The organism is Amycolatopsis sp. NPDC049868, assembly GCF_044461365.1.
GTDB lineage: Bacteria > Actinomycetota > Actinomycetes > Mycobacteriales > Pseudonocardiaceae > Amycolatopsis.
The window spans coordinates 1-57,069 of the sequence record NZ_JBITKV010000025.1 but is presented as its reverse complement, the minus strand read 5'-3'; the positions used below and the strand labels follow the sequence as shown (position 1 = coordinate 57,069).

The window sequence follows — 57,069 nt, the reverse complement described above, 5'->3', positions numbered from 1 at the left end:
ACCCCCAGCCCCGGCTTGCCGGGCACCGCGACCGCACCGTCGACGAACTCCAGCGCACCCGGGGCGATGACGTCGGCCGTCTTCCACGGCCAGTGGGTGTCGCAGGCGTAGGTCAGGTGCGGCGTCGCCGCGGCCACGTGCACCATAGCGGCCAGACTGATCCCGAGATGACTGTTCGAATGCATGGAAAGGCCGACGTCGAAGCATTCCGCCGTGATGGAGAGGGCCTGGGTGTCCCGCAGGCCACCCCAGTAATGGTGGTCAGAAAGAATGACCCCGACCGCTCGCTGCCGGAACGCCGGCTCGATATCCGCGAAGCGCACCACGCACATGTTCGTGGCCAGCGGCATGTTCGCCTTCTCCGCGACCCGCGCCATACCCTCGATACCCGGTGTCGGGTCTTCGAGGTACTCCAGGACGCTGTCGAGTTCCTCGGCGACCCGGATCCCCGTCTCGACCGTCCACGCCGCGTTCGGGTCGATGCGGAGGGGGTGGTCCGGGAAGGCGTCAGCGAGTGCGCGGATCCCGTCCATCTCCTGGTCGGGGTCGAACGCACCGCCCTTCAGCTTGATGGAGCCGAAGCCGTACTCCTCCACCATGCGGCGTGCCTCGCCGACGAGCGCGTCCGGCGTGGTGACCTCGCCCCACGAGTCCTCCTCGGCACCGAGGTGGGCGCCGAATTTGTAGAACAGGTAAGCGGAGAAGTCGACGGCGTCGCGCGCCTTGCCGCCGAGCAGGTCCACGACCGGCCTGCCGAGGTAGTGGCCCTGCGCGTCGAGCGCGGCCACCTCGAACAGCGAGTACACGCTGGCCACGGTCTTGCTGACGGAGAAGCCACCGGTGAGCCCGTGCGCGTCGGCGAAGACGACTTCGCCCAGTGTGGTCGCGACCTTCCGGCGGAGGCCGGGCAGGTCGAACACGTCGTGTCCCTTGAGTTCCGGCAGCACCTTCCGGACCTGGTCGAGGAACGCGAGGTCACCGTAGGACTCGCCGAGGCCGACCACCCCGTCCTCGCAGATCAGCTGGACGACACCGCGCAGCGCGAACGGCTCGTGCACGCCCATCGCGTTGAGCAGCGGAGGGTCGGCGAACGCGACCGGGGTCAGGACGACGTCGAGAACCTTCATCTTCAGGCACCGGCCTCGACGGACTTGAGGACGGCGAACCCGTCGTCGATGATCTTCTCCAGGCGGGCGATCTGGTCCGCGGTGGGCTCGACCAACGGCGGCCGGACCGAGCCGACCTTGTCCCCGCGCAGGCGTGCCGCGGCTTTGACCAGCGACACGGCGAAGCCCGGTCCCTCGTCCCGCAAGGCGACCAGCGGAAGGTAGAACCCGGCGAGCAACGCCTCCATGACGGCGTCGTCGTTCTCCGCGAGCGCGCGGTGGAACCGGGCCGCGATCTCGGGGGCGAAGCAGTGCACGGCCGAGGAGTACCGCGCCACGCCGACCGCGGAGTAGGCGCGCGCGGAGACCTCCGCCGTCGGGAGACCGTTGAAGAACAGGAAATCCCGGGCCCGGTCGGTGCCGACGGAGCGGATCGTGGTGATGATCCGGCTCATGAGTTCGACGTCGCCGAAGCCGTCCTTGATCCCGGCCACCGACGGGATGTCGAGCAGTGTCACCGCCGAGTCCGGGGTGAACACGCCGGTGGAACGGTGATAGACGATCACCGGGATCGAGGAATCCCCGACGGCGTACCGGACGTGGTCGACCAGCCCGGACGGCGGGCCGGTGACCAGGTACGGCGGCAGGAGGAGGACGCCGTCCGCGCCGCCGGCCTCCGCCGCCGCGATCCCGGCACGGGCCGAGGCCGCACCGCCACCGGCGCCGATCCAGACGGGCACGCGCCCGGCCACGACCTCACGAGCCTTACGCAGGATCGCTGCGTGCTCGTCCGGGGACAGCGAGCTGAATTCGCCCGTACCGCAGGCGACGAACAGCGCACCGGCTCCGGCGGCCACGTGGCTCTCGACGGTTTCCGCGAACGCGTCGAGATTGAGTTCCAGCCCCTCGGTGAAGGGGGTCAAGGGGAACGCCAGTAGGCCGTCGAGTTCGATCTTGGGCTGTGCCATGGATTTCTCTTTCGTTCTTTGTGGATGGTCCCGGGTACGGGCCCGGTCAGGCGGGCACGGTGGTGCCGTCCTGCGACTTGCGAGGTACGACGTCGTCGTCGCGGTCGATCGTGTCGATGATCTCGTCGGTGGAGGCCTTGCGCTCGGGCATGAGGTAGCCGAGCCCGATGAACAACGCCAGCGAGACCAGGATCGGGGTGGACACGGTCACCGCGAGCGTGGCTTTGTAGCCGTAGTAAGCGATCGCGTAGGCGATGAGACCGCCCGCCCACGAGATCAGCGCCGCGCGGGAGCCGGAGCGGCGGAACGCCGGGAGCATGCCGAGCAGCAGCGGTACCGAGATCGGGCCCATCAGTGCCGCGACCCAGAGCACCACGATACCGAGCACACCGCCGAGTTTCTCGGCCTGCGTGGCCACCGCCATGGTGAGCACGACGAAGATCACCGTCGAGATCCGCGCGGCGAGCAGCCCCTGGGATTCGGTGAAGTTCCTGGCCTTCTTCCACAGCACCGGCATCATGTCGCGGGTGATGACCGCGGAGATCGCGTTGGCGTCGGAGGAGACCATCGCCATGGTGTGCGAGAAGATCCCGGCCAGCACCAGCCCGACCAGGCCCGGCGGCAGGAAGGTCGTGGTCATGATCGCGTAGGCGTTGTTGGGGTTCGAGATGTTCGGGATCAGCAGCGGGGCGGCGAACATCGGGAACATCATCACCAGCGGCCACACCAGGTACAGGATCGAGGAGAGCCGCGCGCCGCGACGGGCCTCGTAGGTGTTCGGCGCGGCCATGTAGCGCTGCGCCAGGTTCCACATCCCGCCGTTGTACTCCAGCGTCTTCACCAGCACGTAGACGAGCAACACGATGGTGGTGAACTTCGACGTGGTCGGGTTCAGGTGGGCGGGCGGGAGGTCGCCCCACACGGTCCACAGCCCGGAAACGCCGCCGAGCTTGTCCAGTACGACCCACAGCATCACGATCGCCGCGATGGCCTGGATGACGAACTGGCCGAAGTCGGTGAGCGCGTCGGCCCAGAGACCGCCGACGGTGCAGTAGATCAGCGTGATGGTGCCGGTGATGATGATGCCCCAGGTGTAGGGCACGCCCGCGAAGACGTTGAGGATCGTCGCGACCGCGAACCATTTGGCCGCGATGTCGAAGATCTTCAGGAGGCTGCCGCTCCAGGCCAGCGCCTGCTGGGTGGGCACGTTGAAGCGCTTCGCCAGGTACTCGAGCGGCGAGGCGACACCGAGCTTCGAACGCAGGCGGTTCCACCGTGAGGCGAACAGCCAGCTGCCGATGCCGACACCGATGCCGATGCTGGCCATGCCCCAGAAGTAGACGGTGATGCCGTCCGTGTACGCGACGCCCGCGTACGCGACGAAGAGCACGGCGCTGTAGCCGGACATGTGGTGGGAGATACCGGCCAACCACCACGGCATCTTGCCGCCGGCCGTGAAGAAGTCACTGACCGTGCTGACCCGGCTGTGCGACCACAGTCCGATCACCACCATCAGGACGAAATACGCGGACACCATGATCCAGTCCAGTAAATGCACCGCTGACTCCTTTCCGCGTTCACGAAGGCCCAGCCCGACCTGTTCACATCCATGAACGGAGTCTGTTATAGTGATTATGTTCATCCATAAGAACGCTGTTCGGGACGCTAATATGGCCGGGGTCACAAGTCAACGGCCGGATGGAGGAGCGCGGATGCCGCAGCAGGAAGCCGCCGTCACGGTGGCGAACGGCGCGCCTGAACCCGCCGGGGTGAAGTCGGCCAGGCGGGCGATCGACCTCATCGAGACCTTCGCCGCGAACGACGTCTGGCTTTCCCTGTCGGATCTGCACGCGAGGACCGGTTTCCCCAGGTCGAGCCTGCACGGACTGCTCCGCACCCTGCTCGAAGCCGGCTGGCTGGAAGTGGACACCAACACCGCCCGCTACCGACTCGGCGTCCGCGCGCTGATCTGCGGCACGGCGTACCTGGACCGCGACCCGGTCGTCCCGTACGCGACCGAAGCGCTGGAGCGGATCCGGGAGAAGACCGGCTACACGGCGCATTTCGCGCGCCGCGAGGGCACCGATGTCGTCTATCTGGAGACGCGCGAGTCCCGGCACTCGACGCACCTCGTGTCCCGGGTCGGCCGCACGCTGCCCACCCACGCGACCGCACTGGGGAAGGCACTGCTGGCCGAATTGACGCACGACGAGATCGACGGCCTCCTGACCGGAGAGCTGTCGGCGCTCACCCCGAACACCATCACCACGGCGGAAGCGCTGCACGCCGAATGCGCGAAGACCCGCGAACGCGGCTATGCGTCGGAAGTCGAGGAAGGCAGCCTCGGCGTCCGGTGCGTCGCGGCCGTGATCCCGTACCGCATCCCCGGCACCGACGCGATCAGTTGCTCCATGCCGGTCACCGAAGTCACCGACGCCGACGCCGAGCGCGTCGGCGAACTCCTCGCCGAAATCACCGCGGAACTCGGCCAGCAACTGCGCCGCGCCGGCATCCGCTGACCTGTTTCGCACTTTCCTTCACCGACAAGGGGAACCCATGGCAGACCAGCGCGTCCTGATCACCGGCTCGGCGGGCATCGTCGGCACCCTGATGCGGCCGCGGCTGCGCCGTTCCGGACGGGTGCTGCGCCTGCTCGACCTGGCCGCACAGCCCGAAGCCTCGGGCGGTGAGGACGTCGAGCTGATCACCGCTTCGGTGACCGACCCGGAGGCGATGGCGAAGGCCTGCGCCGGTGTCGACGCGGTGATCCACCTCGGCGGGCACAGCCGCGAAAGCTCGTGGGAAGCCACGCTCGACGTGAACGTCAACGGCACCCACACCGTCCTCGAAGCCGCGCGGGCCGCCGGGGTGCCGCGCGTGATCTTGGCTTCCAGCAACCATTCCGTCGGCTTCCGCCGCAACGACGAGGCGGGCCCGGACGGCCTCCCCGCCGACTCGACGCCCCGCCCCGACACCTACTACGGCGTCAGCAAGGCGGCCATCGAAGCGCTCGGCAGCCTGTACCACTCGCGGTTCGGCATGGACGTGATCGTCATCCGGATCGGCTCCTGCTTCGAAAGCCCGCTCGTCCTCGGCCCGCGCGGCCTGACGACATGGCTCTCCCCCGACGACGGCGCCCGCCTGTTCGAGGCCTGCCTGAGCTACCCCTCCCCCGGCTACCGGCTGATCTGGGGCGTCTCCGACAACACGCGCCGGATCTACTCGCTCGCCGAAGCCGAGGAACTGGGCTACAAATCGCTCGACAACGCGGAGACCTACGCCGACCAGCTCGCGGACAAGCCCGGCCCGACCGGGGTGGCGGCGGAGTACGTCGGCGGACCGTTCTGCACCGCGCCGCTGGGGGCGCACAACCCGCTCTAGAGGTCTTCCGGCGACGACATCGTGGTGACGCCGGGTGAGGGGTGTGTGGAAATAGGGACGTTGAGTGTCCCTATTTCCACACACCCCTCCGTCCACCTTCGGGATCGGTCCGCTTCGGCGGGACTGTGTGGATTTCGGGTCATCTGACGTCCCAAAATCCACACAGTGTCGGCCCGGCGAGCACCTCAGCCGGTCATACACCGGATCGCGCGCGGCCCTGGACACGACCGGCGACCGCCAGCACGAGCGGCGCCGCGAGCCAGCACAGATACGCCCAGGTGCCGGTGGTCAAAAACGAGACGGGCACGGACACCCCGAACACCGCGGCCAGGCACACACTGCGCACCAGGTTCTGCGTGAACACCCGCGGCGGCGCGTCCGTCCGGTAAAGGTGTTCGCGTCGGATCTCCCGGATGATCAGCGCGAACGACGCGGACGCCAGAACCTGCACGATCGCGTACAGGCTGAACCGGGGCGGGAAGGCGCCGTCCGCGGTGATCACCCGGGTCGCGAACGGCGTCAGGACCTGCATGAACAGCCAGGCCAAAGTGAGGCTGATCAGGCGGCTGCTCAGCGAGCGGACATATCCGAAGATCTCATGGTGGGCGCGCCAATGGGCGGCGATCACCACGAAGCTGACGCCGAAGGCCAGATACTCCTTACTGTGGTCCGCCACCGAATGCAGCATCGCGTCGGTGGTGTCGCCGGCGGGAACGGGGAGTTCCAGCGCCAGCAAGGTGAGCGCGATCGCGATCACCGCGTCGATGAACATGGTGAGCCGCTCGGGAGCGGGCCGAGTCGCCATGATGCGGAAATCTCCTCTGTGTCAGGCGACGATTGCCGGGCGGGGCGTCCGGGACCGCAGGGCCAGGATGATCATGACGGCGGGGATGACGAGGTCGTAGACGAGGACACCGCCGGTGTTGCCGGGACCGTGGACGCCGTTGGCGAACCATTGGTAGACGTGGCCCACCAAGGCTCCCCAGAGGAACATCCCGGCGCCGAGCCCGATGGTGACGCGTTCGCGTGCGGACGCCGAGGCGGCGCGGAATCCCATGACGGCCAGTCCGAGGTTGGCGAAGGCGATCTCGAACAGGAAGGGCGTGCGGTCGAAGCCGATGGCGGTGGCCATGACGTCCGGGAAGGCGAGGAACGCGACCGTCATCCACAGGCTGCCGAAACCCAAGGCGCCGATCGCCCACCAGCGCTGCCAGATCTCCAGCCGTTCCCGCGCCGACGGGGCGTGGCGGGCCCGCACGAACGCCCCGATGGCCGGCACCAGCATCCAGACCAGGGGGAAGGCGGATTGGGCGAGGTACGAGAAGTTGTCCATACCTCCAGTCTTACCTCGTTAATATTAACTAGTCAACAATGAGGTATAGTGACCCTCGTGGATGACGGACTCGCAGACCTGCTGCACCGCGTGGTCATGCTGCTGGGCGAGAACGCCCGGCGGCGCACCGAAGACACCGACGGCCTGACCTACAGCCAGATACGGCTTCTGGGCACGCTCGAGGAGATCGAGCCGGCGACGCAGCATCGGCTCGCGCAGGCACTTTCGGTATCCGACCCGGCGATCAGCCGGGCGCTACGACCGCTCGAAGCGGACGGCCTGGTGCGGATCACCGTCGACCCCGAACACGCGCGCCGCCGGCTGGTCCGCCTCACCGAAACCGGCCGGAAAGCCTTCCACGCCGCCGGAAAACCGCTCTACGACGAGTTCCGCGCCGGGCTCATCGCGGCAGGCTTCCCCTATGAGCGCTACCTCGAAGACACCCTTCGGCTGGCCGAGATCCTCTCGCCGGATCAGGGCGCGCAGCGCTGATCCGAAGCTCGCAGAGCCTGGGAAAGCCAGTGCGCCGCCGGAGCCAGGCTGTCCGGAGCCGCCCACCCGTTGATCACGGCGAGCAGCTCGAGATAGCGCTCTCGCCGGGAATCGTCGACGAGGTCCAGCCAGGCCAGAAGGTCGTCGGGCCGGTGTCGCGCGGTGAGCGCGGCGACGATCCGGGCGGCCTCCGGTGAGCTCGGGTGGATACCGGAGCCCAGGGCAGGGGCGACGGCGTCGCGGATATCCGCGATCGGGTGGTGGCGGCGCAGGTCGTTGTCCTGCCGCTCGGCGAGGCGTCGCATGAGGGCACGGAAGTCGGGATCCCGGGTCAGCTCCGCCAGTTCCACCCAGGCCTCGACCTGTTCGGCCGCGGGACTTTCGGGCAGTTCGGGCGTCATCGAGCGGGCGATCCCGGCGAATCCGGGATGCTCCAGGTCGCGGAAGGTGGCGTCGAGGAACTCGCCGATCAGGCGGCGGCGTTCATCCTCGGTCAGGTTGGCCAGCTCGTGCATGAGAGTGATCTCCTCTGGAGTGGATTCGCGCCTAGTCACCGCTTTCAGCACCGCATGACGGAGGCGCAGCACCTGGATCTGTGCTTCCAGCGCCCGCATATGCGCCGCGGCGACGTCGGGAAGGGCGGCTTCGTTTTCGACGACCTTCCGGATCGTGGCCAGGTCGAGTCCCAGCTCGCGCAAGGTGCGCACGAGCTCCAGGCGCGCGAGCGCGTCGACGTCATAGCGGCGATGCCCGGACGCGGTGCGGCCGGACGGGACCACGATGCCTCGGTCGGAGTAGAAGCGGATGGCCTTGACCGTCAGCCCGGTCCGCCGGGACAGCTCGCCGATCGAGTACCGGGGGTCGTCCATTCGCCTACCCTCGCACCTCCCCTCGGGGGAGATACAAGAGCGATCACGCCCGCGTCGCGGGTCCGGTCAGGCAGTGCTGCACGAGCGGGCCGAACGTGGCGACCAGCTCGTCGACGGACGAAGACGCGATCGGCTCGATACGCATGATGTACCGGGCGACCGCGAGCCCCAAGATCTGCACGTTGACCATGCCCGCCCGTAGCGCGGCGTCCGGCGTGTCGAGCAGCCCCGCGAGCCTGCCGGTGATCTCCCGGTCGATGAACTCGCGCAGCAGCGCTTCGGACCGCGGGTCGGTGGGAGCCGATCTCGTCAGCATCATCAGCGGCGTGCGATCGGACTTGTCGAGGTTCTCCACCAGTGTCCGGACGAGGCGCTCGCCGATCGTGTCGAGGCCGCCGTCGAAAAGGGCCTCGACGGCGGGCGGGACGTCGCCGGACATCTCGATCGCGGCGCTGAACAGGCCTTGTTTGGTGCCGAAGAAGTAGAAGACCATCGCCGGGTCGACCTCCGCGGCGGTGGCGATCATGCGCACGGTCGTGCTGCCGTAGCCGTGCTCGTGGAACAGCTCACGAGCGACCCGCAGGATCCGTTGCTTGCTCTCCGCGCCGGACCGCCAGCGCCCGGAACGGCGGTTGTTCTCGTGTTCTGTCATGACGGCCGAAGCCTAACACCGTTTTCTTCACCGCTCGGTGAAGTTTGCCGGTACCGTGTTCTTCATCAGGCGGTGAAGAATGAGGTGAGGCAATGAGGGTGATCGTGATCGGCGCCGGTCTCGGCGGGTTGACGCTCGCTCACGGGTTACGCCGGGCAGGGATCGACGTCGCGGTGTACGAGCGAGATGCCGCGTCAGGACGTCCACAGGGTGTGAGCCTGCACGTCGACGAGCGCGGCAGGTCGGCGCTGCGCGCGTGCCTGCCCCCGGCCCATGTCGCGATGGTCGAGGCCACCACGGGAGGACCGCGCGAGCAGACTTTGACACTGTCCGATTCGGACGGAGAGCTCGCGGTCACGGACGCTCGGCCGTCCGACGGCGTGGCGGGCCGGGCAAGACCCGGCAGGCAGGTCCACCGGCCATTGCTGAAAGCGGTCCTGCTGACCGACCTCGACGACGTGGTCAGGTTCGGGGCGGAGTTCACGCGGTTCGAGCAGCGCGCCGACGGCACGGTCCGGGCGTGGTTCGCCGACGGCCGCACGGACACCGCGGACATCCTGGTCGGCGCGGACGGAATCGGCTCGGCGGTCCGCCGCCGCTACTTGCCCGACGTACGGGTGGTGGACACGGGACGCCGGATGATCATGGGCGCGACTCCGCTGCGAGCCGCAGTCGGCACCGGGCTGCCCGGCCTGATCGGTCACAGCCCCGCGAGTGCCCACATACGCGGCACGACGATGGTGTTGGCCGTGCTGCGGTTCACCGAATCCCCCCTGACCGCGCGACGGCGGTGGCTGCCCGCCCTGCGTCGCACCGCGGCGGCCGAGGTCGAGGACTACGTGATGTGGGCCTTGCCCGTCACACGGGAGTCGCTCGGTGCGGCCACGCTGTCGCGCCGGGCACGGGAGCTGACCGCAGAGCTGCCTCCGGCCCTGCGGACGGTCGTCGGCGAAGCGTGGCCGGACATGACGGTCGAGCTGCGAACCGGATCGATCCCACCGCCGGAGCCCTGGCCGGTCCGTCCGGTGACGCTCCTCGGCGACGCCATCCACCTCGCCCCGGGATTCGGCGGCAACCTCGCGATGCAGGACGCGCGCCACCTCTGCGAGGCGCTGACCGAGGCGCACCGTGGACGGCTCGGCCTGCTTGAGGCGATCGGCGCTTACGAGGACACCATGCGCCGCAACGGTTTCACGAAGGCGGGCAGATGAGCATCGGCATGCTGACCCGGAAGTCGCTGTCGTTGTTCAGCGCGGTGGGCGGTTGGCGCACGGTCGCCGAAGGTGCCGCGTCACGGGTGCTGTTCCTCATCGCGTACCTGGTGTCCGGGCAGGTGCTGACGTCGGCGCTGATCACGGTCGGCGGCGTGGTCGTGCTGGCCGCCGTGCGGTTGTTCACCGACCGCAAGGTCTGGCAGCCCGCCATCGGGGTGATCGTGGTCGGCGTGTCGGCGATGCTGGCCGGGAGCACCGGGCAGGCGACCGACTTCTACCTCACCACCGTCTTCGTGCAGGCGGGTGCCGCCGCGCTGTTCCTGGTATCCATTCTGGTGCGATGGCCGGTGATCGGGCTCGTGCTGGGCACGCTCCGGGGTGATCGCCGCGCCTGGCGGCGTGATCGACGGCAACGGCGACGCTATTACTTGTGCACGGCGGTGTTCCTGACGAAGTTCGCGATCGCCACGGCGGCGCTGGTGCCGCTGTACCTGGCCGGGGCGGTGATCCCGCTGGGCATCGCCGCCACGCTGCTCGCCGGCGCGCCCGCGGCGGGCGGTTGCCTCTATCTGTGCTGGCGGATCCTGCGCGAAGACCCGCGGACCGCCTGATGAGACGGCGGTTCAGCCCACCGCGATCGACTGGAACCTCACCTCGATCCGCGGCGGCCCGGTCCCGTCTCCGGGCCCCTTCTCGTCGTCCACGCCACCGCGCGCGACCTTGTCCAGTGTCTGCAGGCCGGCGTCCGAGATGCTCCCGAACACCGTGTACTCCGGCGGCAGTGGCGCTTCACCGTAGACCATGAAGAACTGGCTGCCGCCCGAGTCCGGCGCTTGCTTCTTCGCCATGGCGAGAATCCCGCGGCCGTACTTGAGCCCGGAGAAGACCTCGTCCGGGATCGTGTAACCCGGTCCGCCCGTTCCGGTGCCCTCCGGGTCGCCGCACTGGAGCATCTGCAGCCCCGAGACACCGAGCCGGTGGCACGAAGTGCCGTCGTAGTACCCCTGCCGCGCCAGCGAAAGGAAACTCGCCACGGTGCACGGCGCGAGCCCACTGTCCAGCGTCAGCCCGACTTCGCCCGCCGTGGTCTTGAGCGTGACCGCCATCGTGCCGGAGGCCGACGTCGGGCCCGCCGCGGGGGGGGTTCGCCTTCTTCGGTACCGGACCGGAAGAATCCGCCGGGTAGGCGCAGTCCGTCGGATCCGCGAGCGGCGTCGTGCGTTTCGGCAGCTCGGTGCGGGCGGACGGGATGTTCACCGGGCTCTGCGTCGCCGTGTCCTGGGAGCTGGACGTCGGAGCCGACGAGGACGGCGGAGAGACAGCGGCAACCGCGCTGTCGCCCTTCGAGTCAGGCAGAAAGAACCCCGGCGCCACGAACCCGGTGATCGCCACGACGGCGACCACCACGACGAGCCCCAGCACCCCGAGCCCGACCCAGAGCGCCGTCTTGTTCGAAGACGGCGGCGGCTGTTGCGGCGCGCCGTACCAGCCCTGTTGCTGGTACGGCTGCGGCGGCTGGGACATCGGTGCTCCTGTCGTCCGGGGGAAGTACAGGAACACTCTTGCGTATCACCGTTCAGTAAGTCACGGCATCCCCCACGGCGTGCCGTCCCCGTTCGACGGGACGGGCCGGATTTCGAAGTCGGGCCGGTCGCCCGCACGGTGCACGACGGCCTCTTCCCCGCGCCTCAGGTCGATCCGGACGTCCCCGTTCGGCAGCCGCCGCCAGCGTTTCGGCCTCCCCCACCGGTCGCGGACGGTCAGCTCACCTTCGAGATCCGTCCGCAGCACACACGGCGCCCCCGCCTCGCTGGTGATCTTCACCCACCGTGTTCTCCCGCCCTGCCGGGAGGCGCTGAGCAGGAACGCGCCCTCCGTACGGAAGTCACGCAACGCGGCGTCCGCCCATTTCGCGGGTACGGCCGGGAAGAGCCGGATCACGCCGCCCCAGCTCTGCACGAGCATGTCGTGCAGCGACTGCGCGGCCGAGAGCGGTGTCTCGATCACCGGACCGGATTCCTTGTACATCGTGTTCGGCTGGATGTAGCGCCGCTGTAGCTCGCCGAGGTAGAACTCCGCCTTCTCGCCGCGCAGCATCTGCGCCGACATCGACGCGGCCCCGGTGAACGTGTAGCCCTGCAACGCCCCCTCGAAACCCACCCAGTGATCGAGCGAGGTCTCGATGATCCGCCGGTGTTCCGGCCGCTCCCAGGTGATCTCGTACAGCGGGTAGATCTGCAGCAGATGCGAGTAGTGCCGATGCGACTTCGCGAACGGCACACCCGCGCCGATCATGTAGCCGTTGGCATCGGCCGGATACGGGACGAGCGTGGCCAGGACCTCCCGCCACCGTCGCGCGAGCGGATCGTCGACGCGCAGTTCCGCCGCCGACTCCAGCAGGGTCTTGCAGCCCCATCGGATCAGCGCGAGGTCGTAGTTGCAGTCGGGCGCGTTGACGCCGTACTCCGGGGAGAACGTCGCCGGGAGGTGCAGTTTCCCGTCCGCCCCGGGCGCCAGGAAATGCAGGTAGTAGTTGATCGCCTTGCGCAGCAGGGGGAACAGGGTGTCCCGCAGGAGGCTCCGGTCCATCGTGTGCCGATAGGACAGCCAGACGTTGTGCAGCGCCCAGGTGAGGTTCCCGACCTCCGGCGTCGGCTTCTCCTTGCCCGGGATGCCGACCGGGAACCCGGCGTTCGTCCCGGCCGCGCCGTTGAGCAGGTTCATGTCCGTCGTACGCGGGATGCCCGCCGAATCGTGCTGGTACGGCTCGGCGACCTGGCTCGTCAGGTTCGCCCGGTACTTGCCGAGCGCGTGCCCGACGGCGTCCAGTTCGAGGTGGTTGGACCCGTGGATGAGCCAGTACTCGAGCTGGACGTTGAGGTTCCACCACGTCGCGGGCCACGGGGTCGGTTCCAGCCATGGTCCGCAGGTCGCCATCACCGGCGCTTCCCGGCGCGCGGCGGAGGCGATCTTGTACAGCTGGATCCAGTAGAAGCTCTGGAGCCGGGTGTCCGGAATGGACAGGAAGCCGTGCCGGTAGTAGTCGTGCCACCAGCGGCGATGGCCGGCCGTCAACGCCGGGAACGGCTCGGCCCGGCGGACCGTCTTCAACGCCTCCCGTACGGCGGTCTTCTTCGGATACGACCAGGCCACGGACGTGTACAGCGTCCGCTTCGAGCCCTGAGCGACCTCGCGCCACGCCGTGACGTGCTCGCCGCCCGCCAGCAGGCTCTGCACGGAAAGCCTGCTGTCACCGCTGCTTTCCAGGCTCGCGGGCGGGTTGGCGACATAACCGGCGGGCGGCGGCTTCCCGAATTTCGGATCCGTTCTCGGGCTCACCGCCTCGGCCGGATGGAAGACCCATTCGAAACCGCGCTCCCCCTCGGTCGGCTCGACCTCGACGGCCAGCAGCGACTGTCCGGTGTGGACGATCGCCCGCAGCGAGAGGCTGCCCGCCGTCGTGGTGATCGTGCCCCTGAGTTCGGCGTTCCAGAGGTCCATCCGCCAGTCGATCCCGGTGATGGCGCCGACCGGTTCGAGGGTGAAATGGCCGATCGGCAGCCGCGCGAGCCCGAACAGGGAGCCGAACTCCGGCCGGTGGTCCTGCACTTCGCTGTGCTGGACGTTGAACCGGACGGCGTTCCGGCCGGGCTCGGCGTAGATGCCCGAGCCGAGGAAACCGTTGCCCAGAAAGGGGCCTTCGTACCAGGTCTTCGGCATCCGGCGCCAGATCAGGTCGGCCGTGCCGAGGAAACCGGGCCAGTCGAGGCCGCCGAGCGCGAAGTCGTTCTCCACCGCCGACGCGGACGGCGCGAATCCGGCCGCGGCCACGCCGGCCAACGCCCCGCCGAGCACGGTCCTGCGAGTGATATCCATCGTCAGATCCCCCAAGCCGGAGTTCCATGGTCACCGGGCACGTCCCGCGGCCGCAGTTCCGGACGCGCGCCGCGCCGCGTGACGACGGCCGTCCCGCCGCGGCGGAGCGGGATCGAGATCGCGCCAGGACCCGCGTGACGCCAAGGAAGCCGCCGCCCGCGCGCGTCACGGACCTCGATTTCGCCCGGGATCCCGTGCCACAGGGTGAGTGGCTCCCCCGCCTCGCTGTGGACGCGGATCCATTCGGTCGTGCCGCTGCGCCGGGACGCGTCCACGAGGAAGGCGCCTTCCGCGCGCAGGCTTTCGAAGGACGCGTCCGGCCAGGCCGACGAGACCGACGGGAAGACCTTGAGGACACCGTGGTCACCTTGCAGGAGCATGTCCACAACGGACTGCGCGGCGGTGATGGGGCTCTCGATCGCGAAGTTCGCTCCCTCGCGGTACATCGTGTTCGGGGTCAGCTGGGTGTCGGCGACGACGGTTCCGTCGAGGAAGATCTTCAGATAGCGCAGGGCTTCCTCGGGCTCGTCCATCACGGAACTCATCGACGATGCCGCCGCGAAGCTGTAGCCGTGCCATTTCCCCTGGGATCCGGCCCAATGCGCGAACGTGCGGCGCATGATGTCCCGGTCGCCGGGACGATCCCAGAGTTTTTCGCGCAGCGGATAGAGCCAGAGCAGATGCGAGAAGTGCCGATGTGAGTCGGCCAGTGGGACGCCGTCGCCGATCAGGACGCCTTGGGCGGGATCCTGGTGATACGGCACCAGCTTCTCGCCGATCTCCCGCCACGCCGGCACCCGCGGATCGTCGATCCGCAGCTTGGCCGCCGATTCGACCAGGGTGCGCGCGGCCCAGCGGATCAACGACAGGTCGTAGGTGCAGTCGGCCGCGTCGGCGTACTCGGGCGACCTCGTCATCGGGAGATGCAAGGCGCCGTCCGAGCCCGTCGCGAGGAAGTGCCGGTAGTAGTTGAGCGCCTTGGCCAGTGTCGGATACAGGACGTCGCGCAGGACCTGGACGTCCATGCTGTGCCGGTACGCGAGCCAGACGTTGTGCAGGCCCCAGATCAGGTTTCCGGTCTGGTCGTTCTTGGTGGCGGGCCCGGGGATCCCGACCGCGCGAGTACCGCCGGGCCGCAGCCGCCAGTCGCCCGGATGCGAAAGCGCGTACGTGTCGCCGTCCCGGTACGCGGGAGGCACCGAGAGTTCGAGGTTGGCGTGGTCGCGGCGGAAGGTCGCGGTGACGGCGTCGAGTTCGGGATGGTTGCTGCTGTTGACGATCGGATACGTGACCTGGACGTTCAGGTTCCACCACACCGCCGTCCAGCTGTTGCCGATCTCCGGGAACCACGGCCCCCATTCGGCGACCACCGGGCCGTTCGCGCGGGTGGCGCAGGCGGTCTTGTACAGCTGGATCCAGTAGAACCGCTGGATCCGTTTGTCCGGAATGGACACGAAACTACGGCGATAGAAGGCGTTCCACCAGCGCCGGTGACCGGCGACGAGCAGGTCCGGGTTCACCGCCGACGCCCGATCGACCCTCGTGATCGCCTCCGCGGTGTGCGTCGGCTCAGGGAACCCGTACGCGACCGTCGCCGCCAGGAGCCGTCGCGTGCCGATGGTCCGCTCACGCCACGCCGTCGTGTACCCGCCGCCCGCGTGGAGCGGCTGCTCGCAGTACCGGACGGCGCCCGCACTGGCGAGCTTCGGATCGGGATTGGCCGTGTACTCGGGCGGTTTGCGGATCGTCCTGGTCGTCGCCGACTTGAGCGGCGTGAACCCCCAATCCGCCGCCGCCTCCCCGGTGAGCGAGACGAGGAGGAGGTCCTGGTCGTTGTGGACCAGCGCGGAGAAACGCACCGAGCCGCGGGTGGTGGTGATCGTGCCGCCGAGTTCGGCGTTGTACAGGTCCAGGTGCCACTCCACCGCCGTGATCGCCCCCTCGAAGGTGAGGGTGAGGTAGCCGATCGGGAGCCGCGAGTACCCGATGCCCGCTTCCCACTGCCCGCGCTGGTCCTGGACGCGGGAATGGCTGAGCATCACCTTGAGGACGTTCGGCTGCGCCCCCGCGTAGAACTGGACGCCGAGAAAGCCGTTGGCGAGGAACGGGCCCTCTTGCCAGCCTGTCGGCAGCCGCTTCCAGATCATGCGCGCGTCGTCGACGATCCGGCGATGGACGTCTTGTCCGGCGAGTGCCGGTGGCGCCCCTTGAGCCCAGAGTCCGCCGAGCGCCGCCGCCCCCGCCGCGGCCCTCAGCATCGATCGCCTGGACAGCTCGGCCATGAGCGCCTCCAGATTCATACTACGTTTAACGCAGATCAAGTCCTGGCGACCGGCATGTTTCCAGAAATAGTCGAGCTTTGGCCACCCCCTTCACTCGCGCAGCGGTACAGACATCCGATGTCTCGTCGGACAATCCATCAACCGTTGAGTAAATGCGCCCTCAGTGCCCGGGCCGTCGCGTCGGACACGCCATGCTGCCGCGCCCAGCCGGCGAAACCCCCGAAATCGTCCTCGACACTGTCCAGCACCGCGTTGATCGTGCTCTCGGTGCACCGGAACAGTTCCTCCGGCAACCGGAGCGAGCGGAAGCGCTCGATCACCCGGGGAAGGCTGTACGCGCTGCGCAGATAGTCCTGGACGATCAGCTCCCGCGGCGCCCCGGCGAGGCCGAGCGCGAGGGCCGTGACGATCCCGGTCCGGTCCTTGCCCGACGCGCAATGCACCACGACGGGCCGGGCCAGCAGGACCGCCAGGATCTCGATGGCGACCGGGAGGTTGTCGTCGTGCCGGAGATGGTCGGCGTAGATCTCCTCCAGCGTGCTCGACCGTCCGCTTTGGACGGTCCGCAGCGGCACGTTCGCGTAGCGGACCCCGGGCAGTTCCGCCCGGCCCTCGCCGACAGTCTCGGCACTGGAACGAAGGTCGAGGACGCCTTCGATGCGAAGCCTGCCGAGCAGGAGTTCTTTATCCGTCCCGGTCAAGGCCTGCAGGGTGTCACTTCGGAACAGCCGTCCCCGCTGGATCGGCCCGCCGCCCGTGTCACGGAAGTTGAACGCGCCGGTGAGCACGGAAGTCACCGGGACTCCTCGCCGAACGTGATCGTCCCCGCGGAGCCGTCGACGGTGATCACCCGGCCGGTGGTGATCAGCGCGGTCGCACCGGGGACGCCGACCACTGCCGGGATCCCGTGTTCCCTGGCCACGGTCGTGCCGTGGGAGATCATCCCGCCCGTTTCGGTCACCAGCGCGGCCGCGGTCAGGAACAGCGGCGTCCAGCCGGGGTCCGTCGTGGCGGCGACGAGGATCTCGCCCGGTTCGATCCGTGCCCCGTCGGGATCGTGGATCACCCTCGCCCGGCCGGTCGCCACCCCGGCCGCCGCGGCCAGCCCGGTCAGGTCACCTTCGCCCGTATCGGCCGCGAGGGCGGGCACGGTGCCGTCGGACAGCAGGACCGACGGCACCCGGGGCCTGCGCGCCTCCCGCTCCCGGATCTCTCGCCGTCGCGCCACGGTCGCCCGGAAGTCCCTGCCGTCCAAGGCTTCGCGGACCTCGGCCAGGTCGAGGAACATCACGTCGCCGGCCCGCTCCAGCCGCTCCGCCCGGACGATCTCCTCGCCGACGAGGAGCAACTGCTTCCGAAGCGCGGCGAAACCGCGCATGAGGCAGAACTTCGGGAACTCGCGCAGTCCGCGCAATCGCCTCGACCTGCGGAGCAGGAAGCGCGCCAAGATCGCCCGGTGCGGTTTGGTCGCTGGAAGCCGGCGAGTGAGTTCGACGATCCGCGCCTCGGCCTCCGCGGCCGCGTGTTCGAAGCGGCTTGCCGCGTTCTGCTCCGCACCTTCCGCGCGGAGCAGATTCACCAATATCGCGAAAACCGGCTCGGGATCGTCGGCCCAGCGGGGTACACCGAAGTCGATCTCCGAGGTGGCGCGGCAACCGTATTCCGCCAGGAAGGCCGCGACGCTGTGCTGGACGACGTCCGGCAGGGTGCCCGCGAGCTGTTTGGCGGCCAGCTCGTCGGACGCGGTGTCGAGCAGCAAACTCAAGGCCTCGTCGTCGCGCCGGATCGCCTCCCCCGTCCGCCACAACGCCAGATCCATCTCGGTGGTCGGATTGTGCGGGATGCCGCGGAAAACGGCGGCGATCTCCTCCTCGTCCACGTAGCCACGAAGCAGCCGCACGGCAAGCTGCCCGCCGGTCCCGCCAGCGGTATTGGCGTCACGAGGGAGATTCGCCTCGATCCGGCAGACGTCGCGCCGGACGGACTCCACAAAGGACAGTCGTTCCCCGGCCGTCGCCTCGGCGGGCCCCGCGAACGCGGTGATGCGCCGCTCGGCGTCGCGAACGACCCTGGCGCGGGCCTGATCCGGCCACAGCCAAGCGGGGATCATCCGTTCCCAGCGGCGGCGCCGTTTCTTCGGCGGGGTGTCCTCTTCGGAACCGGATGGCGAAGGAAACCGCTGGTCACGGCCGAGCTGCTCGACCAGCCGGCCCGACGGCGCCGCGAGACTGTCCATGAACGCGGCCATTTTCGGCCGCTTCGCCGGACTCCGCACGCCGTCGGTGATGTCCCAGAACAGCCATCCGTCCACGTCGATGATCTCGCCGGAGAAGCCGAGCGCGCTCATGTACGCCGCCATCCCGCGCTGCCGCTCCCGGATCATCGACGCGCCCATCGGCGTGAAGGGGCGGTTGATCCCCTGGTAGACGTTGACCGACCAGTACGCGCGCGGCTCCCCCTCGCTCTCCGGGACCGGGAAGAGGGTGGTGATGTGCCGCGACTGGGTCAACCACAGTTCACCGTCGCCGTCGAACGCCCACTCGACATCCTGCGGCGCGCCGAAGTGCTTCTCCAGGCTCCTGCCGACCGCCGCGAGTTCACCCAGCCGCGACGGCGTCAGGCAGCCCTCGCCCGGCCCCTCGACGGTTTCGCTTTCGACGCTCAGCCGGTAGTGGTCCGGCGTCACCGCACCGGAAACCACCGCTTCACCCAACCCGGGCGCGGCGTCGACGACGACTTCGGACCGTTTGCCCGAAACCGGATTCGCCGTGTACAGCACCCCGGCACACTCGGCGTCGACCAGGCGCTGCACGATCACCGCGATGGCCGGAGCGCGCTCGGTGTCGTGCGCCGCCCGGTACCTCATCGCCCGGTCGGACCACAGCGAAGCCCAGCACCGGCGCACCGCCGCGAGCACCTCGTCCGCGCCCTGGACGCCGAGGAAGGTGTCGTACTGCCCGGCGAAACTGGCGTCCGGCAGATCCTCGGCGGTCGACGACGACCGCACCGCGACCGGACCGCCCTGCGAAAGCCGTTCGTATGCCTCGACGATCCCGGTTTCGAGCCGGGCCGGGAGCGGCACGGTCAGCACGTGGGCCCGCAGCCGTCCCTCCTCGCCGTCCGCGATCACCTGCCGGTACGCGGCGGTCGTGATACAGAAGCCTTGCGGCACGGGGAACCCCGCCGAAATCATCTCCGCGAGATTCGCCGCCTTGCCGCCGACGAGGTCGCGCGGACTGCCGCCCGCTTCTGCGAGCTCGAGAATCACTTTCGTTACCTCCCAGGGTGTTCGCTCAGCCTGAGCTTGCCTCCTCAACCTGGGTTGAGTTCAACTCCGTTCATGGAATTCGCGGCGTGGTACGCGGCGACGAGCTCGGCGGCGACCTTGCCGGGCTCTGATCGCAACCGGCTGGGCAGGGTCTGCAGTACGAGGATCCCCTCAGCGGCGTACCTGCCGTTCCTTTCGAGCGTGCCGGCATACTGCTTCCGCTCGAAGTGGAAGTCGTACGAGTCGACCTCCCAAGCGAGCCGAACCTCCTTGAAGTAGCCATCGGCGGTGCCGATGTAGCGGCCGGAGGCGTCCCGTAATTCGTGGTTCCACAACGGCTCCGGCAGCCCGATCCGCCGCCAGACCGCCATCGCGTCGACCTCGGCCACCGACCGCGCTCCTCGCAGGACGTCGCGCAACACCTCGCGAGGCAACGCGCTGCCTCGGTCACTGCCCACTTCGAGTTCCCTGATGAGAACCTCGGGATTCAGCCTTCCTCGCTGAACGGCTTCGGTCAGCAATGCCCGGACCGGGTCACGCGCGCTGAAGCGGCGGCACTCGTCGAGAACCGCCCGGACGAGGGGCGCCATCGGCATCCCATCCACGACGACGGGACGGGGCATTCGCGTGGTCCGCTCCACGGTCACCGAACCCACGCTGCTGACCTTGCACGAGGCCGGTATCAGAAGCTGGATCCCGTTCGCCGCGATTCCCGATCCCCGCAAGCCCTGGCGGCGGCAAGCTTCGAGACCTGTGACGAGTGCCTGCGGCCCGCCGTAGAGCAAGGCCCCGTCGACCAACTGACGCCGGGTCGGTTTACCGGAACCGAGCAGGAGCACTCCTGGCAGCAAGAGCTGCCACGGCTGCCCAGGCCGGCAGCGCCGATAACACGTCTTCCTGGGAACACCGAACTCCACCAGTCGCGCGACAGTGATCACTCCGCCGCGACTGAGCTCCCACAGAGCCTCGCGATCGTCTCGCCATTCGCCGGTTCGCACCACATACGCGATCGTGGATCTACCGGTCCACTCCGCGCCAGCCCCGATCCGCTCCCCTGTGGACAACTCGCTCCACCGGCGCCCCCCTGTGGACAACTCGCCAGGTGTTCCCAATGTCGCATTTGAGACGCTGAGCGTCTCAAATGCGACATTGGGAACCTTCAGGCAAGCGGAAGCGGAGGCAGCGCCGGAGCCTCCAGCCAAGCATCGAAGAAAGCAGCAAGCGACCGACCGGCGAAGCGTTCGGCGAGCGTCACGAAACCCGCGGTGGTCACCAGACCGTGCCGGTTCTCCACCGCCCAAGCCTTCACCAGCGGGAAGAAGACCTCGTCGCCGACGGTACAACGCAAGGCGTGCAACAAAAGACCGCCGCGTTTGTACACCCGCTCGTCGAACATCCGTGACACCCCGGGGTCGGCGAGACGCAGGTCCGCGGGCTTCCCCTTCATCCGCGCGTGCCAGGTCTTCGCCCACACGTGCGCGCTCTGCCCGCCGGATTCCTCGGACCAGAGCCATTCCGCGTACGTCGCGAAGCCTTCGTTCAGCCAGATGTGCCGCCAGTCGGCGACGGTCAGGCTGTTGCCGAACCACTGATGCGCCAACTCGTGGACGACGAGCCGTTCGTGTGTGCGGCGTCCGTCGACGTGGTTGGCTCCGAAGATCGACATGCCCTGCGCTTCGATCGGGTCGTCGAGGTCGTCGTCGGCGACGACGATGACGTACTCGCCGAAGGGGTACGGCCCGAACAGCCGCTGCAGCGAGTCCATGATCTGGCCCTGCCGCCCGAAATCGCGCGAGAAGGCGCGGCGCAGCCGCGGCGGCACGGCGGCCCGCTGCGGAACACCGCCCGAGGCGAGCACGATGTCGTCGTACCGTCCGATTTGGACGCTCATCAGATACGTCGGTGTCGGCTCCGGCCGTTCGAAGACCCACTGAGTGGTGCTCGCGCGCGTGTACCGGGAGACGAGATTCCCGGTGACGGCCACGAGATACGGAGACGACGTCGTGAGCGCGACACGGTAGGTCGCCTTGTCCGCCGGATGGTCGTTGCACGGGAACCACGACGGCGCCCCGACCGGCTGGCTCGCGACGAGTGAGCCGTCGGTCAGTTCGTCCCAGCCGATGTCGCCCCACAGCCCCGGAAGCGGCCGCGGATTGCCGACGTAGTGGACCTCCACCAGGAACTCGCTGCCGAGCGCCAGCGACTTCGCCGGCTTCACCTGCAGTTTGTGCGCGCGGCGCGTGTACTTGGCCGGTTTCCCGTTGACCAGCACCCGGTTGATCCGGAACTCGCCGAAGTCCAGTGTGAACCGCGACAGCGCCTGCGTCGCCTCCGCGGTGATGGTCGCGGAGGCCGACAGCCGGTTGGGACCGATCTTGTAGTCCAGCTCCAGATCGTAGTGCCGGACCCGGTAACCGCCGTTACCGTGACGGGGCAGATAGGAGTCGCCGGAGGTTTCCGCGCCGGGCGAGGGCTGCGCGGAGTCCTTCGAAATCACCCGCGAAAGACCCCGCTTTCCATCGTTTCTGTCAGTGAACCCGCGGCCGCGATCGACGTCGGCAGGGCGCTGCTTGGCAGAAGACTGTCACGGTGTGCGGACACGGCGCCCTGCCACCGCGATAGCGGGGCCTTCGGCCGGGGCGGGTTCACCCCTGTGGTCACCATTCCGAACACACCTCAGCTCCGCCAACGGTTCCTACTTCGTCCAGGCCGAGATGGGATTACCCAGCCAGCGCGAGTCGGCGGGGACCGCGTCGCCCCGAGTCACCAAGGAGCCAGGGCCGACGGTCGTCCGCGCGCCGATGCTCGCGCCAGGCAGCACGATACCGTGCGGCCCGAGCGTCGCTCCCTCGTCCAGGGTCACCGGCGACATCGTCATGATCCGGTCGTGGAACAGATGCGTCTGCACGACACAGCCGCGGTTGATCGTCGCGCCGTCCCCAAGGGTCACCAGGTCGGACTCGGGCAGCCAATACGTCTCCAGCCACACACCGCGCCCGATCTTGACGCCCATCGTCCGCAGCCACGCCGGCAGCAGCGGCGTGCCGCCGAGCGAACCGATCAGCCACGGCACGGCGAGCGCCTCGACGAAGGTGTCGGCGAGTTCGTTGCGCCAGACGAAGGAGCTCCACAGTGGGTGGTCGACCGCGCGGAACCGGCCCACCAGCAGCCACTTCATCGCGGTGGCGGTCAGCGCGGCGACGGCACCGGCGGCGAGCAGCAGCGGTCCGCCGAGCAGGACCGCGACCAGGAAACCGAAGGACGACGCCAGCGCGAAGATCCCGGCGGCCACCAGCACGGTCAGCGCGACACCGCAGATCACCGGCACGATGCGGCAGAGTTCGACGAGCGCGCGGGCGGCCTTCAGCCGCAGCGGCGGCGTGAAGGTACGGCTCGTGTCGGCCTCGCCGACCGACCGGCGGACCGGCAGCGGCGGCATCCCGAGGTACGACGAGCCCTTCTTCGCCTTGAGCGGAGCCGAGGACAGCACGCCGACCAGACCGCGTTTCGGCACCGAACGTCCCGGCGCGGCCATCCCCGAGTTGCCGAGGAACGCCTGCTTGCCGATCCTCGCCGGGGCGACGTGCAGCCAGCCGTGGCCGAGTTCGTAGGTGGCGACCATGGTGTCGTCCGCGAGGAACGCGCCACTGTCCACCTGGGTCATCTTCGGCAGCGCGAGAACGGTGGACGCCTCGACGTTGCGGCCGACCTTGGCCCCGAGCATCCGGAGCCACACCGGGGTGAACAGGCTGGCGTACAAGGGGAACAGCCCTTCACGCGCCATGCCCATCAGCCGTTCGGTCGCCCAGACCTGCCACGCGACGCGGCCGTGCACCGGGTGGTAGCCCTCGACCATGCCGATGCTCAGCGAACGGACGCCGACGAGCACGAGCAAGGCGTACGTCAGGAAGTACGCGATCGTCGCGAGCGGGGTGAACAGCAGCGCCTGGCCGAGCGCGGCACCCAGGGACGGAGTACCGGCGATCGCGTAACCCAGCACGGCGACGGCGGGCAGAGCGGCAGCGGCGGGCAGCAGGCCCAGTGCGACCGAGGTCGCGCCGTAGACCGAGGCCCAGAACCGCGACCTCGGCGGGCGGCTCGACGGCCACTTCAGCGCGTCCTTGCTGGCACGCGCCGCGGGGGCACCGGCCCAGCGCTGCCCGGCGGGCACGTTGCCGCGGACGGTCGAGCCGGCCGCGATCTCCGCGCCCTTGCCGATCCGCGCGCCGGGGAACAGCGTGCTGCGCGCGCCGATCCGCGCGTCGGCGCCGATCCGGATCTTGCCGATGTGCACGAGGTCGCCGTCCACCCAGTGCCCGGACAGATCGACCTCGGGTTCGACGGCGGCACCGCGGCCGAGCTTCAGCATGCCGGTGACCGGCGGCGGGGAGTGCAGGTCGACGTCCTTGGCGATCCGCGCGCCCAGAGCCTTGGCGTACGTCGTCATCCACGAAGCGCCCGCGACACTGTCCGCGCCGCTGAACTCGGCGAGCTTCTCGGCTGCCCACAGTCGCAAGTGGACACTCCCGCCGCGCGGGTAGCTGCCGGGACGGACCCCGCGCAGCAGCAGACGGGAGCCGGTCGCCGAGATCGCGATCCGCCCGGCCGGGCTGAACAGCACGATCCACGCGACGGCGATCCACACCCAGTTCAGCGTCGGCGCCCAGGCGAAACCGGCCAACGACAGCACGTTCGACAGCGTCGCGGCGATGGTCGTCCAGCGCAGGCCGACCAGGCCCATCAGCGGGATCATCAGCAGCGACTGGATGATCCCGGCCTTGCGCGGGGTGGGCGCGATGTCACGGCGTTCGGTCTTCTCGCCGCTCAGCGCGTCCAGCATCGACGCGAGCGCGCCGAGCTTCGGGTTGGCGTAGATGTCGCTCACCGACACCTGCGGGTGCCGGGTGCGGATCCGCGCGATCAGCTGGGCGGCGGTCAGGCTGCCGCCGCCGTTGGTGAAGAAGTCGGCCTTCGGGCTGTCGACCGAGACGCCGAGGATCTCCGCCCAGCCTTCGGCGAGCCAGCTCTCCGTCGGCGACAGACCGGATTTCGCGGCGTCCACAGTGGACAGCGGCCAGGGCAGCGCGTTGCGGTCGACCTTGCCGGAGGTGCGCGTCGGCAGGTCGTCGATCAGGGCCAGCAGCGGCACGAGCGCGGCGGGCAGCTGCTCGCGCAGCCGGGTCGCGGCCTCGTCGTGGTCGAACTCGACCCCTTCGGCGGGCACGACGTACCCGACGAGCACCTGGTTGCCCGCCTTGGTGCGGCGGACCGCGGCGGCGGCGCCCTGCACGCCGGGCAGCGCCTGGAGCGCGGCGTCGACCTCGCCGAGTTCGATCCGGCGGCCGCCGAGTTTCACCTGCTCGTCGAGGCGCCCGAGGAACAGCAGGCCCTCGGCTTCGGCACGGACCATGTCACCGCTGCGGTACGCGCGGCGCCAGCCCAGTGAGGGCAGCGGCGCGAACTTCTCGGCGTCCTTCTCGGGATCCAGGTAACGGGCCAGGCCGACGCCGCCGATGACCAGCTCGCCGGTCTCCCCCATCGCGACCGGCTCGCCGGCCTCGTTGACGACGGCGAGCTGCCAGCCCACCAGCGGCAGGCCGATGCGAACCGGACCTTCACCGGTCATCTGCGCGGCGCAGGCCACGACGGTGGCCTCGGTGGGACCGTAGGTGTTCCAGACTTCGCGGCCTTCGACGGCGACGCGTTCGGCCAGCTCCGGCGGGCACGCTTCGCCGCCGAAGATCAGCAGGCGGACGTCTTCGAGCGCGTCGGCGGGCCACAGCGCGGCCAGCGTCGGCACGGTCGACACGACGGTGATGCCCTGCGCGACCAGCCACGGGCCGAGGTCGACACCGGTGCGCACGAGCGAACGCGGCGCGGGGACCAGGCAGGCGCCGTGGCGCCAGGCGAGCCACATCTCTTCACAGGACGCGTCGAACGCGACGGACAGCCCGGCGAGCACGCGGTCGCCGGGGCCGATCGGCTCCTCGGTGAGGAACAGCCGCGCTTCGGCGTCGACAAAGGCGGCGGCCGAGGCGTGCGAGACCGCGACGCCCTTCGGCTTCCCGGTCGAACCGGAGGTGAAGATGATCCAGGCGTCGTCGGCAGGCGCGGGCGAGCCCTCGATGCCGCTCGGCGAGCCGAGCACGGTGATCGCGCCGCCATCGGTGACGACGGCGGCGACGGCGGCCTCGCCGAAGACCAGCTCGGCGCGCTCTTCCGGGTCGTCCGCGTCGACCGGCACATAGGCGGCGCCGACGGACAGGATCCCGAGGATCGCGACATAGAGCTCGGCGGTGCCGGAGGAGATCCGGACGCCGACCCGGTCGCCGACGCCGACCCCGTTGGCGGTCAGCTTGCGGCCGTAAGCGTCGATCTCCTCGACGAGCTTGCGATAGGAAAGCGTGGTCTCGCCGTCGTCGATCGCGCCCGCGTTGGGGTGGCGGGCGGCGGTCTCGGCGAGGATGTCGATCAGGGTGCGCTCGCCCGCGCCGAGACCGGACCAGAACAGGGCCCGGTCGGCGACCGGAGCGGGCGACGGGGCGACGGTGACGTCCGCGACGCAGGCGATCGGCCGCGAGTCTGCGGTCAGAGTCATCGGGAAATCACCACGGGCACGGCAGAAGCCTGGGCGCGCAAGCCCATCACACACCTTTCGCGAAGTGCGTCATTCGGGCTCGCTCTCCGAATGAGGCGCCCGCTAGCAGACCAGCTACTTTACCGCAGGTGAACGACATATCTCGGGAGGGTCTCGGCAGAGTGTCGAAACTCACCGGCGGACACGCCGAAACCCGAGGTCATCAGCGTGTCCACCCAGTGAAATATTCACCTACATCGTGAGAAAATCAGCGGGTCTTCGGTTTCCCTGCCGCTTTACCACCGGCCTTGGGCTTTTGCTTCTTTTCCCGCACCCGGACATTCACCCGAACGGGGCTGCCTTCGAAACCGAAACGCTCACGGAACTTCCGTTCGATGAACCGCCGGTAGCCCGCTTCGAGGAAGCCGGTGGTGAACAGGACCAGCGTCGGCGGCCGGATGCCCGCCTGGGTCGCGAACAGCACCTTCGGCTGCTTGCCACCGCGCACCGGCGGCGGGGTCGCGGCGATGAGGTCGGCCAGCCAGCCGTTCAGCTGGCCGGTGGGGACCCGCTGGTCCCAGGACTTCAACGCGGTCCGCAGCGCGGGCGCGAGCTTGCGCACCGACCGGCCGGTGAGCGCGGAGATGTTGACCTTGTCCGCCCACGGCACCCGCACCAGGCCGCGGTCCAGCTCGCGGACCATGGCGTGACGGCGGTCCTCGTCGACGAGGTCCCACTTGTTGAAGGCGAGCACGCAGGCGCGGCCCGCTTCGACGACCATGGTCAGCACGCGCAGGTCCTGCTCCGACAGCGGCTCGGCCGCGTCCAGCAGCACGATCGCGACCTCGGCCGCGTCGATCGCGGTCTTGGTCCGCAGCGACGCGTAGTACTCCGCGCCGTTGGCGGAGTTGACCCGCTTGCGCAGACCGGCCGTGTCGACGAACCGCCAGGTCTCGCCGTCCAGCTCGACCAGCGAGTCGACCGGGTCGACGGTGGTGCCGGCGACCGAGTCCACGACGGACCGCTCCTCGCCGGAGAGCTTGTTCAGCAGGCTGGACTTGCCCACGTTCGGCTTGCCGACCAGCGCGACGCGGCGCGGGCCGGTGGTGGCGCGGTCGCCGTCACGCGGCATCGACGGCAGCGCCTTGACGATGGCGTCGAGCAGGTCGCCCGAGCTGCGCCCGTGCAGCGCGCTGACCGGGTACGGCTCGCCGAGGCCGAGCGACCACAGCGACGCGGTGTCGGCGAGCAGCCGGTCGTCGTCGACCTTGTTGGCGGCGAGCAGCACCGGCTTCTTCGAGCGGCGCAAGACCTTGGAGACGGCCTCGTCGGTGGCCGTCGCGCCGACACTGGCGTCGATGACCAGCAGCACCGCGTCGGCGGTGGCCATCGCCATCTCGGCCTGCGCGGCCACGGAGGCCTGCAGCCCGGTCGCGTCCGGCTCCCAGCCGCCCGTGTCCACCAGCGTGAACCGGCGGCCCGCCCAGAACGCGTCGTAGGCGACGCGGTCCCTGGTCACGCCGGGGACGTCCTGCACGACCGCCTCGCGGCGGCCGAGGATGCGGTTCACCAGGGTTGACTTGCCGACGTTCGGCCTGCCGACGACGGCGAGGACCGGCTGCGCGAGCTGCGCCTCCTCCTCGGCCTCGCCCGCGGCGATCTGCGCGTCGAGCGCGGTGAATTCGGATTCGTCGGACCAGGAGCCGTCGACCTCGCCGACTCCGTCAAGCTCTGTCATTTTCTCAATCCTGTCGCGTGTCTCGGAGCCCGTGCTCCAAGCGCCATTCGTCCAGTGCCTTCACGAGGTCCGCGAGCGCGATGCGAAGCCGCTCGGTTCCCTCCTCCAGCCCTGTCCTTCCCTTCCCGATCGCGGGAGTGAAAGGTTCGCCGACCATGATGTCGACGCGTGGCCGCCAACGCCGCTTGGCGCCGGCGGGTTTGTACGTCCCCCGAGTGGCGACCGGAACCACGGTCGCGTTCCCGGCGCGGACCAGGAAGGCCGCGCCGCGCTCGAAGTTTTCGGCGTCACCGAGGCCGCGGGTGCCTTCCGGGAAGATCCCGACCGCACCGCCGTCCTCGAGCACCTTGACCGCCGCCATCAGCGGCTTGCGGTCCACCGCCCCCCGTTTCACCGGGATCTGGCCCAGTTTCGGGAAGAACCAGCCGACGAACCCCCGGAAGAGTTCCTCCTTGACCAGGAACGCCGTGCGCCTCGGCAACATTCCGAAGAGCAGCTGCGGTTCCACCATCGAGCTGTGGTTGGCGATGAACACCACCGGCCCGGACGCCGGAACCCGCTCGGCACCGTGCACCCGCACCCGGAAGGCGGGCCGCACGATGAACTGCGCGATGCCGCGGCCGAACGTGTGGATCGGGCCGCTCGCACCCTCGGGAAGCCCCTGCGCGCTCACCTCGTCGCCTCGGCCGGGCAACCTTCGAGAAGGCCGCGGTGCAGCGCGAGTTCCGCCAGCGCCACGATCACCTGGTCGATATTGAGCGCCGAGGTGTCGACCTCGACGGCGTCCTCGGCCGCGCGCAAGGGCGAAGCCGCTCGTGTGGAGTCGAGGCGGTCACGCCGTTCCACCGCCGCCTTGGCGACGTCGACGGTGGACTCCCGGCCGGCGGCGGAGTCCTGCGCGCTGCGGCGGGCGGCGCGGACCTCGGCCGAAGCGGTGAGGAAGATCTTGAGCGGGGCGTCCGGCGAAACGACGGTGCCGATGTCGCGGCCTTCGACCACGATGCCGCCGACCCGGCCGAGCACCTCGGCGATGATCTCGCGCTGCCGGGCGACCAGCAGCTCACGGACCGCGGGGACGGCCGAAACCGGCGACACCGCGGTGGTGACGTCCGCGCCGCGGATCTCGGCGGCGACGTCTTCACCCGCCAGGGTCACGGTCGCTTCGTCCGGGCTGGTCCCGATGCCGAATTCGGCCTTCCGGGCGACGTCGGCGATCGCGTCCGCGTCGGTCAGGTCGGTCCCGGCGCGCAGGACGGCGAGGGTCACCATGCGGTACATCGCGCCGGTGTCGAGGTAGCCGGCGCCGAGCTTCGTCGCGAGCTTCCGCGAAACCGTGGATTTCCCGGTTCCGGACGGGCCGTCCATCGCGACCACACCACGCAGGGCTCCCGCCACCGAAACACTCCTCAGCTCATCCGTCGCTCATCTGATCGACGACCATTCTGCCTGGTGGCGAACGACACGCCTCAGCCGCCCACGGCGAACCGGTCGACGAGCATGCCGATGCGTTCCGCGCGCGCGGGCGCCGGGAGCCGGCGGCTGCGTTCGAGAGTGACCAGGCCGTGCAGGGCGGCCCAGAAGGTCTCGGTGTAGAGGGCGGGGTCGTATTCGCCGGCGACCGGACCCACGACTTCGAACAAGGCGCCGAAGGCGTCCTTCAGCGGCGCCGGGCTGTCCGGGCTGGCGAAGCTCAGTTCACTGGCGAGGGTGAAGATCGCGTCGTAGAGCGCGGGTTTGCGGTCGGCGAAGTCGAAGTAGTTCCCGGCCAGCCGCAGCAGGGCGTCCCGCGCACCCTCCTCCGCCACAGCCCCTCTCCGCATGTGGACGGCCATTTCGGTGCATCCTTCGAGCGCCGCGGCCGCCATGATCGCCCCCTTGCCGGAGAAATGGCTGTAGAGCACGGGCTGGCTGTACTCGATCTTCGCCGCCAGCCGCCGGGTGGTGACCGCGTCCCAGCCCTCTTCTTCGGCGATCTCGCGAGCGGTGGTGACGATCAGCTGTTCGCGTTGCGAGCGGTCCCGCTCGCGCCGGGGGTTCGTGACCATACGAATATGCTAGCACCGCTAGACAAGCTAGCAGCGCTAGCGCTAGTGTCGGCGCCGTTCCTAGCACTGCTAGCTTTGGAGTCGGAGACCATGACCAGAATCAAGATCGCCTACATCCTGTCCGCCGCCCTCGCGCTCTTCGTCCTCTACTTCGGTAGCGGTTACGTGTTCTTCCCGGCGACCCAGACGGGCGGCTTCGGGCTGCCGGTGATGCCGGCCGAAGGCGACCCGATCCTCGCGGTCAAGGGTGTCCGAGACATCGGCACGGCGCTCGTGGTGGTCGCGCTGCTCCTGTTCCGGAACGCCCGCGCACTGGGCTGGGCGATGCTCGCGATGGCGTTCATCCCGTTCGGCGACATGCTGATCGTGTTGACCCACAACGGATCCGTGGGCGCCGCGCTCGCCATCCACGGCGCGACGTGCGCCTTCATGCTCGTGATCTCGGCGTTGTTCCTGATCCGCCCAGCGCGAAACGGACAGTGAGTTACTGTTGTTCACGTGAACGTCGAAGTGACCCCGCTCCCCGGAATAGGCGTCCGCAAGGACTTCGCCACCCGCAACGGCCGCCGCGTCGGTGTGGTGACGCATCGCGATGGACACGTCGAACTGATCGTGTCCAAAACGGACGATCCCGACGCCTGCCTGGCCTCACTTCCGCTCACCACCGACGAGGCGGGCGCGCTGGCGAACCTGCTCGGCGCGCCCCAGCTGGTCGCCCAGCTCACCGAAGAGCACCGGGACCTGCCCGGCATCAACACCAAGCAGCTGCCGATCAAGTCGTCGTCGCCGTTCGACGGGCGGACGCTGGGCGACACCGCCCTGCGCACGCGGACGAGCGTCTCGGTGGTCGCGGTGATGCGAGCCGGTCAGGTCCACCCCTCCCCCAACCCGGACTTCAACCTCACCGCGGGCGACGTGCTCGTCGCGGTCGGCACCTCCGAGGGGCTCGAGGCCGCCGTCAAGATCTTGAAGTACGGCTGATCGCGGATGGATCACACCGCGCTGTCCTTGATCGAACTCGGGGCGGTCTTCTTCGGGCTGGGCGCGTTGGGACGCCTCGCCGGGAAGATCGGGATGTCCCCGATCCCGCTGTACCTGATCGGTGGCCTGTGTTTCGGGCAGGGCGGGTTCATCCCGCTCGGCGACATCGGCGATTTCACCCATCTCGCCAGCGAGATCGGTGTCGTCCTCCTGCTGCTCCTGCTCGGCCTGGAGTACTCGGCGGCCGAGCTGTTCACCGGGCTGAAACGCTCGTGGCTGGCGGGCGTCGTGGACATCGTGCTCAACGCCGCGCCGGGGGCGATCGTCGCGCTCATCCTCGGCTGGGGGCCGATCGGCGCGATCGTCATGGCGGGCGTCACCTACATCTCGTCGTCCGGGATCATCGCGAAGGTGCTCGGCGACCTCGGCCGGCTCGGTAACCGGGAAACCCCGGTGGTGCTGTCGATCCTGGTGTTCGAGGACCTGGTGATGGCGCTGTACCTGCCGATCCTCACCGCGGTACTCGGCGGGGTGAGCTTCCTCGGCGGGATGAAGGCCGTCGGGATCTCCCTGATGGTCATCACCGTGGTCCTGGTGATCGCGCTGAAGTTCGGCCGGTACGTCTCCGCGGCGGTGGACAGCCCGGATCGCGAGGTGTTCCTCCTCAAGGTCCTCGGCGCGGCACTGCTGGTCGCCGGTGCCGCTTCGGCGATGCAGGTTTCGGCCGCGGTCGGCGCGTTCCTGCTCGGCATCGCGATCTCGGGTTCGACGGCGGAGAACGCGACGCACATGCTCGAACCGCTGCGTGACCTCTTCGCCGCCGTGTTCTTCGTCGTGTTCGGGCTCAACACCAATCCCGCCTCGATCCCGCCCGTGCTCGGCTGGGCGGTGGTGCTGGCGGTCGCGACCACGCTCACGAAGGTCGGCACCGGCTGGTGGGCCGCGCGGCGGCAAGGCATCGGGAAAATGGGCCGCGCTCGCGCCGGGGCCGCGCTGGTCGCGCGAGGCGAGTTCTCGATCGTCATCGCCGGGCTGGCGGTGGCGGCGGGCGCCGTGACCGGCGAACTCGCGGCGCTCGCGACGGCGTACGTGCTCCTGATGGCGATTCTCGGCCCGACGGCCGCGCGGATCGTGGAGCCGGTGGCGCGGGCACTGCAGCGGAAGCCTTTCGGGTCGAAGAGCCCGGCTTCCCAAACCAGCTGACCCCCACGCGCGCCAGGAACGGTCCTTTCCTTGCGAAATTCGCAAGGAAAGGACCGTTCATTGCATTCGGCTAGCCGCGATCGAGCACCTGCGCGGCCAGTGTGTCCTCCACCCAGCGCTCCCATACGTCCAGCGGCCAAGCGCGGTCACGGGTGAGGATCAGGAACATCTCCGGGCTGAGGAGCGCGTAGAGGACGTCCGCCGCTCTATCGACGGTGAGACCGGTGGCAGCGCCCGGTTTCCCCATCAACGCCTTCGCCGCCGCCACGTGTACGGCATGGCGCGGATCCTCTTGATCCGGCCACAGTTCCCGCAGTTCGGGGTGTGCCGCGGTCGCGGTGCGGACCATGTCGCTGACGGCGGCGACCCGTTCGAGCACGGCCCGGCTGCCGGTGACGAGCGCGGTCAGCGCTTCGCGCGCGTCCGGCGCGTCCATCACCCGCGCGAACCACGGCCGCTCCATCGTCGCCAGTGGACCGTCGTCGCCGGCGATCGCGACGTCGACCAGTTCCTTCAGCAGCGTCGGCTTGTTGCGGAAGGTGAAGTAGATGGTCTGGACAGCGACTCCCGCCCGGTCCGCGACCTGCTGAAGCGTGGTCGCGCCGTAGCCGTCGGCGAGGAAGAGCTCCGTGGCGGCCGTGATGATCCGCCGCCGGGTTTCCGCCGCCCGTTCGGATCGGGCGCCCTTGACACCACTCATGACTGGAGTCTATCTCTAGAGTCAATCACTAGAGTCCAACTCTAGTAACGATGCGAATGGGGTGCCGGGATGACGGCGATCGTCAATCAGCAACAGGCCGATGCGTGGAACGGCTGGGAGGGCAGGCTTTGGGCGGATCGCCCGGATCGCTACAACGGGATGATGGAGGCCTTCGACGCCCCGCTTTTCGACGCGGCGGACATCCGCGACGGTCATGCCGTCCTGGACGTGGGCTGTGGCGCCGGGCTCACCACCCGGATGGCCGCGAAAAGGGCCGGAAGCGGGCGCGCGCTGGGCATCGACCTGTCGGCACCGCAGCTGGAAAGGGCCCGCCTCGACGCGGCGGCCGAGGGAATCACCAACGTCACGTTCGAGCAGGGAGACGCGCAGGTACACCCGTTCGACGGGCCCGGCTTCGACGTCGTCATCAGCCGGGGTGGCGTGATGTTCTTCGCCGACCTGGTCGAGGCGTTCGCGCATGTCCGCGAAGCGATGGCACCGGCCGGGCGGCTGGCTTTCGTGGGGCCGCGGTCAGGCGACGTCGACAGTGGCTACGCCCGCGCGACGGCGGCGCTCGCGCCCTACCTCCGCGAGCCCTCCCCCGCCGCACGCGGGATGGGTTCGCTGCTGACGCCCGAGCGGATCACCGAAGTGCTCACGGCGGCGGGCTTCCGCGACATCGGGATCAAGCCGGTGGACGCGGACATGGGCTTCGGGGCCGACGCCGGCGACGCGACGGACTTCGTCTTCTCGATGGCGCCGATCCAGCACAACCTGCGGAACGTGGACGCGGCCTCCATCGCCGGACTCCGCGACCAGGTCCGCGACGCGCTCGGCGAATTCGAGACGCCGCAGGGGGTGCGGATCCCCGGCGGTGTCTGGGTCGTGACCGCCGTCCGCTGACGCTAGGAACGGTCCTTTCCTTGCAAATTTTGCAAGGAAAGGACCGTTCCTGGCGTTCGCCTACCCGCGCTCAAGCCCCGAACCGGTGGCAGGCGCGATCTGCGCCGGAGCCACCGGAAGCGCCGCCGGTACCGCCGACGGACCCGAGCCCGCGACAGGCAGCGCCAGCGAGGTCTTGCCCAGATCCACCGCGATCTTCGGGTACTGCGCCGGTCCCGAGATGAACGAGCCGTCCGTCCCGCCGATGATCAGCGCGAGCTGATGCCCCTGCGGGACGACGTGGTCCGTACTCGCCAGCCGGAACGTCATCGTGTACGGCTGCCCCGGCGTCAGCGGCGACTCCTGGGTCAGCGAACCGTGGTTGGCCAGATCCGCCCAGCCGCGGCTGATGATGTTCAGCCCCACCGAGACGGCGTCGGTACTCGTGTTCAGGTAGCAGGCGTCGTTGCCGGAAGCGCTCGCACCCCAGCACGACTGGGTCAGCTCGTTCTTGATGCCTTCCTTCGGTCCCGTGTAGTTCCGGATGGTCGCCGGGCCGTAGTCCACCAGGATCGCCGAGAGCCGCGCGGTGGACGTCGACGGCGTCGCGGTCACAGTCACCTTCGCCGTTCCGGACACGTGAAGGTCCTTCGCCAGCGCGCCCGTGCTGAACAGCACGCGCCCGCTTGAGGTCTCCGTCGGCCTCGCGGCCCAGCTGTTCGAGGACTGCCCGGAGGAGTCCGTGAACGACACCGTCCCCGTCCCCGCGGTCGTGCCGAGCGTGCCGACGCCCGGAGTGCCACCGGACGCGGGGCGCAGGGTGACGGCACTGCCCGCGGGCCACGCCGGCTGGTCCACCCAGACGTCGGGCTCGCGTTCCACACTCGCGCCCGGGGTCTTCTCGATGCCGTTGTCGACGCCGAGCAGGTAGTGGTCGAACCACTTGTGCAGGGTGTCGACCCACTCCGAGCGCCGGTAGTCGAAGGGATCGACGTGACCGGCCTGCGTCAGCCAGATCTTGCGCTCGACGTTCAGCGCTTCCCACCATTGCCCGAAGTTGATGGTCTTGACGTTGAGGTCGCCGAGGCCGTGCGAAGCGAGCACGCTGGCCTTCACCTTCGAGGCGCTCTGCACGTAGTCCCGGTCGAGCCAGAACGCGTTGTAGTCGCCGTTCGAGGTCGCGCCCGCGGTGAGCTTCTGGTTCGCCGCGCCGCAGTTCTGCCCGCCGTTGCGCCGGGACACGGTCTGCGCCAACCCCGCCGGGCTGCCCTGGCGCAGGTTCGCGCCGTCGGAACGGTAGTAGTCGTACCAGGAACTGATCGCGCCGATCGGCACGATGGTCTTGAGCCCGTCGACACCGGTCGCGGCGACGCCGTTGGCCACCGTGCCGTCGTAGGACTTCCCGATCATGCCGACCGCGCCGGTCGACCACGTCGCGTTCGTCCTGGCCGGACCGGTCGCCGTCGTGTAGCCGTTGGCCCTGCCGTTCAGCCAGTCGACCACCTTGCGCGCCGAATCGATGTCCGAGGGCCCGCCGATATCGGTGCAGCCGCGGGATTTGTTGGTACCGGCCAGATCCACCAGGACCACGGCGTACCCGCGAGGGACGAAGAAGTTGTCGTAGTAGAGCGGGAACCCGACCGGCCTGCCAGACGGGTCGTAGGTCTTGAGCTCGCTCTCGTTGCCGCGTCCGCAGCACGAGTAGTACGGGCTCGCGTCCATGATGACCGGGACCTTCTTGCCCTGCGCCGCCGGTTCCTTCGGCCGGATGATGTCGGCGGCGACCCGGTCCGAACGGCCATCGCCGTCCCCGTCGAGCCCGATGTCCACCCAGGCCGTCTCGCGGACGGCCTGGGCGAAGTCGTAGACCGGTTCGCTGCCCCGCGGTTTCGCCGCGGACTGCGGTGCCGCGACCACGGCAGCGGCGACCGCCAAGATCCCTGCCAGCACAACTGTTTTCACGGTTGAGCCCTTCCCCGTCGGCTGAAAGCCCGTCAGGGAGAGCTAAACGCGGAGATCACTTGTGTAGTAGAGCGGAAAGTCTTACAGATCGACGGCGCGGTACAGCGAGCCGACCTCGCCGCGGTTCAGCCGCCGGATCGAACCGGAGCGCTGGGCACCGAGCTGGACGTCGCCCAGCGCGGTCCGGACCAGTTTGCGCACCGGGTGCCCGGTCGCCGCCATGAGCCGCCGCACGATGTGCTTGCGTCCTTCGTGGATGACCAGCTCGATCTGGGTGCGCCCGGCCAGCATGTCCTTGACGCGGAACTGGTCGACCTTGACGATGCCGTCCGGCAGCTCGAAACCCGCGCGCAGTTCCTTGCCGAGCCCGCGCGGGACGATGCCCTCGACCTCGGCGAAGTAGGTCTTCAGCACACGGAACGACGGGTGCATCAGCCGGTGACCGAGGTCGCCGTCGTTGGTGAGCAGCAGGAGGCCCTCGGTGTTCTCGTCGAGCCTGCCGACGTGCACGATGCCGGGCGTCTCCTCGTACCGGCCGCGCAGGTAGTCGCCGACGCACGGACGGCCGCGGTCGTCGTTCATCGTGCTGTGGACGCCCTTGGGCTTGTTCAGCAGGAGGTAGACGAGGTCCTCGCGGACCTGGACGCGGGTGCCGTCGACGTGGATCACGGAGTTGTCCGGATCGACCCGGCGGCCGAGTTCGGTGACCACCTTGCCGTCCACGCTCACGCGACCGCGCACGATCAGGTCCTCGGCCGCGCGCCGGGAGGCGACGCCCGCCTGCGAAAGGACCTTCTGCAGCCGAATGCCGTCGGGATGCGGGTCAGATGTCATCGATGGTGTCCACTTCGGGTAGCAACGGAGCGATGGGCGGAAGGTCGGCCAGGGACGACAGGCCCAGTCGCTCCAGGAACAGCTCGGTCGTCACGTACAGCGTGCCAGTGGTTTCGGGGTCGGTCCCCATCTCCTCGATCAGGCCGCGCGCCAGCAGCGTCCTGATCACCCCGTCCACATTCACCCCTCGGACGGCGGCGACCCTGGCCCTGGTCACCGGCTGCCGATAGGCGATCACGGCGAGGCTCTCCAGTGCGGCTCGCGTCAGCTTGGAACGCTGGCCGTCGAGCAGAAGCTTCTCCACGAACGGGGCATAGACGTCCCTAGTGTAGAACCGCCACCCTTCGCCGACTCGGCGCAGGTCGATTCCGCTGGTCCGCTCGGTGAACTTCTGCGCCATCGTGCGCAGCGCCACGGTCACCCGCGACGCGGGCTGCCCGACCGTCTCGGCGAGCGATTCCTCGCTGATCGGCGAGTCGACGACCAGGAGCAACGCCTCCAGCGCCGCTTCGAGCGTCTCGTCGGAGGTGACGTCGGGATAGTCGCCGTCACCTGCCGCCACGAGCCCCTCGTCGGCGGGCGGCTCCGCTTCGGCGGCAGGAGTCTCCGCCTGGGCCTCTTCGGTCACTTCGGTCTCTTCGCTGTTCTCCGGGCTCACCCGTACTCCTCGTCCTCGACGGCGGCGCGATCCTGTTCGGCCGCCACCGACGCCTCCGCCACGGACCCGCCGGTCCAGCGCACATGCAGTTCGGCGAGCGCCTCCAGCTGCTCGAACTGGACCGAGGACTCCCGGTACAGCTCCAGCAGCGCGAGGAAGCGCGCCACGATCTCGACGGTGTGCTCGCAGTCCTCGACCAGTTCGCCGAAGGTCGCTTCGCCTCGTTCCGCGAGTTTGAGCCGCAGCAGCGCGGCGTGCTCGCGCACCGAGACGCGGCCCATGTGGATATGCGCGATCGACACCGTCGGCGGCGGCTTCGGTTTGAAGACCGCGACCGCGATCTCGGAGAATTTCCCCACGTCGACGCCGAGCATCACCTCGGGCAGCAGGCCCATGAACCGGTCTTCGAGCGCGACCGAGCGCGGGTAGCGCCGCAGCGCGCCGGCCTCCAGTTCGCCGAACAGCGCCGCGACCTGCTTGTACGCCCGGTACTGCAGCACGCGCGCGAACAGCAGGTCCCGTGCTTCGAGCAGGGCGAGGTCGTCTTCGCTCTCCACCTCGGCGGCGGGCAGCAGCCGCGCCGCCTTGAGGTCGAGCAGGGTCGCCGCGATGACCAGGAACTCGGTCGTCTCGTCGAGATTCCACTCCGTGCCGAGCGCACGGGTGTAGGCGATGAAATCGTCCGTGACCCGGTGCAACGCGACTTCGGTGACGTCGAGCTGGTGCTGCGAGATCAGCTGGAGCAGCAGGTCGAAGGGGCCCTCGAAGTTCTCCAGGTGCACCTTGAACTTGGACGTGCTCAGCTCTTCGCTGGCCAGTCCTTCGGGGACCATCCCGCCGTGCACGGTCTCGTGCACGGCGGGGGTCTCGTCTGCCTCTGTCCGCTCGACCGGCTCTGAGCCGCTGGGAGCAGCCGCGGCCGGGTCGTCCATCAGTTCTCGGTCTCTTTCCCGTCCTCGCTGCCCGCCCGCAGGCGCTGGACGAGGACCGAGTCCTCGCCCGCCGCGTCGAAGTCGGCCAGCAGCACGGCCACCGCCTCGCGGACCAGCCTGCCGCGATCGAGTACGAGGCCGTGCTTCGCCCGGAGGTTCAGCCTGGCCTGCTCCATCGCCAGCAGTTCGTCGCCGGAGACGTAGACGGTGATCTTCGCGTCGTGCTTGGTCCGCCCGGAACCGCTGCGCGCGGCCCGGGTCAGCTGATCCTTGTGCGCGTGCCCCGTCTCGGTCCCGGATCCGTTCCCGTTGCCGTTCCCCTTGGCGGGGGCGGGCTGTTCGGGCGCGGGCGGGAGATCGAGGGCGGGGCTGGAGGTGATCCTGAAAAGTTCGGACGCTCCGGGCAGGGAAGCTCGCCTGCTCACCGAGCGATCACCTCACGTGCCAGCGCGCGATAGGCCGCCGCGCCCGCTGATTTGGGTGCCCAGGTCGTGATCGGCTCGCCCGCGACCGTCGTCTCGGGGAACCGCACGGTGCGGTTGATCACCGTGTCGAACACGGTGTCGCCGAATGCCTCCACCACTCTCGCCATGACCTCCTTCGAGTGCAGGGTTCTCGGGTCGTACATGGTGGCGAGAATCCCGGTGATGTCCAGTTTGGGGTTGAGGCGTTCCTGCACCTTCTCGATGGTGTCGATCAGGAGCGCTACGCCTCGCAGACTGAAGAACTCGCACTCCAGCGGGATGATCACACCGTCCGCGGCGGTCAGTGCGTTCACCGTCAGCAGGCCTAGCGAGGGCTGGCAGTCGACAAGAACATAGTCGTAGTCGTTCATGACCGGACGAAGGACCCGTAACAAAGTGTGTTCGCGTCCTACCTCTGCGACCAACTGGACCTCGGCCGCGGACAGGTCGATGTTGCTCGGCAGCAGGTCGACGCCGTCCACCCGGGTCTTCCGGATGACGTCGGTGATGCTGACCGAGCGCTCCATGATGACGTTGTAGACCGTCTGGTCCAGCTCGTGCGGCTGAATGCCGAGGCCGACCGAGAGCGCGCCCTGCGGATCGAAGTCGACCAGCAGCACCCGGCGGCCGCATTCGGCCAGCGCCGCGCCGAGGTTGATGGTCGAGGTGGTCTTGCCGACGCCGCCCTTCTGGTTGCACATGGCCATCACCAGTGCGGGGCCGTGCCGTTCCAGCGGCGGCGGGTCGGGGATCTCGCGATACGGACGGCCGGTGGGCCCGATGCCGTCGTCGTCGCGTTCTTGCTGCTTGGCTTCTTTGGCGCGCTTGGCCTTGCGGCCGCGGGAAGAGATCGTGTCCTCCGACGGTTCGTCGCCGTCGTGTTCGGCGGGGGTTGCGATGGTGACCTGGCTGAGGCTCGCGGCAGCCGAACCGGCGGACGCGGACGGCTTCGCCGGCTCGTTCGGTGTCGACATAACGCGAAAGCTCCTCTTCGGCAGGATCCTCGGCAGCCTATGCGCGATTCGTGAGTCGAGCCAACGAGGCACGCCGTGATCGACCGGGGTGATTAGCCGAGCGCGCGAGGATGTGCTGTCGCGTAAACCTCGCGGAGCGTGTTGACCGTGACCAGCGTGTACACCTGAGTGGTGGTCACCGAAGCGTGGCCGAGCAGCTCCTGCACGACGCGGACGTCGGCGCCGCCTTCGAGCAGATGCGTGGCGAAGGAATGGCGCAACGTGTGCGGGGAAACGCCCGCCGTGATCCCCGCCGATTCCGCGGTGTCCTTGAGAACCTGCCACGCGCTCTGCCGGGAAAGCCTGGAGCCGCGGGCGTTCAGGAACATCGCCGGCGTCCCCCGGCCGTGGGTGGCGAGGGCGGGCCGCGCGCGGACGAGGTACGCGTGCACCGCTTCCAGCGCGGGACGGCCGATCGGCACGATGCGCTGTTTGCCGCCCTTGCCGTCGAGCAGCACGGTCCGTTCGGCGTCGTCGATGTCGTCGACGTCGAGCCCGACGGCCTCGGAGATCCGCGCGCCGGTGGAGTAGAGCAGTTCCAGCAGCGCCCTGTCCCGCAGCGGCCGTTCGCCCTCGGGTGGCGGCGTTTCGAGCAGTTTCAGCACGTCGCCGACCGGCAGCGCCTTGGGCAGCCGTTTGGCCGCTGCGGGCGGGCGGACCTCGCGAGCCGGGTCGTTCTCGGTGATGCCGTCGGCGTGCGCGAACTTGTGCAGCCCCCGCACCGCGACGAGCGCGCGGGCCGCCGAGGACGCGGCCAGCGGGCGATGCTCTTCGTCGCCTTCGCGCAGCGCCGCGCCGAACGAGGTGATGTGGGCCGAGGTGACGTCGGCGAAGCGCTCGACGTCGGCGTCGCCGAGGTACGCGGTGTACCGGCGCAGGTCACGGGAGTAGCTGTCGAGGGTGTTCCTCGCGGTTCCGCGCTCGACCACCAGATGGTCGAGGTATGCGGCGACCACCTGGGCGACTCCGGTACCGCCGGCCCGTGACACACGGACACTCTAGGACCACCGCGACCCGATCGGGGGTTCGCCGCGCGTGCCGCGCCGCGGGTGTGAAACGGGCTACCTTGGGAGCATGTCGCAGCAACCGGACCCGGAGGAGATGCGCGTCGGCACGGCCGAGCGCGAAGAGGCCGCGCGACTGCTCGGCGACCACTACAGCCAAGGCAGGCTCACCCCGGACGAGTACGAGGGCCGCGTCCTCGCCGCGTACGAGGCCGTGACGCTCGGCGAACTCCGGCCGCTGTTCCAGGATCTGCCGTCGCCGCATCCGAAGTACCTGGCGCCGAGGTTCGACCCGCCGCCGTTCGTGCCCGTGTATCAGCAGCCCGCCGCGGTGCTGCCCTACTCGCCGAAGTCGAAGATCGCCGCCGGGGTGCTGCAGATCGTGCTGCCGTTCGGGATCGGGCGGTTCTACACCGGGCACGTCGGTCTCGCCCTCGGCCAACTGGCGGTCGTGCTGGTCACCTGCGGCGTCGGGGTGGTCTGGCCGATGGTCGACGGGATCGTGCTGCTGGCGAACGGCGGCACCGACGCGCAAGGCCGCCGTCTCCGCGACTGACCCCCGCGCTCCCCGAATGCTAGGAACGGTCCTTTCCTTGCAAAATTTGCAAGGAAAGGACCGTTCCTAGCGCGCGAAGGGGGTCAGAGACCGCGCGAAGCGAACTTCGTCGGCCGGTCCTCCCAAGGCGCGTCCGAAGGCCGCGACGAAGCCGCCCCCGAAAGCACCGCGTGCGCGGCGAGCACGCCACCGACGGTCGCCCCGTTCACCAGCTCACCCGCCAGCGCCATCCGGACCGCCTCGGCGAGCGGGAACTTCCGCATGACGAGGTCGGCCTCCTCCTCGCCGAGGATCTCCCTGTCCACTTCGGACAGTTCGCGGGCGAGGTAGACGCGCACGACCTCGTCGGTGAAGCCGGGCGACGCCGCGACGTCGACCAGGGTCTCCCAGCGTTCGGCGCTGAGCCCGACCTCCTCGACCAGCTCGCGTTTGGCCGCGCCGACGGGGTCCTCCCCCGCCTTGTCGATCAGCCCGGCGGGCAGTTCCCACAGCCGCCGCCCGATCGGGTGGCGGTACTGGTGGATCAGCGTCACCGCGCCGTCCGCGTCCAGTGCCACGACGGCGACCGCGCCGAGATGCTCGACGACCTCACGGCGGGCGGTGCCGCCGCCGGGCATCACGACCTCGTCGACCCGCAGCCCCACGACGCGTCCGATGTGGACGTCCCTTGTGGACGCGACGGTGAACTCGTGCTTGCCGGGTTCGGTCACCTGGCCACCGTCTGCGGGGCCTCGGCCAGCTCGACCGGCAGCCGCTCGGCGACCTTGCGGTCCACGACGGCCTTCACGAACGCGCTGAACAGCGGGTGCGGCCGGGTCGGGCGGCTCTTGAGCTCCGGGTGCGCCTGGGTGCCGACGAAGAACGGGTGCTTGTCGGCGGGCAGCTCCACGAACTCGACCAGGTGGTCGTCGGGCGAGGTGCCCGAGAACACCAGCCCGGCGTCGGAAAGGCGTTTGCGGTAGGCGTTGTTGACCTCGTAGCGGTGACGGTGCCGCTCGGAGACCTCGGTGCTGCCGTACGCCTTCGCGACCTGCGAGCCCGGCTTGAGCTTCGCGACGTAAGCGCCGAGCCGCATCGTGCCGCCCATGTCGCGCTCGCCCGCGACGACGTCGCGCTGGTCGGCCATCGTGGAGATGACCGGGTTCGGGCCGTCCTCGAACTCGGCCGAGTTCGCGTCCTTGATCCCGGCCAGGTTCCGCGCCGCGTCGATCACCATGCACTGCAGGCCGAGGCACAGGCCCAGCAGCGGCAGCCCGTGGGTGCGGGCGTAGGCGATGGCGCCGACCTTGCCCTCGATACCGCGGATGCCGAACCCGCCGGGGATCAGCACACCGTCCACATCGGACAGCGCGGCCGCGGCGCCGGCCGGGGTCTCGCAGGAGTCCGAGGGGACCCAGGCGATCTGGACCTTGGCGCGGTGGGCGAACCCGCCCGCGCGCAGCGCCTCGGTCACCGAGAGGTACGCGTCCGGCAGGTCGATGTACTTGCCGACGACCGCGACCCGCACCGTCTCCGACGGGTTGTGCACGCGGTCGAGCAGGTCGCCCCACACCGTCCAGTCGACGTCGCGGAACGGCAGCCCGAGACGGCGCACCACGTAGGCGTCGAGCGCCTCACGGTGCAGCACCTTCGGGATGTCGTAGATCGACGGCGCGTCGGGGCAGGCGATGACGGCCTCGGTGTCGACGTCGCACATCAGGCCGATCTTGCGCTTGAGGTCCTCCGGCAGCTCGCGGTCGGCGCGGCAGACGAGCGCGTCGGGCTGGATACCGATGTTGCGCAGCGCGGCGACCGAGTGCTGGGTCGGCTTGGTCTTCAGCTCACCCGACGGGGCGAGGTACGGGACCAGCGAGACATGGAGGAAGAAGCACTGGTCGCGGCCGACGTCGTGGCGGACCTGACGGCAGGCCTCCAGGAACGGCAGCGACTCGATGTCGCCGACGGTGCCACCGACCTCGGTGATCACGACGTCCGGGCTGTTCCCGTCCTCGTCGGCGCCCGCCGCGGCGGTGATCCTCGCCTTGATCTCGTCGGTGATGTGCGGGATGACCTGCACGGTGTCGCCGAGGTACTCACCGCGGCGTTCCTTGGCGATGACCTCGGAGTACACCTGCCCGGTGGTGACGTTCGCCTTGCCGTCGAGAGCCCGGTCGAGAAAACGCTCGTAGTGCCCGATGTCCAGATCGGTTTCGGCGCCGTCGTCGGTGACGAACACCTCACCGTGCTGGAACGGGTTCATGGTGCCTGGATCGACGTTGAGGTACGGATCCAGCTTCTGCATCGTGACCCGGAGCCCACGTGCGGTAAGGAGCTGACCCAGGCTGGAAGCCGTGAGTCCCTTACCCAGAGAGGAGGCAACGCCTCCGGTGACAAAGACATACTTGGTAGCCCGCGACTGAAGTCCCACGGGCTTCCACCTTATCGCACGCCCGCCGTAGCGCTCATCGGCCACGCCGCAAGCGTCCGATGGAGTGGAAAACCGCTACCCTCGCGGCGTGACAGACGCGCACGACACCTGGACCGCACCGGTCGCGGAAGGCCCGCTGGACGCGGACATCCGCGTCCCCGGTTCGAAGTCGATCACCAACCGGGCCTACGTCCTCGCCGCGCTCGCCAGCGCGCCGACGCGGGTGCGGACCCCGCTCGACTCCCGGGACGCGCGCCTCATGCTCGGCGCCATCTACGCCCTCGGCGCCCACTCGCAGGGCAGCATCGGCGGCTACCTCGTGCACCCGCTCGGCCCCGGCCGCGTCCATCCCGACGAGACCATCCGGGTGGAGCTCGGCAACGCGGGCACGGTCGCCCGGTTCACCCCCGCGCTCGCCACGCTGGGCACCGGTCCGGCGCTGTTCGACGGCGACGAGGCCATCCGCCGCCGCCCCATCGGGCCGTTGCTGAAGGCGCTGCGCGACCTCGGCGCCCGTATCGACGACGACCGCCGCGAGGCACCGCCCTTCACCGTCCACGGCGAAGGCGGTCTGCGAGGCGGCAGGGTCGATCTGGACTCCTCGGCGTCGAGCCAGTTCCTGTCCGCGCTGCTGCTCGCCGGGCCGTCGTTCCAGCAGGGTGTCACCGTGCGCCTCGTGGGCGGCCAGGTGCCGAGCGAACCGCATATCGCGATGACGGTCGAGATGCTGCGCCGTTTCGGGGCCACCGTGGACCGCGAGGGCACCGAGTTCCACGTCGCCCCGACACGGCTTTCCTGTCCCGAGTACATCGTCGAGCCGGACCTCTCGACGGCGGCGCCGTTCGTCGCCGCCGCGGTCGCGACCGGCGGCACGGTGCGGATCGCGGGCTGGCCGCAGCGGACGACCCAGCCCGGGGACTGGCTGCGCAGCCTGCTGCCCGTCCTCGGCGCCACCGCCGAACTCGACGCGGCGGGCCTGACGGTCACCGGCGGCGGCACGATCCCCGGCGTCGAACTGGATCTGCACGACGTCGGCGAGCTGACACCGGTGATCGCGGCGCTGCTGTGCCTCGCCGAGGGGCCGTCGGTCATCTCCGGAGTGGCGCATCTGCGCGGTCACGAGACCGACCGGCTGACCGCGCTCGCCACCGAACTGTCGTCGCTCGGCGCCGACGTCCGCGAGACCGAGGACGGCCTGCGGATCACCCCGGCGCCGCTCCACGGCGGGAAGTTCCGCACCTACGACGATCACCGGCTGGTGATGGCGGCCGCGGTGCTCGGGCTGAAGGTCGAAGGGGTCGAGGTGGAGAATCCGGGGACGGTCGGGAAGACCTTCCCCGGATTCGCCGAGGCCTGGACCTCGATGCTCGGCTAGGCGAGTTCAGCCCGCGGAGCGTTCTCCGTCATCCTCGGGGAACAGCGTCTTCAACGTCACTGCCCGGTTGACCCGCACGTGCTCGACGGCATGCGCCCGCGCACGGTCGGCGTCCCCCGATGCGATCGCGTCGTAGAGGCGGCGGTGCTCGTCGAGCAGTTCGCCCCAGTGTTCGTTCTGGCTGATCAGCCAGCGCAGCCTGCCCTCGAGCGGGCGAAGGATCTCGTGCAGCAGGCCGTTGCCCGCGAGCGCGACGATCTGATCGTGGAAGCGGGTGTTGAGCAGGGTGATCCGGGCCGGGTCGCCACTCTCGGTCGCGCGGGCGGCGTCGGTGAGCAGCCGTTCGAGCGCGCGGAGTTCGGCTTTGCCCGCCCGTTCGGCGGCCAGCCCGGCGGCGAGTCCTTCGAGCGCCTCACGGACGTCGAACAGCTCCTCGACGTCGGCCCTGGCCAGCTGGCGTACGACGATCCGGCGGGGCGACTGGACGGCGAGGAACCCTTCGGCCTCCAGGCTGCGGATGGCTTCGCGCACCGGCACACGCGAGACGCCGAGATCCTCGGCGAGTTCGCGTTCGACCAGCCTGTCCCCCGGCTTCAGCCGTCCGGCGAGGATACGTTCACGCAGCTCGTCGCGGACCCGCTGCCGGGTCGCGGCCAGCGGCTGACGCTGTCCTTCCTCGGCCACCTGACCCCCTCTTCAACACTGCCGTAACAGCTCGTAACCCGAGTTTATCGGCAGAAACCTTGACGGCGGGCCACCGCGGGGTGATATTTGGGATGCCAAATTTTGGGATACCAAATCGACCGGCTCCCCGTCGATCGGAGGCCCGCATGACCGCCGCCCCAGCAACCCGGTCCGAAGCGCCTACCACCGAGAACGCCGATCCCCGGCTCTGGAACGAAGACCTCGCCCCGGCGAAGGAACGCCGCTGGAAGGTCTACGACATCTTCGCGCTGTGGATGTCGGACGTGCACAACCTCGGCAACTACACCTTCGCGGCGGGCCTGTTCGTCCTCGGGCTTTCGGCGTGGCAGGTGTTCACCGCCCTGCTGACCGGTTTCGTGCTCATCTACTTCGGCATGAACCTGATGGGCCGGATCGGCCAGAAGACCGGCGTTCCCTTCCCCGTCGTCGCCCGCATCAGCTTCGGCACCTTCGGAGCGAACCTGCCGGCGCTGATCCGCGCGATCATCGCGATCTTCTGGTACGGCATCCAGACCTATCTCGCCTCCGTGGCCATCACGCTGCTGGTGCTCGCGATCGATCCGGGGCTGAAACCGTTGACAGAGGTCGGTTTCCTCGGCCTGCACGCCCTCGGATGGATCTGTTTCATCGCGTTGTGGCTCGCGCAGGCGCTTGTGCTCACCCGCGGCATGGAGGCCGTACGCAAGTTCCAGGACTGGTGCGGTCCGGGCATCTGGGTCGTGATGATCGCGCTCGCCGTCTGGGTGCTGGCCGCCGCCGACTGGAACATCTCCTTGACCAGCAACCCGAAAGCACTGTCCACAGGGGAGCAAGTACGGCAATGGTTCGGCGCCGTCGGCCTGATCCTGTCCATCTACGGCACCCTGATGCTCAACTTCTGCGACTTCTCCCGGTTCGCCCCGAACCAGAAAACCGTGCGGCGCGGCAACTTCTGGGGTCTGCCGATCAACTCGACGGCGTTCGCGCTACTGTCGGTACTGGTCACGGCGGGCAGCCTCCAGGTGTTCGGCGAAGCCATCACCGATCCCGCCGAACTGCTGGCGCGCATCGACAACACACCAGTGCTGATCATCGGCGCGCTGACCTTCGCGATCGCCACCATGGGCGTGAACATCGTCGCGAACTTCGTCTCCCCCGCCTACGACCTGGCCAATATCTGGCCGAAACGGATCACGTTCACCATCGGCGGGATGATCAGCGCGGTCGCGGCGTTGTGCGTGCTGCCGTGGAAGCTGTACTCCTCCCCCGCTGTGGTCAACTACTTCCTCGGCGGCCTCGGGGCCTTCCTCGGCCCACTGTTCGGCATCATGATCGTGGACTACTACCTGGTGAAACGCGGCCGGATCGACGTGGGCAAGCTGTTCGTGGCCGGACCTGATTCGCCATACCACTACAAGCGCGGGTTCAACCCGCGGGCGATGGTCACCTTCCTGCCCACGGCGGCGCTGTCCGCGATCATCGCCCTGGTGCCGTTCTTCGCCCCCGCCGCGCCGTACTCGTGGTTCATCGGCACCGCTTCCGCCGCGGCCCTTTATTTCGTGGTGTCACGCAAGCAGCGGGTCGCGTGATGCGGATCCTGGTCACCAACTGCAACACCACCGAGGCGATGACCAAGGAGATCGAGGCGGGCGCCCGCGCCGCCGCGAGTCCCGGCACCGAGATCCTGGCCAGAACACCGTCGTGGGGGCCGGAATCCGCCGAGGGGTGGCTGGACAGCTTCCTGAGCGCCGCGGCCGTCCTCGACCTTCTCAACGGGCTGGACGAGCCCTTCGACGCGCTCGTGATGGCCGGTTTCGGCGAGCACGGACGGGAAGGCGCGAGGGAACTGCTCGACGTCCCGGTCGTCGACATCACCGAGGCCGCCGCGCATCTGGCCTGCCTGCTGGGAAGACGCTATGGCGTCGTGACCACATTGGACCGGACGTGCGGGCTCATCGAGGACAGCCTGCACTCCGCGGGCGTCGCGCAGAACTGTGTCGGCGTCCTCGGCGCGGGGCTCGGCGTCCTCGAACTGACCGACGAACGCCGGACGGAATCGGCCTTGCTGACCGCCGGACGCCGGGCCCGGGACGCGGGCGCGGAGGTCCTCGTTCTCGGCTGTGCCGGGATGACCGGCCTCGATCGCCGTATCTCGGCGATGCTGGACATCCCGGTGATCGACGGCGTCGCCGCCGCCGTCCGCCTCGCCGAATCGCTGGTGGCGCTGAACCTCAAGACCAGCCGAGCCGGTTCCTACGCCCGTCCGCTCCCGAAAACCCGTCTCTGGCCCCGCGTTTAGTCCTCTGGATGCGGTCCTTGCACACGCAAGTACCGCATCCAGAGGACGAAATGCGAAGGGGTCAGTTGCCGGCGGCGGCGATCCCGGGGGCGGGAGCCTGAGCGTTACCCGCGATACCGTACCGGCCCGCGCCGCCTTCGAGCTGCTCCCGCAGGGCCATGATCGTGGTGACCCGGCCGGCCGCGGTCTCCGCGTTGTCCACAGTGGACAGGATGGAGGTCGACGACGTGTCGGCGCGGACGACACCGATCGCGCCGGTGCCGTCGGCGGATCCCGCGTCGCCCGCCAGGACGGTGCCCGCACCGGAGCGGTCGAGCTGCGCGGCGAAACGCGCGATGGTCGAGGCGCGGTCACCCGCGCCGTCGCCGGTGTACTTGGAGCCGGTGAGCACGATCGCGAGCTGCGCGGGCTTCACGTCCCCGCCGGTCTTGAGGAATCCGCCGTCGGTGAGCCCGCCGAGTGCGGCCGCCAGCTCCACCGGGGTGGACTGCGGCTGCGCGTTGTCCTTGTTCAGCAACGCCACGGAGCCGATCAGCGCGCCCGCGAGGGTGCCGGGGTCACCCGCGGTCGGGAACTGGACACCGGCGGGCTGCAGCCGCGACACGACGTCACGCAGCTGATCGGACCGCATCGGGTCGGAGAACGCCTCGGTCAGCTGGATCTCGCCGGTGACGGCGGCGCCCGCCTGCCCGACGAGCTGCTTGAGCGCGTCGCGGTCCGCGGGCTTCGCGTCCTCGGTGGTCACCAGCACCACCGAACGCTTGTCCAGCTGCCCCGCGACGACCTTCGGCCCCATCGCGCCGGCGAACGCGTCCGCGTCGCCGAGCCTGGCGTTGAGCGAATTGCGCTGCGCCTCCAGATCCGCGACCTGGGAACCCAGATCCTCCTTCTGGCTGGCGAGCCCCGAAAGCAGGGAACCGTTCAGCGCCGTCGACCCGAGCACCACGCCGAGGGCGAGGGCCAGGAAACAGGCGGCGATGGAAACGATGTGGTACCGCAATGAAATCACTTGAAGAGTCCCTTGCCCCAGGCGATGAACGAGTTCCAGGTGTCGCGGATCCAGTCGAGGTAGACCGAACCCACATCCGACACCAGCAGCGCGGCCGCGACGGCCACCAAGGTCGCGACGACCAGCAGGACGATGGCGCCGATGGACACCCGGCTGCGGTGCAGGGTCGCGACCGCCTTGCCATCGACCAGTTTCGTGCCGAGCTTCAGCCTGGTGAGGAACGTCGACGGGTTCGACCCGGACCGGCCGTGGTCGAGGAATTCCCGCAGTGTCGCCTGGAATCCGACGGTGACCACCAGGCTCGCCTCGTGCGCGTCGGCCAGCAGCAGCGCGAGATCCTCGGCGTTGCCCGTCGCGGGGAAGGTGACCGCGCCGATGCCGAGGTCCTGGATGCGCTCGACACCCGGCGCGTGCCCGTCCGGCTGCGCCGGGACCACGACCTCGCCACCGCTGCGCAGGGTCTCGGCGCCGATCCCGTGCGGGTCGCCGACGATGACGTCCGGCTGATAGCCCTGCGCGCGCAGGGTGTCGGCCCCGGCGTCCACCCCGATCAGCACCGGCCGGTGCTCGGAGATGTACTTCTTCAGCTTCTTGAGGTCTTCGGCGTGCCCGTTGCCGCCCGCGACCACCAGTGCGTGCCGATCCCGCAGCGGTACACGGATCTCCGGGACGCCGACGCCGTCGAGGATGAGGCTGCGTTCCCGGCGGAGGAATTCGATCGTGTTCGCGGAGAAGGCCTCCAGCTGGGTCGACATCCCGGCCTTGGCCTCGATCATCTGGTCCGCGATGCTTTCCCGCGTCTGCTGGACGCCCGAGCCGAGCTGCCGCTCTCCGATGTAGACGACGCCCTCGTGCAGGCGGAGCTTCGTGCCGTCCTTGACCTTGCGCAGCAGTTCGCCGCCGACCGAGTCGACCAGCGGGATCCCGGCCTCGAGCAGGATCTCCGGGCCCAGGTTGGGGAAACGGCCGGAGATCGACGGCGAAGCGTTCACCACCGCCGCGACTTCGGCCTCCACCAAGGCATCGGCCGTCGACCGGTCGAGGTCGAGCTGGTCGAGGACGACGATGTCGCCAGGGCTCAGCCGACGAAGCAGCTCACGCGTACGCCTGTCGACCCTGGCGACGCCGGTGATCCCGGGGAGGGTCTCTTGGTTACGCGAGAGCAAGCCGGTGAGCTTCATGCGACCGATAGTGACAAATTCGCGCGGGCTTCCGTGTCCGCCACGCCGATGGAAACACGCCGATTAACCCACACTGGTCCGGCCGTGGCCGACCGGGAAGAAGCAGTGAGGAAGGCTACTTCGCCTTCTTTCGCTTCCCACCGCGACGGGCCTTGGGCTTTTCCGGCGCGCTCTTGTCGGCCTCGGCGACGGCGAGCAGTTCCTCCGCGTGCGCCCGGCCGGTCTCGGTGCTTTCCATTCCGGCGAGCATGCGCGCGAGCTCGACGACACGCTCCGACTGTTCGAGCACGCGCACACCACTGCGGGTCACGCCGCCGCTGGTGCCCTTGTCCACCACCAGATGCTGATCGGCGAACGCGGCCACCTGCGGCAGGTGGGTGACCACCAAGACCTGGTGACTGCGCGCGAGCCGCGCGAGCCGCCTGCCGATCTCGACCGCCGCGCGGCCACCGACCCCGGCGTCGACCTCGTCGAACACCAGTGTCTGCACGGTGTCCGCGTGGGCGAGGACGACCTCGATCGCCAGCATCACGCGGGAAAGCTCACCGCCGGAAGCGGCCTTGTGGACCGGGAGCGGCGGCGCGCCGTTGTGCGCCCGCAGCAGCAACTCGACGTCGTCGACGCCGTCGGGCCCGGCGTGCACGAGCCTGCCGCCGACCTTCACCGCGTGCGCGTCGCTCTCGTCGACGGTGCGCCGATCGACGGTGATCTCGATCTCGGCCTGCCCCATGGCGAGCCCGGACATCTCGGCGGTGATCGCCTCGGCGAGTTCGGCGGCGGCCTCGACACGCGCCTCCGACAGCGTGAGGGCGTGTTCCGCCAGGGTGACGGCGAGTTCGTCGCGGCGCTTGGCCAGCTCGGCCAGCGCCTCCTCGGAGGTGTCCATCGTGGACATCCGGCGGCGGGCGTCGTCGGCCCAGGCGAGCACGCCGTCCACATCCGCCGCGTACTTGCGAGTGAGCCGCTTGAGGTCGGCCTGGCGCGCGAGCACCTTCTCCAGCAACGCGGGATCCGCGTCGAGCGTTTCGAGGTAGCTGCCCAGCTCGGTGCCCACTTCGGACAACAGCACCGAGGCCTCGTCCAGCCGGGGACCGAGCTCACGCAGGACGGCGTCCTCGGAACCGGTCAGATGGCGGGTCGCCTCCCCGATCAGCCCCAGCGCGCCGGGCACGTCCGGGTCTCCGTCGGGCGAACCCGAGACGGCGGCCTGCGCGGCGCTCGCGGCGGACCGCAGCTCGTCGACCGCGGCGAGCCGCTTGATCTGCTCGGTGAGCTCGGTGTCCTCGCCGGGTTCCGGCGCGACGGCGTCGATCTCGGTGAGCCCGTGGCGCAACAGGTCGGCCTGCTGGGCCATCTCGCGGGAGCGGGTGGAGCGCTCGGTCAGCTCGGCGACGACGGCGAGCCATTCGTCCCGCACCGCGCGGTACTGCTCGAGCGGCTCGGTGACGGCCTCACCGGCGAACCGGTCGATCACCGCGCGCTGCTCGGCGGGCCGCAGCAGCCGCAGCTGATCGTTCTGCCCGTGCACCGCGATCAGCTGTTCGGACAGGTCGGCCAGCACACCGACCGGCACCGAACGGCCGCCGAGATGGGCACGGGACCGGCCGTCGACCGAGACCGCGCGCAGCGCGATGACGCTGCCGTCCTCGTCGACCTCCGCCCCGGCGTCGGTGACGATCCGGGTGGCGCCCTCGGCACCGCCCAGCTCGAATCGGCCTTCCACGAAGGCCTTCAGCATTCCCGTCCGCACCTTGGACACTTCGGCTCGGCCGCCGGAGAGCAGGTGCAACCCGCTGACGACCATCGTCTTGCCCGCACCCGTCTCACCGGTGACCACGGTGAAGCCAGCGTGCAGTTCCAGCAGGGCGTCCTCGATGACTCCGAGGCCCTGGATGCGCATCTCGGCCAGCACGACGCCCACCGTAGCGGCCCACCCCGACCATTCCCGCACCCGGCATGAGATGAACGGGACTTTCCTTGCAAATTTTGCAAGGAAAGTCCCGTTCCTCTCAGCCGTCAGCGGGCGTGTCGCTCCCGCCAGCCCTTGATCGGCAACGAGAACTTGTGCACCAGCCGGTCGGTGAACGGGCCTTCCCACAACCGGATCAGCCGCACCGGCACCCGGCCGCAGGTGACCCGCACGGCCGCACCGGCGGGAAGATCGAAGGTTCGCGATCCGTCGCAGGTCAGGACCGCGGGCGAACCGTCCGGATCGATGGCGACGGTGATCTCCGAGTCCCGCGAGACGACCAGCGGCCGGGAGAACATCGCGTGCGCGTTGCTCGGGACCACCAGCAGAGCCTGGACGTCCGGCCAGATGATCGGCCCGCCCGCGGAAAACGCGTACGCCGTCGAGCCGGTCGGAGTGGCGCACAGGACACCGTCGCAGCCGAAGGACGACACGGGCCTTCCGTCGACCTCGATGAGCGCGTCCAGCACCCGCTCCCGCGAGCTCTTCTCGACACTGGCCTCGTTGAGCGCCCACGTGTTGACGGTCTCCTCACCGTCGACAGTGACCACGACGTCGACGGTCATCCGCTCTTCGACCTGGTAGTCGCCGTCGACGGCCCGCTGGACGGTGTCGGCGAGCTTGTCCGAATCGGCCTCGGCCAGGAAGCCGACACGGCCGAGGTTCACGCCGAGGACCGGGACCCCGTTCGGCCTTGCCAGTTCCGCGGCCCGCAGCAGCGTGCCGTCACCGCCGAGCACGAACACCAGCTCGGTGCCGGCGGCCGGATCCTGTTCCGGCGCCATCACCGTGCAGGGCGCGCCGATCCCGCCGTCCGCCTCCAGCATCTCCCGGACGTCCTCGTCGAGCACCCGCAGCCGCACACCGGCCTTGGCGAACCGGGCCGACACCTCGCGTGCCGCGTCCCGGGTCGCGTCCCGGTCCGGGTGCACGACGAGCAGCACCTCGCGATCGCTCATTGGGGTCCCTCCAGGACTGCGGTCCGGACGAGCCGCTCGGCGTCGGTGCCGGCGGTCTCCCCCGCCCCGCGGGTAAGCCAGACGAAGTATTCGACGTTCCCGGACGGCCCGGGGAGCGGGCTCGCCACGACGCCGCGCAGGTTCAGGTCCAGCTTCTCGGCCTCGGCGAGCACGCCGAGCACCGATTCGGCCCGCAGCTCCGGGTCACGGACGACGCCACCGCTGCCGAGCCGGTCCTTGCCCACCTCGAACTGCGGTTTCACCATCGGCACCAGATCCGCGCCGTCCCGCGCGCAGGCGGAAAGTGCGGGAAGCACGAGTTTGAGCGAGATGAACGAGAGGTCCCCGACCACGAGGTCGACCTGCCCGCCGAGGTCTTCCGGGGTCAGGTTGCGGACGTTCGTCTTGTCCATGACGACCACGCGGTCGTCGGTACGCAAACGCCAGTCCAGCAGGCCGCGGCCGACGTCGGCCGCGATCACCGTGGCGGCACCGTTGCGCAGCAGGACGTCGGTGAAGCCACCGGTCGAGGCGCCCGCGTCGAGGCAGCGCTTTCCTTCGGTGGAAAGACCTTGCGGGGTGAAGGCTTCGAGCGCGCCGAGAAGTTTGTGCGCGCCGCGGGAGGCCCAGCCGGGGTCGTCACCGTCGCGCACCACGATCGGCGCGCCGGACTCGACCCCTGTCGCGGGTTTGGTGGCCACCATCCCGCGCACGGTGACCTTGCCCTCGGCGATCAGCGCCGAGGCCTGCTCCCGGGACCGGGCGAGACCCCGCCGGACGAGCTCCGCGTCCAGGCGGGCGCGTTTGGCCACGCGGTCAGACCTTGTCGATGGTGGACAGTGCCACCGTCAGCTCGGTGTGCACGGCCTCGAAACGGTCGACGTGCTCCGAGAGCGGAAGCGCGGTGAGGTCGTCGAGACCCGCCACGGCTTCGTCGATCCCGGCACGGGGATCCGTGTCCTGCTGCGCGAACTGATCGGCCTGGACCGCCGGAGGCCCGGGCACCGGCGGAGGGCCCGGCACCGGCGGTCGCGGCACGGGGTGGAAGTGGTCTTGCACCCCACCAAGTTAGCAGCGCTGGTCAGCCGAGGCGCAGCTCGCCGAGCGCGGCGCGGGCGGTGTCGCCCACACCACGGACCTCGGTGATCCCCGACTCCCAGGCCGCCGCGCACAATGCGCGCAGCAGGTCGAGGGGGTCGCCCTCACCGTCGGCTTCGAGCACGTCACCCTGTGCGGTGACGCGCCAGCCGTCCTTGGGCCCGATCTCGAGCAGATCCGCTCGGCTGCTCAGCCCGGACAGGTCCGCCGCGAGGTAGCGCGGACGCTCCTCGGGCCTCGCCGCGATCAGGGACGCGGCGTCGGCGACCCCGGTTAGGACGCAGAGCGCGTCGATCCCGGCCGCGACCGCGCCCTCGATATCCGTGTCCAGCCGGTCGCCCACGACGAGGGCACGCTCCGCGCCCGCGTCCCGCGCCGCCGTCGTGAACAGGCCGGGCGCCGGCTTGCCGGCCACCAGCGGTTCGACGCCGGTGGCGTGGCGCAACGCGGCCACCATCGACCCGTTGCCCGGCAGCAGACCGCGTTCGCTGGGCAGGGTCGCGTCGACGTTGGTCGCCACCCACAGCGCGCCCGCGCGGATGGCGAGGCACGCCTCCGCGAGAGCGGCCCAGGTGTTCTCCGGGGAATGCCCCTGGACGACGGCGGCCACGTCCGGACCGGCTTCGCGAACCGTTTCGAGGCCGACGGACTCGACCTCGGCGGCCAGCGAGTCCGTGCCCACGACGAGGACCACCGCGCCCTGAGGCAGCCGCTCACCCAGCAGGGCGGCGGCGGCCTGAGAGCTCGTGTGGACCTCTTCGGGAGTGGCGGGCAGTCCGAGTGCCTCCAGGTGCGCGGAGACCTCCGCGGGCGCCTTGGAGGCGTTGTTGGTCACCCAGCGGACTGCCGTGCCGTGGTCCCGGAGCGCCCGGAGTGCTTCCGGAGCGCCCGGGACCACTTCGCTGCCGTGATAGACCGTGCCGTCGAGGTCGAACAGGACCGCGTCGTACCCGGCCGACAGGGCGTCAGCCATTCGTGAGCTCCGCGGCGCGCTCGGCGGCGTCGGTCTCGTCCTCCTCGTCGGCCTCCGCCGCGTTCAGGAACCAGCGGATCGCCTCGTCCTTGCGGTCGGCCGCGGCGAGGTTGTCGGCGTAGGCGTAGAACAGCCGGGCGCTCCACGGGTCGCGCTTCTCCGCCTTGAGGTCGTCGCCCTGCAGGGAGACGACGGCGGCGTCCAGCTGACCGAGGTCGCGCCGGGCACCGGCGGCGACGATCGCGAGCTCGATCTGGGTCGCCTTGGACAGGCGCTCCTTGTCGACCTCCTTCGCGAGGTCGAGCGCCCGCTCCGGACGGCCGATGGCGCGCTCGGCGTCGGCGATGATCGCGATGTGGTCGTCCGCCCGGGTCATCCGGCGGACGGCCCGCAGCTCGGACAGCGCCTCGGACCAGTTGCCCGCGTGGTAGGCGACCAGGCCGAGCGCCTCACGGACGATCGGGACCCGCGACGCCTTCGCCTTCGCGTACTTCGCGTGCTCCATGGCGGCTTCGGGGTCTTCGTCGACGAGGCCGCCGGCCGCTACGAGATGCTTGCCGACGGTTTCCGCGAGCGCCTTGGGCAGGGTGCGGAGCTCCCGGCGGACCTCCTCGTCGAGATCGGAGAACTCGATGCCTTCGGGCAGCTCCGGCGCCTCGAGCAGCTCACGCGCCAAGGTCTCGTCGTCGACCGGCCTATCCTCGGTGCGCGGCGAGGAACGGAAGTCCTTGCGGCCCTCGGAACGGTCACGCTGCGGACGGTCGTCGCGCTTGCGCTCGAACCGGCCTTCGCCGCCGCGGGAGTCGCCGCGCTTGTCGTCGTACCGCTTCTCCGGCCGGTCACCGGAAGGGCGACGGTCCCCGCGGTTGTCGCGGTCGCCGTAGGACTTGCGCTCGTAGCCACCACCGCTGGGACGACGGTCGCCCGAGGACGAACCGCGCCGGTCGCCGTTGTACCCGCCGGACCGGGAGCCGCCGCGGTCGTCGCGGTCGCGGTAGGACGGACGCCGGTCCTCGCCGCCTCGGTTGTCACGGTCGCCGTAGGACTTGCCCTGAGGGCGTCCTTCGTAGCGGTTGCCGGACGGGCGGTCGTCAGACCGGCCGCGGTTGTCCGAGCCGTAGCCGGAACGGGCCGGGCGGCTGTCGGAGCGCTTCTCGTAGCGGCCCTCGGAACGGTTGTCCGAGCGGCTGTCCGAACGGTTGTCGTAGCGACGCTCGGAACGGCTGTCCGACGAGCGGTACCCGCCGCGGTCGCCACCCCGGTTGTCGGACCGGTAGCCACCGCGGTCGTCACTGCCCCGGTTGTCCGAGCGGTAACCTCCGCGGTCGCTGCCGCGGTTGTCGCCACCCCGGTATCCACCGCGATCGCCGCCGCGGTTGTCCCGGCTGTCGCGGCTGTCGCGGCTGTCGGACCGGTAGCCGCCGCGGCTGTCGCCACCACGGCTGTCCGAGCGGTAACCGCCACGGTTGTCGCCACCGCGGTAGCCACCGCGACGGTCGTTGTCGCGGCCGCCGGACCGGTCGTCACGGCGGTCGCCGGCACCGGAACCACGACGGTCGTCGTTGTTGTAGCGCGGGCGGTTCTCGTCGCGTCCCTGGCCGCCGAAACGACCACCGGACCGCTGGTCGCGGGAGCCGTCGCCACTGCGCGCGGGCTTGCCGGGATAGCTGCCGGAACCGCGGGCACCGCGGTCGTCACGGCGCGGGCGGCCCTGGTAGCCGCCGTCGCGGCCGCCCCGGTCCTGCCTGCCGCCGGCGGAACCGCGCCGGTCACCTCGCTGCGCGTCAGACCGGCCTCCGCGGGGACTGTCGTCCCGGCGACCCGACCGGCCGGACGCGCCATCATCTGAGTCACGTCGACCGAACTCGGACACCTGGCCTCCTGCCACTATTGAAAAGTTTCGATACCCGGCCAGCCACAAGGCGGGCCAACGGACCATTCTAGTCCGTGCGTGGACATGAAAAGAGACAGGGCCCTGACCGGGGAGAACCTGTTGGGGTTCTCGACCCTGGTCAGGACCCTGTCCTGAAGTTAGTCCGGCGGTGTCCTACTCTCCCACAACCCTTCGGTTGCAGTACCATCGGCGCTGTCAGGCTTAGCTTCCGGGTTCGGAATGGGACCGGGC

General features: G+C 69.5%; 51 protein-coding genes and 1 rRNA gene (1 of these 52 only partly in view). 13 read left to right on the top strand and 39 right to left on the bottom strand.

The window, feature by feature from the left end; genetic code table 11:
* The 3 genes in view from ACIBTM_RS45855 to ACIBTM_RS45845 are tightly spaced (at most 46 nt apart) and all read right to left on the bottom strand, a layout consistent with a single transcriptional unit that may run on beyond the window.
* Positions 1–1,127, bottom strand: partial view of an enolase C-terminal domain-like protein gene (locus ACIBTM_RS45855; protein ID WP_395883388.1) — the 5' portion only. 130 nt of this gene lie to the left of the window's left edge; only the first 1,127 of its 1,257 coding nucleotides appear in the window; it begins with the start codon at positions 1,125–1,127; its stop codon lies off the left edge, out of view.
* Between the two features lie 2 nt (positions 1,128–1,129).
* The gene (locus ACIBTM_RS45850) at positions 1,130–2,074 is read right to left on the bottom strand and encodes a 5-dehydro-4-deoxyglucarate dehydratase (RefSeq protein WP_395883387.1); all 945 of its coding nucleotides are present in this window, start codon (positions 2,072–2,074) and stop codon (positions 1,130–1,132) included.
* A 46-nt stretch (positions 2,075–2,120) separates the two neighbouring features.
* Positions 2,121–3,632 (bottom strand): sodium:solute symporter family protein, encoded by a 1,512-nt coding sequence (locus tag ACIBTM_RS45845; protein WP_395883386.1) that lies wholly within the window; start codon positions 3,630–3,632, stop codon positions 2,121–2,123.
* Between the two features lie 154 nt (positions 3,633–3,786).
* On the opposite strand from ACIBTM_RS45845, the gene ACIBTM_RS45840 reads away from it, so the two are divergent.
* Together ACIBTM_RS45840 and ACIBTM_RS45835 are read left to right on the top strand one after the other, a co-directional pair.
* Positions 3,787–4,593 carry an IclR family transcriptional regulator gene (locus ACIBTM_RS45840; RefSeq protein ID WP_395883385.1) on the top strand — a complete coding sequence of 269 codons (807 nt, stop codon included), beginning with the start codon at positions 3,787–3,789 and terminating at the stop codon, positions 4,591–4,593.
* A gap of 37 nt (positions 4,594–4,630) precedes the next feature.
* Positions 4,631–5,455, top strand: coding sequence for an NAD-dependent epimerase/dehydratase family protein (locus ACIBTM_RS45835; protein WP_395883384.1), 825 nt, complete (start codon positions 4,631–4,633; stop codon positions 5,453–5,455).
* 193 nt (positions 5,456–5,648) lie between these two features.
* Here the strand turns inward: ACIBTM_RS45835 and ACIBTM_RS45830 are convergent, their stop codons facing one another.
* Positions 5,649–6,260 carry a TMEM175 family protein gene (locus ACIBTM_RS45830; RefSeq protein WP_395883383.1) on the bottom strand — a complete coding sequence of 204 codons (612 nt, stop codon included), beginning with the start codon at positions 6,258–6,260 and terminating at the stop codon, positions 5,649–5,651.
* A gap of 21 nt (positions 6,261–6,281) precedes the next feature.
* Entirely contained in the window at positions 6,282–6,788 is a 507-nt protein-coding gene (locus tag ACIBTM_RS45825; protein WP_395883382.1) for a DUF6790 family protein, read from the bottom strand.
* Between the two features lie 57 nt (positions 6,789–6,845).
* On the opposite strand from ACIBTM_RS45825, the gene ACIBTM_RS45820 reads away from it, so the two are divergent.
* Positions 6,846–7,280: a MarR family winged helix-turn-helix transcriptional regulator gene (locus ACIBTM_RS45820; RefSeq protein WP_395883381.1), complete on the top strand. Its 435-nt coding sequence runs from the start codon at positions 6,846–6,848 to the stop codon at positions 7,278–7,280.
* Here ACIBTM_RS45820 and ACIBTM_RS45815 read toward each other — a convergent pair.
* Both ACIBTM_RS45815 and ACIBTM_RS45810 read right to left on the bottom strand, forming a co-directional pair.
* Positions 7,262–8,149, bottom strand: a complete 888-nt coding sequence (locus ACIBTM_RS45815) for a MerR family transcriptional regulator (protein WP_395883380.1) — start codon at positions 8,147–8,149, stop codon at positions 7,262–7,264. The two genes, ACIBTM_RS45820 and ACIBTM_RS45815, sit on opposite strands and share 19 nt — an antisense overlap.
* Positions 8,150–8,192: 43 nt before the next feature.
* Entirely contained in the window at positions 8,193–8,801 is a 609-nt protein-coding gene (locus tag ACIBTM_RS45810; protein WP_395883379.1) for a TetR family transcriptional regulator, read from the bottom strand.
* 92 nt (positions 8,802–8,893) lie between these two features.
* On the opposite strand from ACIBTM_RS45810, the gene ACIBTM_RS45805 reads away from it, so the two are divergent.
* Positions 8,894–10,012 carry an FAD-dependent oxidoreductase gene (locus ACIBTM_RS45805; protein WP_395883378.1) on the top strand — a complete coding sequence of 373 codons (1,119 nt, stop codon included), beginning with the start codon at positions 8,894–8,896 and terminating at the stop codon, positions 10,010–10,012.
* Positions 10,009–10,626, top strand: a complete 618-nt coding sequence (locus ACIBTM_RS45800) for a DUF3159 domain-containing protein (RefSeq protein WP_395883377.1) — start codon at positions 10,009–10,011, stop codon at positions 10,624–10,626. Before ACIBTM_RS45805 ends, ACIBTM_RS45800 begins: the two co-directional genes overlap by 4 nt.
* A 12-nt stretch (positions 10,627–10,638) precedes the next feature.
* Here the strand turns inward: ACIBTM_RS45800 and ACIBTM_RS45795 are convergent, their stop codons facing one another.
* The 12 genes from ACIBTM_RS45795 to ACIBTM_RS45740 all read right to left on the bottom strand — a co-directional run bounded on the left by ACIBTM_RS45795 (position 10,639) and on the right by ACIBTM_RS45740 (position 29,801).
* The gene (locus tag ACIBTM_RS45795) at positions 10,639–11,121 is read right to left on the bottom strand and encodes a peptidylprolyl isomerase (RefSeq protein ID WP_395883376.1); all 483 of its coding nucleotides are present in this window, start codon (positions 11,119–11,121) and stop codon (positions 10,639–10,641) included.
* Positions 11,122–11,599: 478 nt separating this feature from the next.
* Positions 11,600–13,891 carry a glycosyl hydrolase family 95 catalytic domain-containing protein gene (locus ACIBTM_RS45790; protein ID WP_395883375.1) on the bottom strand — a complete coding sequence of 764 codons (2,292 nt, stop codon included), beginning with the start codon at positions 13,889–13,891 and terminating at the stop codon, positions 11,600–11,602.
* A 2-nt stretch (positions 13,892–13,893) separates the two neighbouring features.
* A complete protein-coding gene (locus ACIBTM_RS45785; protein WP_395883374.1) occupies positions 13,894–16,173 on the bottom strand; it encodes a glycosyl hydrolase family 95 catalytic domain-containing protein in 2,280 nt (759 codons plus the stop codon).
* A gap of 137 nt (positions 16,174–16,310) precedes the next feature.
* Positions 16,311–16,970 carry a tyrosine-protein phosphatase gene (locus ACIBTM_RS45780; RefSeq protein WP_395883373.1) on the bottom strand — a complete coding sequence of 220 codons (660 nt, stop codon included), beginning with the start codon at positions 16,968–16,970 and terminating at the stop codon, positions 16,311–16,313.
* Positions 16,967–19,441 (bottom strand): PEP/pyruvate-binding domain-containing protein, encoded by a 2,475-nt coding sequence (locus tag ACIBTM_RS45775; RefSeq protein WP_395883372.1) that lies wholly within the window; start codon positions 19,439–19,441, stop codon positions 16,967–16,969. Before ACIBTM_RS45775 ends, ACIBTM_RS45780 begins: the two co-directional genes overlap by 4 nt.
* 44 nt (positions 19,442–19,485) lie before the next feature.
* Complete coding sequence (locus ACIBTM_RS45770; protein WP_395883371.1) at positions 19,486–20,097, bottom strand: hypothetical protein; 612 nt, start codon at positions 20,095–20,097, stop codon at positions 19,486–19,488.
* A gap of 503 nt (positions 20,098–20,600) precedes the next feature.
* A complete protein-coding gene (locus ACIBTM_RS45765) occupies positions 20,601–21,938 on the bottom strand; it encodes a M1 family metallopeptidase (protein WP_395883370.1) in 1,338 nt (445 codons plus the stop codon).
* Positions 21,939–22,136: 198 nt separating this feature from the next.
* Positions 22,137–26,039: a Pls/PosA family non-ribosomal peptide synthetase gene (locus ACIBTM_RS45760; protein WP_395883369.1), complete on the bottom strand. Its 3,903-nt coding sequence runs from the start codon at positions 26,037–26,039 to the stop codon at positions 22,137–22,139.
* A 247-nt stretch (positions 26,040–26,286) separates the two neighbouring features.
* A complete protein-coding gene (gene der, locus ACIBTM_RS45755; protein WP_063272277.1) occupies positions 26,287–27,756 on the bottom strand; it encodes a ribosome biogenesis GTPase Der in 1,470 nt (489 codons plus the stop codon).
* A gap of 4 nt (positions 27,757–27,760) precedes the next feature.
* On the bottom strand, positions 27,761–28,429 hold the full coding sequence (locus ACIBTM_RS45750) for a lysophospholipid acyltransferase family protein (RefSeq protein WP_395883368.1): 669 nt from the start codon (positions 28,427–28,429) through the stop codon (positions 27,761–27,763).
* On the bottom strand, positions 28,426–29,130 hold the full coding sequence (gene cmk, locus ACIBTM_RS45745; protein WP_395883394.1) for a (d)CMP kinase: 705 nt from the start codon (positions 29,128–29,130) through the stop codon (positions 28,426–28,428). Before cmk ends, ACIBTM_RS45750 begins: the two co-directional genes overlap by 4 nt.
* A gap of 92 nt (positions 29,131–29,222) precedes the next feature.
* Positions 29,223–29,801 carry a TetR/AcrR family transcriptional regulator gene (locus tag ACIBTM_RS45740; protein WP_395883367.1) on the bottom strand — a complete coding sequence of 193 codons (579 nt, stop codon included), beginning with the start codon at positions 29,799–29,801 and terminating at the stop codon, positions 29,223–29,225.
* A 90-nt stretch (positions 29,802–29,891) separates the two neighbouring features.
* Between ACIBTM_RS45740 and ACIBTM_RS45735 the strand changes: the two genes are divergently transcribed.
* Genes ACIBTM_RS45735 through ACIBTM_RS45725 form a run of 3 tightly spaced genes read left to right on the top strand, consistent with a single transcriptional unit; the run spans position 29,892 to position 31,985 of the window.
* Positions 29,892–30,284, top strand: a complete 393-nt coding sequence (locus ACIBTM_RS45735) for a DUF4267 domain-containing protein (RefSeq protein WP_395883366.1) — start codon at positions 29,892–29,894, stop codon at positions 30,282–30,284.
* A gap of 15 nt (positions 30,285–30,299) precedes the next feature.
* Positions 30,300–30,782: a cation:proton antiporter regulatory subunit gene (locus ACIBTM_RS45730; protein ID WP_395883365.1), complete on the top strand. Its 483-nt coding sequence runs from the start codon at positions 30,300–30,302 to the stop codon at positions 30,780–30,782.
* Between the two features lie 6 nt (positions 30,783–30,788).
* Positions 30,789–31,985 carry a cation:proton antiporter gene (locus ACIBTM_RS45725; RefSeq protein WP_395883364.1) on the top strand — a complete coding sequence of 399 codons (1,197 nt, stop codon included), beginning with the start codon at positions 30,789–30,791 and terminating at the stop codon, positions 31,983–31,985.
* Positions 31,986–32,055: 70 nt separating this feature from the next.
* Here the strand turns inward: ACIBTM_RS45725 and ACIBTM_RS45720 are convergent, their stop codons facing one another.
* Positions 32,056–32,685 (bottom strand): TetR/AcrR family transcriptional regulator, encoded by a 630-nt coding sequence (locus tag ACIBTM_RS45720; RefSeq protein WP_395883363.1) that lies wholly within the window; start codon positions 32,683–32,685, stop codon positions 32,056–32,058.
* Between the two features lie 69 nt (positions 32,686–32,754).
* Between ACIBTM_RS45720 and ACIBTM_RS45715 the strand changes: the two genes are divergently transcribed.
* Complete coding sequence (locus tag ACIBTM_RS45715; protein ID WP_395883362.1) at positions 32,755–33,588, top strand: class I SAM-dependent methyltransferase; 834 nt, start codon at positions 32,755–32,757, stop codon at positions 33,586–33,588.
* A 60-nt stretch (positions 33,589–33,648) separates the two neighbouring features.
* Here the strand turns inward: ACIBTM_RS45715 and ACIBTM_RS45710 are convergent, their stop codons facing one another.
* From ACIBTM_RS45710 to xerD, 7 genes are all read right to left on the bottom strand, one after another.
* Positions 33,649–35,517: a Xaa-Pro dipeptidyl-peptidase gene (locus ACIBTM_RS45710; protein WP_395883393.1), complete on the bottom strand. Its 1,869-nt coding sequence runs from the start codon at positions 35,515–35,517 to the stop codon at positions 33,649–33,651.
* Between the two features lie 93 nt (positions 35,518–35,610).
* A complete protein-coding gene (locus ACIBTM_RS45705) occupies positions 35,611–36,363 on the bottom strand; it encodes a pseudouridine synthase (RefSeq protein ID WP_007035528.1) in 753 nt (250 codons plus the stop codon).
* Positions 36,353–37,021: an SMC-Scp complex subunit ScpB gene (gene scpB, locus ACIBTM_RS45700; RefSeq protein ID WP_395883361.1), complete on the bottom strand. Its 669-nt coding sequence runs from the start codon at positions 37,019–37,021 to the stop codon at positions 36,353–36,355. The genes ACIBTM_RS45705 and scpB overlap by 11 nt, the downstream gene beginning before the upstream one ends.
* Positions 37,018–37,953, bottom strand: coding sequence for a segregation and condensation protein A (locus ACIBTM_RS45695; RefSeq protein ID WP_395883360.1), 936 nt, complete (start codon positions 37,951–37,953; stop codon positions 37,018–37,020). Before ACIBTM_RS45695 ends, scpB begins: the two co-directional genes overlap by 4 nt.
* Positions 37,953–38,378 (bottom strand): cobyrinic acid a,c-diamide synthase, encoded by a 426-nt coding sequence (locus tag ACIBTM_RS45690; protein ID WP_395883359.1) that lies wholly within the window; start codon positions 38,376–38,378, stop codon positions 37,953–37,955. Before ACIBTM_RS45690 ends, ACIBTM_RS45695 begins: the two co-directional genes overlap by 1 nt.
* Positions 38,375–39,391 carry a ParA family protein gene (locus ACIBTM_RS45685; protein ID WP_395883358.1) on the bottom strand — a complete coding sequence of 339 codons (1,017 nt, stop codon included), beginning with the start codon at positions 39,389–39,391 and terminating at the stop codon, positions 38,375–38,377. Before ACIBTM_RS45685 ends, ACIBTM_RS45690 begins: the two co-directional genes overlap by 4 nt.
* 92 nt (positions 39,392–39,483) lie before the next feature.
* Positions 39,484–40,386, bottom strand: a complete 903-nt coding sequence (xerD, locus tag ACIBTM_RS45680) for a site-specific tyrosine recombinase XerD (RefSeq protein ID WP_037348132.1) — start codon at positions 40,384–40,386, stop codon at positions 39,484–39,486.
* Between the two features lie 118 nt (positions 40,387–40,504).
* On the opposite strand from xerD, the gene ACIBTM_RS45675 reads away from it, so the two are divergent.
* Entirely contained in the window at positions 40,505–40,990 is a 486-nt protein-coding gene (locus ACIBTM_RS45675; RefSeq protein ID WP_395883357.1) for a DUF1707 domain-containing protein, read from the top strand.
* A gap of 83 nt (positions 40,991–41,073) precedes the next feature.
* Here the strand turns inward: ACIBTM_RS45675 and ACIBTM_RS45670 are convergent, their stop codons facing one another.
* Positions 41,074–41,700, bottom strand: coding sequence for an NUDIX domain-containing protein (locus ACIBTM_RS45670; RefSeq protein ID WP_395883356.1), 627 nt, complete (start codon positions 41,698–41,700; stop codon positions 41,074–41,076).
* Positions 41,697–43,397 (bottom strand): CTP synthase, encoded by a 1,701-nt coding sequence (locus ACIBTM_RS45665; RefSeq protein ID WP_395883355.1) that lies wholly within the window; start codon positions 43,395–43,397, stop codon positions 41,697–41,699. Before ACIBTM_RS45665 ends, ACIBTM_RS45670 begins: the two co-directional genes overlap by 4 nt.
* Before the next feature lie 88 nt (positions 43,398–43,485).
* Here ACIBTM_RS45665 and aroA point away from each other — a divergent pair, with 88 nt between their 5' ends.
* The gene (aroA, locus tag ACIBTM_RS45660) at positions 43,486–44,772 is read left to right on the top strand and encodes a 3-phosphoshikimate 1-carboxyvinyltransferase (protein WP_395883354.1); all 1,287 of its coding nucleotides are present in this window, start codon (positions 43,486–43,488) and stop codon (positions 44,770–44,772) included.
* Positions 44,773–44,778: 6 nt separating this feature from the next.
* Here the strand turns inward: aroA and ACIBTM_RS45655 are convergent, their stop codons facing one another.
* The gene (locus ACIBTM_RS45655) at positions 44,779–45,456 is read right to left on the bottom strand and encodes a GntR family transcriptional regulator (protein ID WP_395883353.1); all 678 of its coding nucleotides are present in this window, start codon (positions 45,454–45,456) and stop codon (positions 44,779–44,781) included.
* A gap of 146 nt (positions 45,457–45,602) precedes the next feature.
* Between ACIBTM_RS45655 and ACIBTM_RS45650 the strand changes: the two genes are divergently transcribed.
* A complete protein-coding gene (locus ACIBTM_RS45650) occupies positions 45,603–47,045 on the top strand; it encodes an NCS1 family nucleobase:cation symporter-1 (RefSeq protein WP_395883352.1) in 1,443 nt (480 codons plus the stop codon).
* Positions 47,045–47,755 (top strand): aspartate/glutamate racemase family protein, encoded by a 711-nt coding sequence (locus ACIBTM_RS45645; RefSeq protein WP_395883392.1) that lies wholly within the window; start codon positions 47,045–47,047, stop codon positions 47,753–47,755. Before ACIBTM_RS45650 ends, ACIBTM_RS45645 begins: the two co-directional genes overlap by 1 nt.
* A gap of 61 nt (positions 47,756–47,816) precedes the next feature.
* On the opposite strand, the gene ACIBTM_RS45640 is transcribed toward ACIBTM_RS45645, so the two are convergent.
* From ACIBTM_RS45640 to rrf, 9 genes are all read right to left on the bottom strand, one after another.
* Positions 47,817–48,764 carry a copper transporter gene (locus ACIBTM_RS45640; RefSeq protein WP_395883351.1) on the bottom strand — a complete coding sequence of 316 codons (948 nt, stop codon included), beginning with the start codon at positions 48,762–48,764 and terminating at the stop codon, positions 47,817–47,819.
* Positions 48,761–49,945 (bottom strand): putative cytokinetic ring protein SteA, encoded by a 1,185-nt coding sequence (gene steA, locus ACIBTM_RS45635; protein ID WP_395883350.1) that lies wholly within the window; start codon positions 49,943–49,945, stop codon positions 48,761–48,763. The genes ACIBTM_RS45640 and steA overlap by 4 nt, the downstream gene beginning before the upstream one ends.
* A gap of 115 nt (positions 49,946–50,060) precedes the next feature.
* Positions 50,061–51,857 carry a DNA repair protein RecN gene (recN, locus tag ACIBTM_RS45630; protein WP_395883349.1) on the bottom strand — a complete coding sequence of 599 codons (1,797 nt, stop codon included), beginning with the start codon at positions 51,855–51,857 and terminating at the stop codon, positions 50,061–50,063.
* Between the two features lie 104 nt (positions 51,858–51,961).
* Positions 51,962–52,873, bottom strand: coding sequence for an NAD kinase (locus ACIBTM_RS45625; protein WP_037303235.1), 912 nt, complete (start codon positions 52,871–52,873; stop codon positions 51,962–51,964).
* Positions 52,870–53,685, bottom strand: coding sequence for a TlyA family RNA methyltransferase (locus ACIBTM_RS45620; protein WP_395883348.1), 816 nt, complete (start codon positions 53,683–53,685; stop codon positions 52,870–52,872). Before ACIBTM_RS45620 ends, ACIBTM_RS45625 begins: the two co-directional genes overlap by 4 nt.
* Before the next feature lie 4 nt (positions 53,686–53,689).
* Positions 53,690–53,896, bottom strand: coding sequence for a hypothetical protein (locus tag ACIBTM_RS45615; protein ID WP_395871022.1), 207 nt, complete (start codon positions 53,894–53,896; stop codon positions 53,690–53,692).
* Between the two features lie 58 nt (positions 53,897–53,954).
* On the bottom strand, positions 53,955–54,944 hold the full coding sequence (locus ACIBTM_RS45610; RefSeq protein WP_395883347.1) for an HAD-IIA family hydrolase: 990 nt from the start codon (positions 54,942–54,944) through the stop codon (positions 53,955–53,957).
* A complete protein-coding gene (locus tag ACIBTM_RS45605) occupies positions 54,937–56,817 on the bottom strand; it encodes a hypothetical protein (protein ID WP_395883346.1) in 1,881 nt (626 codons plus the stop codon). Before ACIBTM_RS45605 ends, ACIBTM_RS45610 begins: the two co-directional genes overlap by 8 nt.
* 161 nt (positions 56,818–56,978) lie before the next feature.
* Positions 56,979–57,069, bottom strand: a 5S ribosomal RNA gene (gene rrf, locus ACIBTM_RS45600); the annotation flags it as partial.

Coding starts and splice junctions, on each gene's coding strand:
- ACIBTM_RS45850 (WP_395883387.1), bottom strand. CDS start 2,074: ATGGCACAGCCCAAGATCGAACTCGACGGCCTACTGGCGTTCCCCTTG.
- ACIBTM_RS45840 (WP_395883385.1), top strand. CDS start 3,787: ATGCCGCAGCAGGAAGCCGCCGTCACGGTGGCGAACGGCGCGCCTGAA.
- ACIBTM_RS45835 (WP_395883384.1), top strand. CDS start 4,631: ATGGCAGACCAGCGCGTCCTGATCACCGGCTCGGCGGGCATCGTCGGC.
- ACIBTM_RS45830 (WP_395883383.1), bottom strand. CDS start 6,260: ATGGCGACTCGGCCCGCTCCCGAGCGGCTCACCATGTTCATCGACGCG.
- ACIBTM_RS45825 (WP_395883382.1), bottom strand. CDS start 6,788: ATGGACAACTTCTCGTACCTCGCCCAATCCGCCTTCCCCCTGGTCTGG.
- ACIBTM_RS45815 (WP_395883380.1), bottom strand. CDS start 8,149: ATGGACGACCCCCGGTACTCGATCGGCGAGCTGTCCCGGCGGACCGGG.
- ACIBTM_RS45810 (WP_395883379.1), bottom strand. CDS start 8,801: ATGACAGAACACGAGAACAACCGCCGTTCCGGGCGCTGGCGGTCCGGC.
- ACIBTM_RS45805 (WP_395883378.1), top strand. CDS start 8,894: ATGAGGGTGATCGTGATCGGCGCCGGTCTCGGCGGGTTGACGCTCGCT.
- ACIBTM_RS45800 (WP_395883377.1), top strand. CDS start 10,009: ATGAGCATCGGCATGCTGACCCGGAAGTCGCTGTCGTTGTTCAGCGCG.
- ACIBTM_RS45795 (WP_395883376.1), bottom strand. CDS start 11,121: ATGGCGGTCACGCTCAAGACCACGGCGGGCGAAGTCGGGCTGACGCTG.
- ACIBTM_RS45790 (WP_395883375.1), bottom strand. CDS start 13,891: ATGGATATCACTCGCAGGACCGTGCTCGGCGGGGCGTTGGCCGGCGTG.
- ACIBTM_RS45785 (WP_395883374.1), bottom strand. CDS start 16,173: ATGGCCGAGCTGTCCAGGCGATCGATGCTGAGGGCCGCGGCGGGGGCG.
- ACIBTM_RS45760 (WP_395883369.1), bottom strand. CDS start 26,039: ATGACTCTGACCGCAGACTCGCGGCCGATCGCCTGCGTCGCGGACGTC.
- der (WP_063272277.1), bottom strand. CDS start 27,756: ATGACAGAGCTTGACGGAGTCGGCGAGGTCGACGGCTCCTGGTCCGAC.
- ACIBTM_RS45740 (WP_395883367.1), bottom strand. CDS start 29,801: ATGGTCACGAACCCCCGGCGCGAGCGGGACCGCTCGCAACGCGAACAG.
- ACIBTM_RS45735 (WP_395883366.1), top strand. CDS start 29,892: ATGACCAGAATCAAGATCGCCTACATCCTGTCCGCCGCCCTCGCGCTC.
- ACIBTM_RS45725 (WP_395883364.1), top strand. CDS start 30,789: ATGGATCACACCGCGCTGTCCTTGATCGAACTCGGGGCGGTCTTCTTC.
- ACIBTM_RS45720 (WP_395883363.1), bottom strand. CDS start 32,685: ATGAGTGGTGTCAAGGGCGCCCGATCCGAACGGGCGGCGGAAACCCGG.
- ACIBTM_RS45715 (WP_395883362.1), top strand. CDS start 32,755: ATGACGGCGATCGTCAATCAGCAACAGGCCGATGCGTGGAACGGCTGG.
- ACIBTM_RS45705 (WP_007035528.1), bottom strand. CDS start 36,363: ATGACATCTGACCCGCATCCCGACGGCATTCGGCTGCAGAAGGTCCTT.
- ACIBTM_RS45695 (WP_395883360.1), bottom strand. CDS start 37,953: ATGGACGACCCGGCCGCGGCTGCTCCCAGCGGCTCAGAGCCGGTCGAG.
- ACIBTM_RS45685 (WP_395883358.1), bottom strand. CDS start 39,391: ATGTCGACACCGAACGAGCCGGCGAAGCCGTCCGCGTCCGCCGGTTCG.
- ACIBTM_RS45675 (WP_395883357.1), top strand. CDS start 40,505: ATGTCGCAGCAACCGGACCCGGAGGAGATGCGCGTCGGCACGGCCGAG.
- ACIBTM_RS45650 (WP_395883352.1), top strand. CDS start 45,603: ATGACCGCCGCCCCAGCAACCCGGTCCGAAGCGCCTACCACCGAGAAC.
- ACIBTM_RS45645 (WP_395883392.1), top strand. CDS start 47,045: ATGCGGATCCTGGTCACCAACTGCAACACCACCGAGGCGATGACCAAG.
- steA (WP_395883350.1), bottom strand. CDS start 49,945: ATGAAGCTCACCGGCTTGCTCTCGCGTAACCAAGAGACCCTCCCCGGG.
- ACIBTM_RS45625 (WP_037303235.1), bottom strand. CDS start 52,873: ATGAGCGATCGCGAGGTGCTGCTCGTCGTGCACCCGGACCGGGACGCG.
- ACIBTM_RS45610 (WP_395883347.1), bottom strand. CDS start 54,944: ATGGCTGACGCCCTGTCGGCCGGGTACGACGCGGTCCTGTTCGACCTC.